Consider the following 51,147-nt stretch of genomic DNA (forward strand, 5'->3'; position numbering starts at 1 on the left):
CCGATGTGGAAATCCATGCCGAGGTGGCGCAGGCCGGCGAAGAAATGGTGCAGGTAGGCCCAGACCAGGCCGAGGATGACGAGCTTGACGAACCAGCCGGAGGTGAAGCCCTTGAGGTACTCGAAGGAGATCTCGGAGGTGAGGCTTCTGTCGAGCAGGTACAGGATGAACGGCAGGAGCAGGAACAGGGCTGCGCCGCTGATGCGGTGCAGGATGGATAGATAGGCTGCCAGTGGCAACCGGTAGTGCGCAATGTCCGCAAAGGTCATGACGCCATACTTTTGCCGATTTTTCTTTACGGCTTCCGACATGTAAAAACCTCCAAAGCTGATGGGCTGGCTCTTGGCTTGCTGCTCCCGCGAGGAGGCAGTGCTTGGGCAAATAAACGTTATTGTGAGGCTTTGCCGTTATACTGTCCAATATCTTGCACGTCTGCCTGAAAGACTTTCTGCATATACCACCATGGAATTACGCCACATCCGTTACTTCCTTGCCGTCGCCCAGGAGGGCAATGTCACCCGGGCGGCGGAGAAGCTCGGCATCGGCCAGCCGCCACTGAGCCAGCAGATTCTCGCGCTCGAACGCGAAATGGGCGTCCAGCTTTTCCGGCGCACCGGACATGGCGTTGCGCTGACCGAAGCCGGCGAATCGCTGCTTGCCGATGCAAAGCGCCTGCTCGACGACGCCGAGCTCGCCGTGCTCAACGCCCAGCGGGCAGGGCGCGGCGAGACCGGCCGCCTGAACCTGGGATTCACCGCATCGGCGGCCTACAACCCCGCGGTGCCGGCGCTGATCCGGGCATTCCGCAACGCCTATCCCGGTGTCGGTCTCAGCCTGACCGAGGGAAATACGTCCCAGTTGCTGACCCATCTCGAAGAGGGCCGCCTCGACCTCGCATTCCTGCGTTCGGGCGGGCATACCTTTGCCGGCGTATCGCTCTACCAGATCGAAAACGAGCGGATGAAGATCGTCCTGCCGGTCAAGCATCCGCTGGCGGCGAGGAAAAAGCTGTCGCTCTCGGCGCTGGCCGGAGAATCGTTTGTGCTGATCCCGCGCGAGGCCAGTCCGACCCTGCATGATGAAATCGTATCCGCATGCCGCCAGGCAGGCTTCGAGCCCACGCTCGGCCAGCAGGCGCCGCAGCTATCGTCTGTTGTCAGCCTGGTATCGGCGGAGTTCGGCGTTTCCATCGTGCCGGCATCAGTCAGCCAGATCCAGGCGGAAGGCGTGGTCTATGTCGACATCGGCGGCATGGGCGTGAAAACGCGGCTGGCGCTGGCATCGCGTGAAAGCGATACCTCGGCGAAGACCGCGAATTTCCTCGCGGTGGTGAAGCAGGCGCGGGGAGGGCATGCTTCGGCGGTGGCGAAGGATCACTGAGCGGGTATCCGGAATTGATGGCAACGCGTCAATGCGATCAACTCAGGCCCAGCCAAAGGGATTCATGCACGGCTGCCCGGCTACAATGTCCTCGTATAAATAGAAGTCCCCCTTGTCCAAATAAAAATTCCTGCGGCGTTAACGCCCGGGCTTGTTCAATGTCGAGAACACCAACACCTCTGGGATGGAAGCCGATCGTCGGCTACGGCCTTGGCGACATGGCCAACAGCCTCGTCTTTTCCATGGGGATGTTGTTCCTGCTGAATTACTACACGGACGTTGCTGGCATCGGTGCGGCCGCGGCCGGAACACTGCTGATGGGCGTAAGAATCTACGACGCCGTGATGGATATCGTTGTGGGACGATTGATCGACCGTGGCGGCAGGCCGCATCGATCCGGAAGATTTCGTCCCTATCTGTTGTGGGGTGCCATTCCACTGCTGGCATTGAATGTCGCCGTCTTCGCGGTGCCCGCAAGCTGGTCCGAAACCGGCAAGCTGGGCTATGCCCTGGTAACGTATATGCTTCTGGGCACCGCTTATTCCTTCGTCAATATTCCCTACGGTTCGCTGGCAAGCGCCATGACGCAATCGCCGCGCGAGCGCTCCATGCTGGGTGCGGCCCGCGCATTGATGGGAACTTCTGCGATCATCCTGCTGGCCTTCGTGCTGGGACCGGGCTTGCGCGGTTTGCAGGGCGAGGCGCTGCAAACCCGGCTGATGCATTTCACGCTCGGCCTGGCAGTGGTCGGCGTGTTTTGCTACGCCATTTGTTTTGCGACGACAAGCGAGGTGGTGGAAAGGGACGCCCGGCATCCGACATTAAGGGAAAGCTTGTCGACGCTTCTGTCGAACATGCCCTTGCAGCTGCTCTGCATTGCCGGATTCCTCACTCTTGCCGGCGTGAGCTGCATGGGAGCGTCGGCCATTTATTTCGCCCGCTATGTATTGGGCGACACGAAACACTTCCTGAGCATCATCCTCTTCACCACCGCCTGCGGCATGGCGGTTTCCATACCCCTGGCCCCGCTCCTGGCCGCCCGTTATGGAAAGACAAGGACCTTTCAGTCCGGCCTGGCGCTTGCCGCCGCGGCGCACCTGTACCTCTTCTGGATACCGGCAAGCAGCCGGGTCGCGATATATGCGTTGCTCGCGATCGCTTCGACAGGAACGATGCTGGCGATGGCCATCTTCTGGGCGCTGGAAAGCGATTCTGTGGAATATGGCGAATGGCGGACGGGAAGGCGCCTTGAGGGGCTGAACTATTCCCTCTTTTCTCTTGCCCGCAAATGCGGACAGGCGCTCGGCGGATCCATTCCGGCCTTCCTGCTGGCGGGAAGCGCCTATGTGCCGAACATGGCGACCCAGCATCCTGCGGCCCTGCAAACGATCCGCCTTGGCGTGACACTGGCGCCGGCCGTTGCCTTCCTGGCGGCCTTTGTCGTGATGCTGTTTTATCCCTTGTCGGATCGGCGCTATCTGGAATTGATCAGGGAAATCAGAATGCGCAGGCAGCAATAATCTTGGCTATGCATGAACGACATAAAGGACCATATTGACGCAATGGTGGTATCCGGTCGACCGATGGCCGAGCCATCGATCAAATTCTGAAGGCATTCTGGAGCTTATTGAATTGGAAACAAGGACTCTCAGCAATTTCATAGTCGTGGCGGAGGAAAAGAGCCTGCGTCGCGCGGCAGTGCGCCTGCATATGACCCAGCCGGCCCTGTCGAGGCAGATTCAGGCGCTGGAGGAGGAAATCGGCGTTCCTCTATTCATGCGCAATACCAGCGGCATGGAGATCACGCCTGCGGGGGAGTCCTTGCTGCACCACGCCCGCAACATCAAGACCGAAATCGAACTGGCGAAGAGAAACGCCTTCCTTACCAGCAAGGAGAAGCGGCAGAAGCTTGAGATTGGAGTGGGCAGTTCCACCGTGTTCAATATCGTCCCCGAGGTGCTGGAGCAATTTTCCCGGCTTCATCCGAATGTCGACCTGGTCCTGCATACGGCCAACGAGGAGGAGCATATCGAAGCCCTGCGACAAGGGAAAATCCTGATTGCCTTTTCGCGCGGCGTCCACGGCACGCCGAGGCAGAATGCAGCGGATATCGCGGTCGAGGAGGTGCTGTCGGAGCCCATGCTGATCGCCCTGCACAAGGATCATCCCCTGAGCAGTCGGGACCGCATCGGCATCAGTGATCTGCGCGATCAATTGCTGATCGGCGGACCCGACCCGTCCTATGACGAGCAGTGTCTTCAGCAATGGGGATTCATGCCGAGGGTGGAAAAGAGGGCTACCGATCTGATGAACGCACTGACGCTGGTGGGATGCGGCTACGGGATATGCGCGGCGCCGGCTTCCATGGAGTCGCTGCAAATCCGGAACGTGGTGTACAGGCCCTTCCTGGAGGGAAGGCAGTCTCCGTTCCGCGTGCGCTGTCTCTATGGCAAGCATGAAAAATCTCCCTGGCTTCCGATCCTGCTTGAAGTGATAAGCGCCTACCGTGCCGCGCATTCTCAATAGGGAACGATGCCTGCGGTGCTCTGCGTACTGTCCGTGCGCTTGCGCTCCGCTCCTCAATGCGACAACCGATCGCGACGCTTATCAAACGCAGTCTGGAGCGGACAGGGAAAGACCGGGAAGCAGCGAGGCTGCAAAGATATGCTGCGACGGGCGCAATGACTTGCAAACATGCATGGGCGCGAGAATGCCTCGCGCCCATGTGCCGGTTCTTAAACTGCAGACTAGCTTACTTTTTTTCGTGAGTATGATCCTGAGTATCTACGAGCTGGCCGCGAATGGCGCCATTCGGAAACTCGGAGTTGTGAACGTTGACGTAGAAGTTCATCGGGTTTTTCAGGATACGCTGGACGATGCCGACTTCACCGGTCGGAAACTTGCCGGCTTCGCCTTCCGTGAGACAGTCGGCCGCCTGTCCATTCTGCGGCCAGGCAAGGTTGGCCACCACAGGCCCGTTGGTGCCGCGCGTGCCTTCATGGATGTGGGCAGCCCGGCCGTTCCCGGGAGCCTGGTCCAGTTCGGCCACGTTTCTTACGTCCAGCAATGCATAGCAGAGCGTCTTCGGATCATCGTCAATGCCGAACACGTAAGCCTTGCCGCGCCCATTCGGGTCCCCGACGATTGCCTTGTTGGAGCCGTCCGCGGGTACCTCTTCAAGCCCATTGAGTTCGGCCTGCAGTACGACATTCACATGGCCGGCCGCAGCGTGCGGCGCCCAGGCGGCCAGTGACAACAAGCCAATTGACGCAATTGATGAAAATCCACGAAGCGCTTTCATAGTCTCTTCCTTTTGAAGTTGTTGAATGCCCGCACGTCAGCCCGGTGTGCCTTCTTCACCGATGTGGTGGTATTTGCTATTGGATATCTCAAAAGCCTATTGCACAGAAGAATGCGGGAGTGACAGCGTATGAAGACGAACACGAACACTGTCTAGGACATTTTGATGAAAATCTCGTGGAACGTTCAGGGAGAGAGGGTGCTTTGTTGATTGAGCTCAAAACGCCCTTCCAGAAGGAAAAGATGAGTGAGACCCTAAGTTGCTTCACGATTCAGGAATTTTCGACCACTATTGACACCATCGGCATGCAGATGAAATCTGCCAGGCAAAAGCCAAAGTTGAGAGTGCGTTAAGGCTTTTAAATATGCTAAAGCGAAGCCATTCATTATTGACATAGACAAATTATGTATGCGCAGCACTAAGCCTCAAGTTGCGGCATGCAAAATGGATAGGAATATTTTGGCAAGGCGGGGCAAAAATCCGTTGCCGCACTCCGGACAAGAATTACGCATATACCGCGTCAACACGGTTTCGCCAGATCGTCGGCAATAAATTTCCGTATCGCCCACCAGGCAGTGTTTGCCAAGCTGCGGCACGCTCCGGAGATTAATGATTGCTTGCGCCTTCAAAGACGCACGCGCTAAGCCTGGGCATTCATGGATACAGAAGCTTTGGGTCCGGATTGCTGCGGCGACTTATCCATCGGAAGCCATCCGAATCAGACAAGCTATTCCGCCTCGCGCAATGAGGCATTGGAACAGCCCGAGGCCAAGACCCGCGCCGCGAGCCAGGGCGTCGAGCTGAGCTATATGCCGCCGGAAGCGCTGGACAGCCTGGTGAAGAAGGAACTGAATTACTGGGGCGGCGTAATCAAGAAGGCGAACATTACCCTCGACTGAAGCGGGACCGGCAAGGATCGGACGGAAAGTCCGATCCGCCGCCGCCCGTTTTTCGGGTTGAACAAGCCGCCCAGGATCTGCAGCCAGGCCGTCGATGCCAACCGTTATGCGAGACCCGAGGGACCGACAGTCACGCTGCCAGCGCGGAGCGGATTTCGGAGGCATCCTTTGGATAGTCCCTAGAATCCGCCGACCTGAATCAAGCTGATGGCGCGGCCATCCTTGCTGCCGGTTCCGGTGGAGACGGCATAGGTACGTAGAGCGGCTTCTACCTGGGCGGGTGTGGCCGCCGTGTTGCGCGACAAGAACAAGGCAGCCGCTCCGGCGACATGCGGTGCCGCCATCGAGGTGCCCGACATCGTCGCGGTGCCCCCGCCGGCGCGGGTCGACACGATATTAACGCCCGGCGCCCAGACATTGACGCACTGGCCGTAATTGCTCCACGACGGTTCGCGGTTGTACTGGTCGATCGCGGCTGTCGTCACAATACCGTTATCCAGCCCGCCATCATTGAAACCGGCCCGTGCCGGCGAGACGTTGCAAGCGTTGACGCCGCTGTTGCCGGCAGCCACCGAGTAAAACACCCGGCTGGCCACCGAACGCCGCACGGCGTCATCCAGTGCCTGGCTTGCGCCGCCGCCCAGGCTCATGTTGGCCACCGCGGGCTTGACCGCATTGGCCGTGACCCAGTCCACCGCCTTGATAATGGCCGACGTGCTGCCGCTGCCTGCGCAGTCAAGCACCTTCAAGCCATACAGGCGCGCCCCCGGTGCCACGCCCACCACCGCGGATGTATTGTCGCGTGCGGCGATGCTGCCCGCGACATGCGTTCCATGACCGTTGCAATCGGTGTTGTTGGTATCGATGAAATTGAGATGGGCCACCAGATTCAAGTCCGAATGGGCCGCAATGCCGGTGTCGATCACATATACATTGACGTTTGATACCGCGCCGCTGCCGTTGCCGGCCAGCGTCGAGCTGCGGTCGGCCTCGATCCGGTCAATCCCCCAGGGCATGCTCTGGGCATCGATCTTGACCGGTTGATCAGGCTCGATATACGCAACGGTCGGCTCCGCACGCAGCGCCTCGACCTGGTCCGGCGTCAAGTCGACCGCAAAACCCTTGGCCGCATGACTGAAAACATGCTTCGACTTGAAGCGGTGCAGGTTTTCAAGGCGCTGGACCGAGCCCAGCACGCCGCGATCGAGATAAGCCCAGGAGTCCGGATTCGCGGCCGAACGCTCGTCAGCGCGCGCGTTGCCCCTGAACTGATGGAATGGCGTTGCTTCGTGCAATACCACGATCATTGGCGCAGTGGATGCGCGTGGTGCTCCGATCGCCATTGTGGCGGGAATGGCCAAGGACAAGCCAAGGACGACGGAAACGGGATGGAAAAAGATGTGCATGACAGGGAGTCTTCCTTTGGCTGCAAGGCTGCGCCGGCAGACCCGATTGATCATGCCCGCGACAGCACCTGATGTTGCTTTTGGGAAATATACTACCTGTCTTTGACGGAATCTTTCAATGGTGTAAATGTAACAAAGCGTTTTGGCGGCTTAATGGTGAAGACGGAGATCTAGACGAAGCAAGGCACATGAAATTATCTGCTTGAAAACTGGCATCTTTAAACGTTGCACCTGTTCGCACGACACCCCGCTACGGGCGGAACCCTTACCTTTCACCAAGGTGCTTTTAATTCGATGTGGATTTGAAAACTATTTCCAACAAGAACCGTCGGTGCACTGTCTTTATTCGTTTTTTGTATATGAATAGGAGTTTTTATTACTTCTTCTTTCGCCGCCAATCCCTTACCTTCGCTTTTCTTACTCAAAAGCAGTTTGTAAAGGAAGCAGATGAAACTTTATCGGAAAGCCGTTCTGGCAACAGGCGCGGTGTCGGAAGCCCGACGGCCCCCGCCGACGGCTGTTGCCGTTGCTTCTTCTCCCTTCGCCATACGGCTTGCCGTCGGTTTCACTTACCTGGTCCTGCTCACTTTGTCGGTGTTTGTCGTCAGCCGATTCCTGCTGATGAATGATGCAGCCACGGCGACTTCCCTGATTCAGCAAACCCTGTCGGACAAGATGTTCTGGAGCGCGGTAGCGGTCGGCCTGCTGGCGCAGGTCATTGATGGCGCGCTGGGCATGGCCTATGGCGTGACATCGACAACATTCCTGTTGAGCGCGGGAGCATCTCCTGCAGCGGCAAGCGCAAGCGTGCATATTGCCGAAGTCTTCACCACCGGCGTCTCCGGCATAGCTCATGCGAAGATGGGCAACATCAATAAATCGCTTTTCCTGCGTTTGCTGATTCCGGGGATGATCGGCGCCGTACTTGGCGCAGTCGTTGTCACCCAATTGGATGGCAAGGCATTGAAGCCCTTCATTTCAGCGTATCTGCTCATCATGGGCGTGTATCTTCTCTCCAAGGCCTGGCGCAAGATCGCCATACGCACGGAAGAACCCAGGCATGTCGGCAAGCTTGCCCTCTTTGGCGGTTTTGTTGATGCCGTCGGCGGCGGCGGATGGGGACCTGTCGTCACGACCTCGCTGGTCGGCTCCGGCAATGATCCGCGCACGACAATCGGCTCGGTCAACTTTGCCGAGTTCTTCCTTGCCCTCGCCGGCGCAGCTTCGTTCACACTGATGGTGGGAACCGGCGTATGGGTACTGGTGCTTGGCCTGGTTATCGGCGGACTGTTCGCCGCTCCGTTTGCAGCACTCGTGACCAAACGTCTGCAGACCCGGACCCTGTTGATACTGGTCGGTACATTGATCAGTATTGTCAGCCTGTTCAACTTATACAAAGCGCTTGCCGGGTAACGCCGATCGGGATGCAATGCGAAAGCAGCTTCGTCATGACCTCCATGCCGGCAGGTTTGGTCAGGTCATGACGGTCTGGCCGCCCGCAAGGGAACGCGGGCTGTCAATGTGCTGGCCGGTCCGGTACCTGAATGCATGAATACATGAATACTGCCGCCATGCATCACAAGCAGTTGCCGGACCGGCGCTGGAGACACGGCCTTGCAGCACGCAAAACCACGATTGCATGGCCGACGGCGACATGCAGCAACGATTCACACGACCGGAGCCGTCGAACGCAGCCTGATCAGTGCCCTCATGCAGAGATGGCAGACACTCGCACCAAGGACAGCCGGAATAAACAGTCCGGCCAGCGGTATGAGCAGCAGTCCCGCCACCACCACGCCCAGTAACAGCATGGGTGCACGCATCGTCTTCACAATGGTGCGCCGCTCTTCCGCCGTGGCGAGATCTTCCAATGCATCATTCATCAGGCTGCGCACGTTGAGATAACTTGCCAATAGGAAGAACAGGATTCCACCAATCACGGGAATGATCAGCAGCAAGAGGCCTGCGCACAGAACGGATAACAGCTTCAACGCGGAAAACACATCGACACCAAAACCTGCTTTTCCGCCGGGAGACAACGAGGGATAGTGCTTGAGACATTGCCCTTGCACCCGGCTCATGAGGAAAAGCTCCAGATACAGTCGCATGCTGAGCATGACAAGCAGGAGAAAACTTCCGGCGATCACCAACAGCTTCACGACGCTTCCCAATGGCGTCGAGATCCACCCAGCCGCCTTCCCGGAGAGGGGCGCAGCATTGCTTGCTGCCGCTGCCGCTGCCGCTGCCGCTTTCTGCCCGCTTCCCGCAAGATCAGGCCAGACCAGCGTAAGCAGCCCATTCATTACCCACTTCACTGCGATGTCCGTCAGTGCCCATATTTCGCTACGCCATACGATCAAGACGATCAGCCAGACACCAAACGCGACAACGCCAGCCAATATCGACATCAATGCCAGCCGGGGCCGCATGCCATCGCGCAGGCCCAGAGCCAGGCTCGCTCCGACTTCAGGAATCGCCTCTACCGGTCGACGCATTGAGAGGTGAGGATGTTTGTTCAATCCGGATGTTTCCATGGCGACTTTCCAAGAGGCTTGCGTGGACAGCAACTGTCCGGTTTTCAGAGGTAATCGCAGTGAGTGTACGGAAGAATCGGTTTGTCTTGGGATGCAGGGCCGGAAGAACGACCGGGAAGGCGGCGGAAGCTTGAAGGCTTGCGTTACATGAGATCGTTCCACGACGGGGGCCTGCTACCGAGTGCGGTCGATAGGCCATGACATCGACATGTCGAGTGCGCCTGAGATGCCGAAGATATCGGCGGCAATCCCCTTTCCTCGGCATGAAGACGAACTACTCTGTCTTCCGTACTGTCCTAACGATAAGATCGCTTATCGGGTGGAAGGAAGCCGCCATGGCAACGAAGAATTGGATGTCATTGCTCCTGCTGTTTCCATTGTTTGGCTGCGGAGGAGGGGAAGTGGGAATCGGCATCGGTGTGGGCGCGGACTCGGCGCCGGCGTCCCATCCGTTTATCGCCTGGACCGGAAACAGTAGCGGCGATCGAGTAGTCGATGCCACCAACGATGCATTTGCGTTTTATGCCGACACCGGCTGCCTGTATAACTTCCGCACTGGCCTTGAGAACCGGCAGTTCTGTTTGAGCACGCCGCAAGGCGGCGTGCGCTATGGTGGCCTTGCCATGCGAATCGTGAATGCCCTCTCCACCAACGGGGCATGCATATCGGTCCTGGTCGAAGAATCTACCGCCAGCTTCGTCGATATCGAAGTCGATGCCTATGGCCGCGAAGTGGTGGCGGTGACCAGCGTGAGGCCGGCGCCCTGTGCCTGAACGCGCTGCTTGAAATACGTCTTGCAGGCGCCGCCCGCAGGGACGGTGAACCTCACGCGGCACACAAAGATGATGTGTTGCAATAACGTGATCTACCTTCAAGCCAGTTGCCGGCCTGCGCCTCAAATCTCTCCAATCGCGCTTTCGATGTCGTTCAGTATTCGACCTTCGCTTTTGAGCGAAGCCCATCGATCATTGTCTTCAGCGCCTGCTCCTCGGCCTGCCTTTTAAGCAGGGGCTTCATCTCGTCGAAGGAGGGCACCTTGAGCGGCCGCGTCTCTTCAAGCTTGATCACGTGATAGCCGAATTCGGTCTTGACCGGCGTGCCGGTGTATTTGCCCGGCTTCAATGAGGTGACGGCTTGCGCGAATGGCTTGGCGAATTTTCCAGGAACGGACCAGCCAAGATCGCCTCCATTGTCCCTGGTGCCGGGGTCAATCGAATCCCTGGCCAGTTCCTCGAAAGCCGCGCCCTTGTCGAGGCGGGCGATGATTGCCCTGGCTTCCTTGTCGCTGCGCAGCAGCACATGCCGGATCTTGTAATCGGTATTGCCGCCCTTGGCGCGCTGGGCCTGGTATTCGGCCTTCAGGTCGGCATCGCTGACGGGATGCTTTCTGAGGTAGTCCTCGATATAGGCGCGGATGATGACGGTTTGCCCGGCCGCCTCGGCCTGGGCCATGATGCGCTGCCTTTCCGTCTCCGCGCGCGCCGCGACGTCCGGTTTCTTGTCGATGCCGGCCTTGCGCGCTTCCTGCGATAACAGCTCGCGCCTGATGAGTTCTTCCCGCACCTGGTCCTTCAGCTCCGCACCCGCGGGCATGCCGTGTGCCTTGGCCTGCGCGATGAAGACATCAGCCGTGGCCTGGGAGACGCGACTGCCGTTGACCGTCAGGAATTCCGATTCCGCCGCTTGCGCGGAATACATCAGGACGCCGCTCAGAAGCGCCGCGCATCCTGTTTTCACCGAGTTCACCAATGTCACCGAGGTTTGCATAGTTCCTTTTCCATACACTGCACGCAGCATCGCCGTCCCTGCATGTGCGTCATGCAGGGACGGCTCCTGCCTTCTTCTTCCGATCGATTGCCTGCGCGGCTCGATCACGACATGACATGAAGAAGCTTGTCGTGATCGGGAAGCCGCGGATGGCCGGACTGGATCAGGTACCAGTCCGCATTGCCGCCAGCCGCCGCCTTACCGGGTGAAGGTCCCCGCAGCCTGCAGATTGGACGACGAGTTGCCGACATGGACCGTATAGGTTCCCGAGGGAATGACGAAACGCTTCGCGGTCTTGTCGTAGATGCTCAACGGATGATTGGTCGCATTCGGGTCAATCGTGATCGTCACCTCCTTCGAAGCCCCGGGTGCCACCGCCACTTTCTGGAAACCGACCAGGCGCTTCCTGGGCTGTCCCGCCGCAGGCACCGTCAGATACACCTGGACCACCTCGGCGCCGTTCACGGTTCCGGTATTGCGCACCGTCGTCTTCACCGAATACGCGGAGCTGGTCGTGGTCACGCTCGGCGATGCGATTTCAAAGGTGGTGTAGGACAAGCCATGGCCGAAGGCGAACGCCGGCGTGACATTATTCGCGTCATACCACCGGTAGCCCATATTGAGGCCCTCGGCGTAGTTGACGGTCGGCTGTCCTGCCGCGTTGTTGACGCCCGGGAATTGATTGACGCTGATGTTGTTCAGGAATCCGCGCCCGGCGAACGGGAAGGTCACGGGCAGCTTGCCCGAGGGATTCTTCACGCCGAACAGCAGATCGGCCACGATATGGCCATCCTCCTGGCCCGGGAACCATGTCTCTAGGATGGCGGGACCGGCACTTCCCACCAGCGCGGGATCCATCGCCACGCCGGCATTGTCCTTCAGGACCAGGGCGGTCTTGCCTGTCATCGGCCTGGAGGTGGTGGACGTCGCGGACATGATGTCCTTGATCATGGCCACCGTATTGCTGTTGCCGGCCTTGTTGCTGTTTTCCACCGAGATGGCGCTCGGCCGCGCAACATACCAGTCGAGGCCGTCGCCGACGGCGGTCATGGAGCCGGTCACCGTGACGCCCTGTCCGGTGGTGAAGGATGCGCGGTCCGCGCCCTCTTCGGCAATGGTGCCTGCCATGATGACGACGGCATCGGCGCCGGCTGCGGCATTGAGCGCCGCCGCATAGCTCGTCGCGGTGCCATCGATCGAAGCGCCCTGGTTGGCGTCGTCGATCAGCACCAGCCTGACCGTCGCCGATGCATTGCCGAGGCCGCGCAGCACGTTGCGAATGCCCTCGACCGGAGCGACGGTATAGGTCGGCACGACATCCGAACTGCCGCCGCCAGCGCCCATCGGCTGGCCGACCATGACGCCGCCGGCCACTGCCTGGCGTGCATACACCTGGGATGCCTTGCCGATCACCACCACGTCGCGCACCGTCGGCGCGAACGGCAATACCTTGTTGTCATTCTGCAGAAGCACCGCCGACTCGACGCCGATCGCGCGCGCCTTGGCGCCGCCGGCCGCATAGTCGATCGGTGTCTGGACGATCTTGCGGTCGAAGATGCCGAGCTTGAACATCTGCGTGTAGCGGCGCTTGAGCGCAGTGTCGATATCCGACACCTTGATTTCTCCCGCAGTCAGCGCGGCATTCAGGAGGTTCGGCGCCCATTGCAAGGGCATCGGCATCAGGTGATCGAGGCCGGCGAGCAGGGTCGGCGATGTCGTCTTGGTGGCGAAGAAGTCCGACTGCACATAGCCCTTGAATCCCCACTGGTTGCGCAGCACATCCGTCAGCAGGTACTTGTTCTCGCAGGATTGCTGGCCATTGACGTAATTGTAGGCACACATGATCGATGCCACCTGGCCATCCTTGACGGTCATCTCGAAAGGCAGCAGGTACAGCTCGTGCAGTACCTGTTCATCGACGATGGTGTCGAGCGTATTGCGGTTGGTTTCCTGCTCATTCGCCGCATAATGCTTGGCCATGGCGATGACGCCCTTGTTCTGCACGGCCCGGGTTTCGGCGACGGCCATCACGCCGGTCAGGTAGGGATCTTCGCCGAAGTATTCGAAATTGCGTCCGAGGACGGGGATGCGCGCGAGGTTCACGCCAGGCGCTTCGAACACGTGCAGCGCGAGGTTGTTCGCTTCGGTGCCGATGACTTCTCCGAATTGGGTGGCGACGGCGGGGTCGAACGAGGCGGCCACGCCCATCGCCGACGGCAGCGCGGTGGCCTTGGCGGAAGAGGGATGCGTATAGGCGGCGGTAGGATTGGGCGCCTTTGCCAGCTCCAGGCTGACGCAGTCGTTCTGTCCGATGCCGACCGGACCGTTCGTGATGCGCAGTGTCGGAATTTCCAGCTCGGCGATTCCGGTGACATGTCGCGCGCCGAAACATTCCGGCAATTCCGGAACGACGCCAGGCACGCTGCCCACCAGCTGCTGCTGCTTCTGCTGCAGGCTCATCGCGGCAACCAGCAGGTCGGCGCGCTGCTCGGGAGGCAGTTCCTTGCTCATCCACGGCTTCACCGTCGGTGCGTTGGGCGGCGCCTGCGATACCGTGGAGTCGCCGCCGCTCCCGCCGCATGCGGCAAGCATTACGGAGGCGATTGCCGACGCCATCACCGCAAATTTGAATTCATTGACCTGCTTTGCTCTTCTCATTTCAGTCTCCTTGTGGAATGCCTTCTCATGTCGGCATGGATTTGTTGATGCCTGAATGGACCATCATTAACTTTTGCTTAACCAGTCGTGCCTCACGACGCCTCATTTCGCCGATTAAAACAACGCTTCCGCGAGCGGCGGACGTGAGTCTTCAGCACGCCGGCACTCAGGCACTCAGGCACTCAGGCCTAAGGCGGCGCGGATTTTCCGCTCCTTTAATGAGGAGCCGGGCCTTAATCTCTGCATTAATCAATCAGGCAGGCCGCAACGCCGCTAAAGCAGGGGAAAACCCCCGCTTTAAGACGTAGTGTTGCCGGATATCGAGTTAAACGCTTTCCTTCCTGGGCGCGGCTGCAGGTCTCCTGCGATGCGCTCTGCGCATCAGTATTGTGATGAATTGGTTTTGCAGTTCAGATTCTTAAGCAGAAAGGAAGGCGTGTCTATTGATTAAATTTTATAGGGCGATGCCGGCGCGGCATCGCCATTGCGCCGGCGCGCATTCGTACGATATTGTTCCGGAATTGCGCCCGCATGACTGCGTGGCTGCGGTTTATCGATACCAAGCGCATTTTGGATGCATGACGATCCGCGCACTTCCATTGAGTTATGAAAAGACAAGCGCCCACGGTTTACGATGTCGCCAAAGAGGCTGGCGTTTCGATTGCGACCGTCTCCAAGTTCCTCAACGGCGTGCAGCGCTTTTCGCCTGCGGTCGAACTCACAATCAGCAAGGTGGTCGCTAGACTGGGCTACCGCTCCAACGAACTGGCCCGCTCGATGGTGACTGGCGAAACGAGAACCATTGGTGTCGCCATACTCGATATCGACAATCCGCATTTCACTGCGGTGGTCAAGGGCGCGAACCGCGTCGCACTGGAGAAGGGCTACACCCTGCTGCTTGTGGACACCGAGGAAAACCAGGGCCGCGAACTCCAGCTCCTGGATGCCTTGAGCCGCCGCGTCGATGGCCTGATCATCAGTTCGCGCATGCCGGAATCCGACATCAGGAAAGTCATTGATTGCGGCAAGCCCATCGTATTGCTCGGCAAGCCTGATTCCGTCCCTATTCCATGCGTATTGAGCGACGGCCGGCGCGGCGGATTCATGCTTGCGGAACACCTTGTCAATCAAGGGCACAAGAGCATTGCGTATCTGGGTTTTCCGCAGTCCCGCTGGAATCTGGATCGGATGAACGGCATACAGGAATGTCTTCAAGGGCATGGCCTGTCGCTGCAGTGCCATGGCGTCCGCGCGCCGTTTGCTTCGGAGGGCGAGCGCATCTGCTCCGCCATCATGCTTGGCGCGTCGCATCCCGACGCCTTGATCTGCTATAACGATCTGCTGGCGATGGGCTTCATGAAGGAGGCCCAGTCGCTGGGTTTCGGCATACCTGCGGACATATCGGTGGCGGGCTTCGACAATATTCCTTATGCCGGGTATGTATCCCCGTCGCTGACGTCGGTTGATCTGCACAGCGAAGGAATGGGGGAAATGGCGATGAACAAACTGCTGGCGCTGTTGACAGGCAAAGCCATGGACAACGATCAGGTCCTTGCGCCGCATCTCGTGGTGCGTGCTTCCACCCGCACCAGGCGATAGCGCGCGATCGCCGTCACCCGACTGACGATGCCGGAAGATTTGCCGGCTGCACTGCAGTGCACTGCGCAGGGACGCCTGGTTCCTTGCATGTCTCCTCGCCACGCCTTTGATCGCCGCTGACATTCCCCGCGGCCCCGCATCTTTTCCCGAAAACTCTTGCGTGCGCCAATCCTCTGTAAAATACGCGCACGCAAAGGTGTCCTCCGGCTGATCGGCCGGAAGCTGAAACGGGAAGCCGGTGAAGGGCGGGACGACTCTCTCTCCATTCCGGCGCAGCCCCCGCTGCTGTAAGCCTGACGACGCCGTTCACCCGCCACTGTGCATGCTGTCCGCACGGGAAGGCAAGAACGGCCGAGGATGAAGGCGAGCCAGAAGACCGGCCTTGCGCTGTTGTGGCATCCGGCCCGGGGAGGGGCCGGGTCCATGTATCCGCCCTTTATGTTCCAGGCACCGGTTACCCATGCCGCCGCTCAGCGGCATGCGTGCTGCCGCCATCAGGAGATGACCATGTTCGACCTCGGCACCGAGTTCGCGGTGCGTTCCATTGAAACGCTGCTGTATTCCATTTCGACCCTGCTGTACCTGCCTGTCCTGCTGGCCGTGGTGGTGCTGGTGCTGTACCTGCTCAGCTATGCCGGGGCTTTCATGCGTGAATGGCGGGAACGGCGGCGCGGCATCCGCGGCCTGGTGGTGCATGCCGAGGCGGCCATGGCGGCAGCTTCGGCGGCCAGCATGCAGGCGGATGCGCAGCCGGCGCTGGATGCCCGGCTCGAACGCATCGTCCAGCAGGCCGAAGCCACGGGCCTGCGCCGCCTGGAAGCGGTGCGCTTCGCGGTGCGCGTCGGCCCGGCGCTCGGCCTGATGGGCACGCTCATCCCGATGGGCATTTCCCTGGCCGGCCTGGCCCAGGGCAACCTGCCGAAAATGGCGGAGAGCATGGTGACCGCCTTCACTGCAACCGTGGTGGGCCTGGCCTGCAGCGTGGTGGCTTATCTGCTTGCCATTGCGCGCGAACACTGGCTGCGCGCCGACATGACGGACATCGCCTACACCGCGGAAACCGTACTGGCGCGGCATGGGCAGGGCGCCGCGAGCCAGACCGAAAACCGCGCCGAAAACCGCACCGCAAATCCGACTGAAGTCGCAGGAGGCTGAGATGCGCTACATGCAACGACACCGCCGCATTGCCGACGGCTCGACCGATGATCCGCTGTCCGGCGTGGCCAACCTGTTCGATGCCAGCATCGTCTTCATCGTCGCCATGATGCTGGCCCTGTTCTCCGCCTGGAACATGCTCGACCTGCTCGATCCGGATTCCGAGGTCACCATCTCCAAGAAAAGCGCGGACGGCAAGGTCGAGATCCTGACCAAGAAGGGCGCGGAGATCAAGGTCAGCCGCGTGAGCGACCAGCCGCTTTCCGGCGCCGGCAAGCGCCTTGGCACCGCCTATCAGCTACCCGACGGAAAGGTTGTCTATGTTCCGGAATAAGAATTGGCTGAACTGGTTTTCCGCGCTGCTGGCGGGCATGCTGTGGTGCCTCACGGCGCATGCGGCACCGACCGCTCCGACCTTGCCGACCTTGCCAACAGCGCCTCCGGGCCGCGCCATCGCGCTGGTGCTCGGCGACGTCGAATCGCGGCCGGCCGTGCTGGCGGTGCGGGCCTTGCAGGCGGAGCTGCAGGCGGCCGGCGCGACAGTGCGCATCCTGTCGGCCAGCCATGTGGGCAATGATGAACACCGGATGCTCGCCGATGCCGATGCCGTCGTGCTCAACGTGCTCGGCCAGCAGCTGGTGCAAGCCATCATGCCCGAGCTGCAGGCGCTGCAGCGCAGGGGGCGGCCGGTGTACGCGGTGGGAAATCCGCCGGACCAGGCCTTGCGTTCGCTGGGCGTGCGGGAAGATGCGGCGGTGCTTGCCTATCACCGCGCCGGCGGCGCCGACAACATGAACAGCCTGCTGCGCTATCTGCTGCGCGCGCATTTCGACGCCCGGCTTGCCGTGCCGCCGGTGCTGGCGATGCCCGAAACCGGGCTGTACGACGTGCAGGCCAACCGCATCGCCGGCAGCTTTGACGATTACCTGAGCAGCTACGCGCGCTATCGGAAAGATGCCCCCTGGATCGGCGTGATGTTCTACCGGGCCAGCCTGGTGGCGGGACAGACGCTGCCGCTGGCCGCCATCGTCGCCAGCCTGGAAGCGCAGGGGTACAACGTGCTGCCGGCGTTCGGCTATCCCTATGACGTGCCGCTGCGCTTTTTCCTGGACGGGCAGGGCAGTTCGCGCATCGATGCGCTGGTGGCCCTGGGCATGAAGGTCGGCGGCACCGGCGCGACCGGCGCCATGCTGGAACGCATCGGCGTGCCGGCCATCAATGCCATCACCCTGAGCCAGCAGACGGCGGCGCAGTGGCAGGCATCGAAAGTGGGACTCGACATCATCGAACGTACCTGGCAGCTGGCCGGCGCCGAGCTCGCGGGGCTGGTGCAGCCCACCGTGGTGGCCAGCCGCGAACGCGTCACCGATGCGCAGACCGGCCTGGCCTATGTCGAGGAAAGGCCGATCGCCGAGCGCGTCGACCGCCTGCGCGAACGCGTCGATGCCTGGCTGGCGCTGCGCAAGACGGCCAATGCCGACAAGCGCGTGGCGCTGCTTTACTTCAATTATCCGCACGGTTCCGAAACCATCGGCGCCGCGTACCTGAACGTGCTCCCGGAAAGCCTGTGGCAGATTGCCCGCCGCATGCAGGACGACGGCTATGCCACCGCCGATGACCATGGCGCGCTGCCCTCCGACAAGGCGGCCCTGCAGTCCGACATCCAGACCTGGGGCAGCTATCCCGGCAAGGATGCGGCCCAGTACCGGCAGGGCCTGGCGAAGCTGGCTGCGAGCGGGCAGGCGCTGCTGGTGCCGCTGGCCGACTACAGGCGCTGGTACGGTCAGTTGCCGGCCACGCTGCGCGGCGCGGTGGAAAAGGCCTGGGGCAGGCCGGAACAGGCGCCGACGCTATGGAAGGATGCCCAGGGCAAGCCGCATTTCGTGTTTCCCGCAAGGCGCTACGGCAAGCTGCTGCTGGCGCCGCAGCCGACCCGCGCCTGGGAACAGAACCTGGAAAAGCTGCACAACGACGTGACCTTGCCGCCGGGCCATGACTACATCGCCTTCTACCTGTGGCTGCAGCACGGCTACCGGGCGCATGCGGTCATCCATCTCGGCACCCACGGCACCCAGGAGTGGCTGACCGGCAAGGAGGCCGGCCTGGCCGCCGACGACGCCACCGAGGCGCTGATCGGCGCACTGCCCAATCTCTATCCCTACGTGATGGACGATGTCGGCGAAGGCCTGCAGGCCAAGCGGCGCGGCATGGCCACCATCCTCGACCACATGACGCCGCCGTTCGACATCGCCGGCCTCAATCCCGACCTGCGCGAACTCGGCGCGCTGCTCAACGACTACCGCGTCGCCGAGCAGAAGAGCCCGCTGCTGGCGCGCAGCCACCTGGCGGCGCTCAACCGGCTGGCCGGCAAGAGCGGCGTGCTCAAGGACATGGGACGCAAAAGCCTCGCTAGCGAAGCCGACATGGAAGCGCTGGAAGAATATTTGGATACCGTCACCGCCAAGCTCACGCCTTTCGGCCTGCATACCTTCGGCGTCGCGCCGGCTCCCGAGCTGCGCAGCGCCACCGCGCGCGCGGTGGCCAGCATGGATGCCAAGCTGCCGGCGGCCGAGCGGGATGCGCGCGTGGCCAGGCTGGAGCAGGACATCGTGGCCAGCGCCGCCCTGGAACTCGAGCGGCTGATGCAGGCGCTGGACGGCCGCTACATTCCGGCCGGGCCGGGCGCCGACCTGGTGCGCAATCCGGCGGCGCTCCCCACCGGGCGCAATTTCTACGGCCTCGATCCGAGCCGCATACCCAGCCGCACCACCTATGAGCAGGGCGCGAAGCTGGCGCAGCAGCTGGTCGATGACTACCGCGGTCGGCACGGGGTTTATCCCGACAAGCTGACCATCAACCTGTGGGGCGTCGAGACTTCCCGGCATGAGGGCATCATGGAAGCGCAGGTATTGTCGCTGCTCGGCGTGCGCCCGACCTGGGACGAACGCGGCCGCGTCAATGGCGTCGAGCCGATTTCCCGGCGCGAACTCGGCCGCCCGCGGGTGGATGTGACGATGGTCTCCTCCGGCCTGTTCCGCGACCTGTTCGCCAATGTGCTGACGCTGCTCGACCAGGCGACGCGGCTGGCCCAGCAGCAGGACGACAGCGACAATCCGCTGCGCATCCATACCCGCCGCACGGCCGCCATGCTGGAAAAGCGCGGAATGCCGGCGGACGAGGCGCAGCGCCTTGCCGCCACCCGCATCTTCGGACTGCCGTCCGGCGCCTACGGCACCAATATCGAGAAACTGATTCCGCTGACCAATGCCTGGCAGAACGAGCAGCAGGTGGCGGACGTGTTCATCAACCGCATGAGCCATCCCTTCGGCGGCGGGCGCTGGGGCGGGGACGGCGCGCAGGATGCACAGGCCGGGCAGTCCGGACCATCCGCCCTGGACGCCGATCTGCGGCGCGAGGTCTTCCGCCAGGCGCTGTCGGGCACGAAGATCGCCCTGCACAGCCGTTCCAGCAACCTGTTCGCCACCCTCGACAACGACGACTTCTTCCAGTACCTGGGCGGCACCGCGCTGGCCATCCGCAGCGTCGACGGCAAGACGCCGGAAGTCATGGTGAGCGACCTGTCGAATCCGCGCCGCCCGCGCCATGCGACCCTTGACAGCTACATGGGGCAGGAGCTGCAGAGCCGCTACCTCAATCCGCGCTGGGCCGACGGCATGCTGCGCGAAGGCTATGCCGGCGCGCGCTTCATCAACCGGGTGGTCGATTACCTGTGGGCATGGCAGGTGACGGTGCCGGACGTGGTCGATGCCACCAAGTGGCAGCGCATGTACGACACCTATGTGGCCGACCGCCACGGCCTGAAGGTGCGCGAGCGCTTCGCCCAGAGCGGCAACCTGCGGGCCTTTCAGGCGATTACCGACCGCATGCTGACCGCGATCGAGCGCGGCTACTGGAAGCCGGACGCGGCGGTGAAGGCGCGTCTGGAGCAGGAGAATGCGCGCGCGATCGCCGATGCGGGCGTATCCTGCAGCGCCAGTTCCTGCAGCCAGGCAAGCCTGAAGCAGGCGCCGCGTGCGGCCGTCCCGGCTGCGGGCCAGGCTCCGGGTCCGGCTGCCGCGCCCGAAGGAGCGGCGGACGCTGTTGCGCCGTTGCCGGCATCCGTCGCCGCCACTGCTGCGGCAACATCGCCGGTGGCGCCGCAGTCCCCGACACCGACACCTCCGACAGCGGCGGAACCCGCGCCGCCCGCGCCCGCACCCGCACCCGCACCGGCAAAGCCAGCGGAAGGCCAGCAGGTTTCGGGCTTCGAGATGCAGTCGATCGCCAACCTGACGCCGGAGCAGAAGACCATCGGCACCCTGGCGCTGCTGCTGGCGGCGGCGGCCCTGTTCGGCATCGGCTACCTGCGCCGGCGCTGATTTGCCGGCCCGGTCCGCAAGCGCCTGCGGACCGGGCTTTGAAACCATCGCCAAACGGCGCGATAATCTGCGCTTTAATGGCAATGGAAGCGACATGAGACTCTTGCTGGTGGAAGACGACCCGATGATTGGCGACAGCGTGCGCAAGGGCTTGCGCCAGGATGGCTTCACCGTCGACTGGGTGCGCAACGGCCGCGGCGCCGAAGCCGCGCTCGGCGACCGCGTGCACGACCTGGTGCTGCTCGACCTCGGCCTGCCGGGAAAGGATGGCCTCGCGGTGCTGCGCGCGCTGCGCGACAAGGGCAATCCGGTGCCGGTGCTGATCCTCACCGCGCGCGACGCGGTCGCCGACCGCGTGGCCGGGCTCAATGCCGGCGCCGACGACTATCTCGTCAAGCCCTTCGATCTGGATGAACTGGTGGCCCGCATCCATGCGCTGCTGCGGCGCCAGGCCGGCCGCGCCGACGCGGTGGTTCGCCACGGCGAACTGGTGCTCAATCCGGTATCGCACGAGGCCAGCTTCAACGGCCAGCCGCTCAGCCTGTCGGCCCGTGAATTTGCCTTGCTGCAAGCCCTGCTCGACCGGCCGGGGGCGGTGTACTCGGTCAGCCAGCTGGAAGACAAGATCTATGGCTGGGACGACGAGGTCGGCAGCAACACCATCGAAGTCTACGTGCATTCCCTGCGCAAGAAACTCGGCACCGGTTTCATCAAGAATGTGCGCGGCGTCGGCTACATGATTCCCAAGCTGCCATGAAATCGATCCGCAAAGCGCTGCTGCTCTGGCTCTGCGTCGGCCTGTCGATCGGCATCGCCGCCGTCGGCGCGCTGCTGTACCTGCAGGCCAAGGAGGAAGCCAACCAGATTTTCGACTACCAGATGAAGCAGCTGGCCGCGTCCCTGCCGACGCAGCCGTTCGCGCCGGTGGCGCCGGGACGCAACGCGGCGCCCGACGTGGCGCGCGATATCGTGATCCAGATCTGGGACGGGCGCGGCCTGCGCATCTACCATTCGCATGAACGGCTGGCGCTGCCGCAGCGGGCGGAACTGGGCTTCGCCACCATCGACACCAGCGACGGGCCCTGGCGGGTCTACAGCACCCAGCACGGCAATACCGTGGTGCAGGTGGCGCAGCCGCTCAGCGCGCGGCGGGAAGTGGCGGCCGACACGGCGCTGCGCACCATCAAGCCGCTGCTGCTGCTGTTTCCCTTTCTCGGCGCGCTGGTCTGGCTGACGGTGAGCGCCGGCCTGCTGCCCATCGGCCGGGTGGCGCGGGAAGTGCAGGCGCGCGACGCCGACAGCCTCGCGCCCATCGGCGCCGGCAAGCTGCCCGAGGAAATCCGGCCGCTGACCGATGCGCTCAACGACTTGCTGGCGCGGCTGGACCAGGCGCTCCATGCGCAGCGCGCCTTCGTCGCCGATGCGGCGCATGAATTGCGCAGCCCCCTGACGGCCCTCAAGCTGCAGATCCAGCTGGCCGAGCGCGCCCATGACGACGCCGAACGCAGCGCCGCCTTCGCCGAGCTGCGCCAGGGATTCGAGCGCGCGACCCGGCTGGTGCAGCAGCTGCTGACGCTGGCCAGGCAGGAGCCGGGCGCCACCGCCGGTGTGCGGGAAAGCGTGGATCTGAACGCGCTGGCGCGCCGCGTGGCCTCGGACCTGATGCCGTCCGCGGAGGACAAGGGCATCGATCTCGGCGTAGCCGATGCCGGCGCCGAGGCGAAGGTGGAAGGCGATCCGGAGGCGCTGCGCATCCTGCTCAACAACCTCGCCGAGAATGCGATCCGCTACACGCCGCAAGGCGGCCGGGTGACGGTCGGCGTGCGGCGTGGCGCCCGGGGTCCCGCGCTGACGGTGGAAGACAGCGGACCCGGCATTCCGCCCGCCGAACTGGACCGGGTGTTCGACCGTTTCCACCGCGTGCCGGGCACCGGCGTACCCGGCAGCGGGCTGGGCCTCGCGATTGTCCGGCAGGTGGCGGAGCGGCACGGCGCGAAGGTGAGCCTGCAGAACCTGCAGGGCGGGCTGCTGGCAACCGTGGAGTTTTCCGCGTAGCGCCGTTTCTGCCCTGGCATGCCGGCTGCGCGGGTCATACGGACTGCAGCTTACTGTCAAGGTCATTCTTGAAATGATGTAGGTCATGCATCCCGGGAAGCGACCAATCCACTGGTTTCTCAGTAGTCGAAAAAAGATCGGCAAGCTTTTTACTGAGCGCCTGTTTGCCCTCGGCCGGCAACTGTGGTCCGTATTCCCTCACTATCGCAAGGGCCTGGTCGTGCACCCGAAGCCTTGTATCGGGCGCATCCGGTTTACCTAGCGTGTGAAAAACCTCTATTAGTGTGGCCAAGCTCTGCGTGTATGCCGCCAGCAACTCTTGTTTTTTTTCGGCCCAGTCGTTAGCTCTATCTTCCGGAAGGCTGTCGAATACCTTGAAGTTCTTTTCGAAGCGGTTGAGCAGCACCGACTGTTGGGTTAGATTCAATGCGCGAACATTGGAAAACAACGCTGTCCATACGGGTGCGACACTGATGCGGCGGTCCATGTGTCTGCCATCGAATTTCAATTCCCGCTTGGGTGGAGTCCACAGGTAGTTGAACGGTTTTTTCTCGTCCACTTGTTTGCTTGGCGTGTCCAGATGGTGCATCAGGAAGTCAAACGTTTCCGTCCTGACCGAGGGCTGAGATGCTGAGCGCAGGTGGCTACTCATTTTCGGGAGAAGCTCAGCGAGACTAGTCATGTCGCTCACCATATCAGTAACCGAGCCCTCGGATTTGGAAATGTTTTTCATCAAGCGCGTGCGAGGTGTGTTCGGCGTTTCTGCAGTCATACCCTGGGTCGCCTCGCCCGGAACCGCGTCAAGTTGGTACGGGGCAGTTGTGTTGGTAAGAACGCGCGTGAAGTTGGCCAATGCGGTTGACAATGCCGGTCTTTGAACAGCGGTCTGGGTCGATGCAGTTCGGAGTTCGGCCAGCAATTGCTCGCGTGCCGGCACCGAAAGGCGTACGGCAAAATTCCTCAAGATGTCCAATGCCTTGGTCTCCTGCTTGCTCAATGTGTCCGAGTGGCTATCTGGGTTGGGCCGAGCGAGCATTTGCGTCAGGCTGATGAAACTCGCGGCGTAAGCATCCATCATCTCGGTCATTTTCTCGATCGCGTGGGACGAACCGCGAACCGGGAGATCGCTGAAGTTGGCTTCGAAATCGTCTAGTATTTTTTCTTGCCGGCTTTCCTTGAATATGGACGCTTGAAGAATCAGATCCCTCCACACTGCTGCGTTCAGGCGGCGGCGGTCAACCTCGGGTTCGTTGAATGACGCCAATTTTGGGTGATGAGTCGGTTTCTTAAAACCGAGAAAATTTCTGTCGGCCGGGCGATTCAACCTGCGAATATCGGCGAGATGATGCGCTACTGCGTATAACACCTCGGCTTGGGGTGTCCTGAAGTTCTCTTTTACTTCCCTTCGCGAAGGACCTCTTCCAGTGACGAAACGCATGGCCCCCGTGCCAGTTTGAGTGACGGCTTCCTTTGTCTTCTTGAGTGCCGACTTTTCACCAGGAAGACCCGGAAGGTATGCCACGAGTGACTTCATCGTTTCCGCACGTTGCGAATCCGTCAGAAGTCCAGTCTTCAAGTCGCCGAGCAGCTTATTGCAATAGTCGATTCGGTCGGACACCGGCGCATCGAACTTCGGCGCGGCATGGGCGGGCTTCCCACTTGCCGGGGAATACTGTCCGGCAGAATTTGCCGCGGCTTGATAAGCAGGAATGGAAGAAGATTGGCGGGGTGAAATTAACATGTTTTCCTTTGAAATTTGCAAGCAGTGGGCGGGTTGTCGTCTTGAGGGCCATGCATAGGTGGAGCGAAGTTGCCGAGGGTTCCATGTCTTTTCAACGGCACGGCGGAAACATCCCGGCGAGGTTTTTACAGCGGTTTCACCCTGACCCGCCTGCCGATCCCGGACCGATTGCCGCCGGTACCGCGTTGTGTCTGCTTGCCATGGCTTGGACATGTCGCGTCGTCATGCCTTGTTCCAGCAGCAATCCGCCTCGGCCTCGATCAGGCTGGTCAGGATGAACAGGCCCTGTCGCTTTCAAAGGTTTTAAGTCCAGTTTAAGTTTTCCTCCTTAGGATGCCCCCATGCAGTAACCCTATCCAAGGAGTGAACATGATTCGCAAGACCGTCGAACGCGGCATCGTTGCCGCATCCCTGGTGGCCGCCGGCGCCACCGGCTTCGCTTATTTCGACAAATCCGGCTGGGGCCGCGTGGATGCCGCGGCGTTGCCGAACGCCGCTGCACAGGGGGCTTCCCAGGGTGCTTCGCAAGCCGTCGTGACCTCGGTGCCCGGCGTGGCGACCGCAACCGATTTTTCCGGCATCGTGCAAACCTATGGCCCCGCCGTCGTCAACATCAGCGTGATCGGCAAGGCCCAGCAGACGCCGGCCGCCAACGGGCAGATGCAGATCGACCCGCGCGATCCCTTCTCCGGCATGCTGCCGTTCTTCGGCCAGCGCGCGCCGCGCGAAACGCCGATGGTGCGCGGGCAGGGTTCCGGCTTCATCGTCTCGCCCGATGGCCTGATCCTGACCAATGCCCATGTGGTGGACGGGGCATCGGAAGTCACCGTCAAGCTGGCCGACCGCAGGGAATACAAGGCCAAGGTGCTCGGCTCCGACAAGCAGACCGATGTCGCCGTGATCCGCATCGAGGCGAAGAACCTGCCGGTGGTGCGACTTGGCGACCCGGCCGGCGCCAAGGTGGGCGAGCCGGTGCTGGCCATCGGCGCGCCCTTCGGACTGGAAAACACGGCGACTGCGGGCATCATCAGCGCCAAGTCGCGCGCCCTGCCGGAAGATACCTATGTGCCCTTCATCCAGACCGACGTCGCGGTCAATCCCGGCAATTCCGGCGGCCCGCTGTTCAATCTGAAGGGCGAAGTCATCGGCATCAACTCGCAAATCTACAGCCGCACCGGCGGCTATCAGGGCCTGTCGTTCGCCATTCCCATCGACGTGGCGACCCGGGTGCAGGAGCAGCTGGTCAAGCATGGCAAGGTGACCCGCGGGCGGCTCGGCGTGAGCATCCAGGAAGTCAACCAGGCGCTGGCCGATTCCTTCGGCTTGCAGAAGCTGCAGGGCGCGCTCGTGAGCGCCGTCGAGAAGGGCAGCGCAGCCGAACGCGCCGGCCTGGAAGCGGGCGATGTCATCGTGCGCTTCAATGACCGCGACATCACGCAGTCGGCCGATCTTCCCGCGCTGGTCGCCGCGACGGCGCCCGGCACCGCGGTGAAGCTGGAAGTGATCCGCAAGGGTGCGCCGAAGGTGCTCACCGCGACGATCAGCGAGTTGAAGGATGCGGCGCTGGCGCAGCGCGAGCCATCGGAGCAGGAGCAGGGCCGGCTCGGACTCGCGGTTCGCCCGCTGGAAAAGCAGGAACAGCGCGAGGCCGGTGTAGCGGGCGGCCTGCTGGTGGAAGATGTCACCGGTCCGGCCGCGCGTTCCGGCATCCAGCCGGGCGATATCGTGCTGTCGATTAACGGCACGCCGGTGACGAGCGCCGAGCAGTTGAGGGCGCTGGCGTCGAAGGCGGGACGCAATGTCGCCCTGCTGGTGCAGCGCGACGAAGCGAAGATCTTTGTGCCGCTGCAGCTCGGCTGAGCAAGTTGATCAGGCCGAGCGAGCTGATCAAGTTGAGCGGGCTCGCAGGACGGGAGACGTCAGCGCTGCATGGCGCCGCCGCGTAGTTCCGACCGGAGCCCGCCTTCGATGCGCGCCGTCACCTCATCGAAGCGCGCAAGGACATGTTCAAGCCATTGCCGGTCCGCGGGCGCAAAGGCCGCCCGCATTTTTCTTTTCGCCGCGTCGCGCAGCGCAGCCGGCAGTGTCGCCGCATTGTTGTGGCACCACTGGTCGAAGCGCAGCGCATAGAGCGCCTTGAGCGCGGGAACGGTGCCGAATTCCAGTCCCACCGCATAGCTTTGTGCCGGTATCATGCGGTCGAATGCGGCGGTAAGCGTTCCGTTGACGGCCGCGCTTACCGATTCTCCGCCGGCCATCGATCTCAAATCCCCGTTGAACCATGCCGACATGCGCTTGAAGTCGGGCACGTCCGGAGGCAGATAGCTGATCAGTTCCCCTTCGCCGTAGCCGCCGAGGCCGGTATGCAGGTCGAGCAGGAATGCGCATCGGCGATGCATTGCGTTGTCGCGCACGATCTCTTCCCATACACGGCGGCTTGAGGTGGGAGCGAAGCCGCCGAAGAACAGGCCGTCCTCGCGTTCATACTGTCCCGCCGTAATCGCCGCCTGCAGCGCACGGCGTCGTTCTGCCGTCAGGCCATGCGCAAGCAGTCTCGCCTCGTTCAGGCTGCCTTTGGGCAGGGGCTGAAAATCCGAGACGAGGAGATCGTGATAGCGGGCATAGGGCGACGCACCCGGTGCCGGTGCGATGGGAAAATCGACAAAGTTCCGATTCAGGTCCACCCCCTCCTGGGTAACGCGCCGGTCGTGCAAATATCCCCATGGGTTGACCGCATGCACGAGCAGCCATGCGAGATCGCTGTCGCGCGGGCTGGTCTGGAAACCTTCCATCCAGTGCAGCTGGCATGCGGCGCCGGCATAGGCTTCGATGCCATGCGTGCCGCTGGCAATGATGAACAGGCTGCTTGCGTTCGCCGTTCCGAATAAGGCGCAGTCGGTGCTGAGCGCGGGGTCGCGATACCCGCCAGACACCGGACGGTGCGGATAGCTGGTGACGCTGGCCCCCAGCTTTGTTGCCATGGCGAGAAAGGATGCGCGCGATTCGGCATAGGAGACGGGCAGGCGTGGGGAATGAACTGGCTGCATATGGCTGGCTTGCGGAGGATGGGCGAAGTCGCTGAAACCGGATGAATCGGACTGCATGCGGGTGCGGAAGTTGCAGCCTGGCAGGAAATGCTTTGCTGCACAGAAATGGACCGGTGCGGTAAAGCCGGAAAGTTTCGGCTGTCCCCATGCTCCCGGTATTGCATATAAGGCAATCCATCGATAGAGTGTTCGTCAGGGTCTGGCAACACGACAAGGCCATGCCGCCCTTATGCGGATTGCCGACAGGAACGTACATCAGTGGAGAGCATGGATGGCGAAACACGATCCGAATAATTATTCCAATTATTGGACCGACAAGGATGTGCAGGGCATCAGCTTTCTGAAAGCGCACTTCCGCAATCTGCAGTACGCACCGCATGTGCATGAGGAGTTCGTCATCGCAATGACGTTCAACGGCGCCGGCAAGTCGGTCACGAAGCATGGCTCCGACATATCCACTCCCGGCCAGATACTCGTCTATAACCCGCATGAGCCGCATGAAGGCGGCGCCGTCGAGGATGTGGGCTGGCACTATCGGGCATTCTATATCGACGGCAGCGCGCTCGAACGGCTCTCGCTGGCGCTGTCGCATGACAGGACCGGGCCCTGTTACTTTTTCAGGAACTGCATCGACGACTCGGCGCTGGCGGAAACCATGCTGCGGGCTCATGCGGTGTTTGAAACCAGCCGCGATCCGGTCGAGCGCCAGGCTTGCCTGCTCGATGCCGTCAGCGCCCTGTATGGCCGCTACGGAGAGCCGCGTTTCAAGCCCGCCCGGCTCGGGCGCGAGAGCGGTCCGCTGAAGGCGGTGGTCGATTACATGCGTGCCCATTATGCACAGGCCATTACCATGGCTGAACTCGCCGCGATCGCCAGGTTGAGCGAGTTTCACTTCATGCGGGTGTTCCGCAAGCAGTTCGGCCTGTCGCCCTATACCTATCTGACACAGATCCGGCTGGAACATGCGCGCCGCACGCTGGCCAGCGGCAATAACGGCGCCCGTGCCGCCGCCGAAGCGGGCTTCTTCGACCAGAGCCATCTGGTGAGGCATTTCAAGCGCGTCTACGGCATTACGCCAAACCAGTTCGTTACCGCCGTCAAGCGCACATCGGCCGGTCTGCACGACAGCATGCGCGCCGACGGCAAGGCGACATGAACCTGTTCCATGCCGGGGGCCGGCGCGCGTCATGCCGAGCCCGATCCACGGCTCCGGAGGGAATTGGCATCAGATGGCATCATCGACCAGCCCTATCCTGATGCGGCGGTTGCGCTGACCCTTGTTCTCTATCTTGAGGATGCGTACCGGCATCGACTGCGAGGTACGCGCGAGATGCGTACCGCCGCAAGCCTGCCGGTCCAATCCCTCGATTTCGATAATGCGCACCATGTCATTCTCCTGCCGGGGCGGCGCAACCGAACGGCTGCGCACCAGTCCCGCTTCGCGCTCCGCCTCGGCGGCCGGCACATACAGTGCCCGCACCGGCAGGTCGGCCAGGATGACGCCGTTGAGTTCCGGTTCGATGTCACGCAGTTGCTGATTGTCGGCGCGCGGCAGGTCGAAATCGATGCGCGCCGTGCCATCGGCCGACATCTGCACGCCGGTGACCAGCGCGCCGTCGAAGTGCTGGTAGACGATGGCGTTCAGCACATGCAGGCTGGTATGCAATTGGCACATCAGGCTGCGGAACTGCTCGTCAATGACCCCGATCACATCGTCGCTCGGAATGTCCGTTTCCACGCAATGCCAGAGCCGGCCCTCGGCTTGCTCGATATGCGTGACGGCCGTTTCGCCGTCGACCCAGCGCAGCACCCCGCGGTCGGGAAGCTGGCCGCCGCCGCCCGGATAGAAATAGGACTTGTCCAGGCAGACCGCGCCGGGGCGGCGGGCCACGATGCGGGCATAGAAGACGAAGCACTCCGGGTCCGAATGACAGTGGTAGAAGCTCATGCTGATCTTTCGTAGAGGTGATGTGAAATAGATGTGATGTAAAAGTGTGGTCCTTCTGAAAAGAGTGGCTGCGGACATGACGAGGTTGGTTGCGAAGCCGCTGCTCCAGCCGCCTCGCCGCCGGCGGGCGGCTCCGGCTGCGCAGGCGCAACGCATGCTTCGCGAAACCCCTGCTGAGCTATGAATAACGCCTGGCCACTCCGATACCCGCCAGCACGATGAGCCCGCCGACAATCTCGGCGGCATCAAGCCGCTCCTGCAGCAAATACCATCCAAGGGCGGCGGCAATCACCGGTTGTATCAGCAAGGTTACCGAAGACAGTCCCGCCGGCAGCTTGGCCAGCGCATACGCAATCAGGCCCTGGCCCGCGACATGCGAGATCAGTGCAAGCGCCAGCAGTACAAGCCATCCATGCAACGTATGCGGCAGCAGGGGCTCGCCCATCAGCAGGGTGACCGGCAACAGCACCAGGAAACTCCCGAGGCTGCTCCAGGCCATGACTGCGGTCGTGCTGAACTCGGCGCGCATGCGGCTTACCGCCAGCAGATAGGCGCCGTAGAACATGCCGCTCGCCACGCCCAGCATATTGCCGTGGAAGAAACCGGAGCGCAGGTCGAAGCGCGCGCTGATCAGCACGAATGCGCCGATCAGCGCCATCGACATGCCCCCCAGGAAGCCCCTGCTGAAGCGTTGGTTGAAGAAGATGCGTCCGCCGATGACGACGAAGATGGGCGCAAGATTGGCCAGCAGGTTCGAGTTGGCCAGCGTGGTCAGGCTCATCGCCCAGTGGTACAGGGCAAGGTTGCCGGAGAAGATGAACCCCACCGCGAGCAGGCGGCGGTGGCCTTGCAGGATGCCGGTCCCGGGCGCGCCGGGGCTCTGGCCTGGCTTCCCGGCTGCGAACATGTTCAGCAGGAACAGCAAGGGTGCCGCCAGGCCGACACGGTACACCGCGCTTGCGGTCGGCGGCAGCTCGCTCTGGCGGATGAACACGCCGCCGCAGGCAAGCGCCGCGGCGCCGAGGATCAGCGCAGCGAACGCGAGTAGTGGAATGGATGGCGCCTTGCGGCCCGTGATCGGCAATCGATGCACCGATGCCGGCCTGAAGCCGCGTGCCGCCTGGCTGGCTTCCTTTTTCACTCGAAGCCTCCGACGATCATCAGATCCATGATGGCCGCACCTTCCCGCAGTTTGATCGCCTGCTGATAATCCCGCGAGCGATAGAAAGCTTCGGCCGCCTGCGGACTGTCGAATTCAACGATGACGATGCGGCGTGTTTCCTCCCTGCCTTCGAGCGTGATCTTGCTCCCGCCGCGTGTCAGGAAGCGGCCGCCATGGCGCTTGATGATGTCCGGCGTTACCGCCTTGTAGCGCGCATAGGCTTCATGATCGCGGATTTCCATTTTTCCGATGAGATAGGCGGACATGACTGACCTCCTTGTTTGCATTGGCCTGCATTGGTTTCTGATGCCGGCGCCGGAATCTCTTGCGCCGGCGCGGTGCCGAACCGGACGGTCGATAATCTGCTGCCCGCTCAGGCGGCGAGCCGGTCGCCGGTATAGCCCGACTTCAGCAGGGATGCGTCGAGAACGTCCCACAGGCCGGCCAGCGAATCGAGGAAATCGTCGGCCCCCTGCGTGATCAGCTCTGCCGATTCCTCCGTCAGCAGATCCCGGACCGCGTCGATCGCATTCTGTTCATGCGTCTGCTCGGCGCCGATCTCGCCCCAGTGTTCCAGCAGATAATGCATTTCAGGCTCGTCGAGCGCGGCGCGATACAGGCCGCTGTCGACCAGGCAGAGCTTCTCTCCCGGAATGAGATGACGGTTGGAGATCATCTCCAGCGCCAGGGCCGTGCCGAGGTTTCTGAAGGTGCTGTCGCGATCGGTGCGCTGCCGACGTTCGAAAACGGAAATGGCTGCTCTCGCCTGGACCGTCAGTCCCGATGCCGGGTCGTAGCCGGGCAGGCTGCCTAGCAGCTGGTCGGAACAGCTTTTCAGTTTTTTTTCGATCGCTGCCTGGTCCTGCAGGTCCGCATGGATCTGCGTCCTTGCCGCCCGGTTGATGATGTGGCCGGCCATCATGGCCAGTTCCGGGCCGTGATCCTCTTCGCTCTCGACAATCTCCTGCATGAGTCCGCTCTGCTCGCTCATGCCGAGCCGATCGAGAGCGCCGGGGAAATTGCCGCCGGGCCGCGTCGCCGCGCAAAAATGCTGAATCTGGTGAAACAGCGCACCGATCACCTCCGGTTCCGGATTGACCTGAGCCCAGTGCCGGAAGATCGGATGCGAATAGCAGCGGTGATTCTGGATGCGCGCAAGCAGGTCCTGAATATCGGTTGTCATGGGATGTCCTCCTTGTGTGTCGTGTTGTGTTGAGTCGTGTTGAGTCATGTTGTATGGGCCTTGATGCGAAGGCGGCGAAGCGGTTTGCTGCAGTTCGATGTGTTATTGGCTGCGCGCCAGAAACAGGCGGCCGCCCGGAATGCCCAGCTTGCCGATTTCGACCGCGCCGAAGCCGGCGCGCGCAAGGCGCTCCGACCAGGCTATCTCACTCTGCAGTTCGCGGCCCATGAAACCGTGATGCAGATAGGAGAAGGCGGCCGAGAACATGCGTTCCCGCTCGTCTTTCGCAAAGGGCACGGCATCCACCACAACCAGCGTGGCCCGCGGTGCGGTAGTGCGGCAGGCAGCCAGCAGTCGGTCCAGGATGGGCTCGTCCTCCGGCATGAGGTCATGCAGCACAAATCCCGCATGGATGACATCGGCGCCGATCAGCGGGGAAGGGTCGTCGGCGAGGGCCTGTATCGGGCTTTCGATGATGCGCAGGCGTTCGCCGAGGCTGGCATCTCCGGCCGCATGGCGCGCGTCGGCGCAGGCCTTGGCGCTGATGTCGATGCCAGTGCCGTAGGCTTCGGGAAGCTGCTGCAGCACCTTGACCAGCAAGCGCGCCGAACCGCAGCCGAGATCGACGAAGTGGCGGGGCCGCAGGGACAGGATGGCTTCTTCGGCGTGGGGATAGAAGGATTGTTCACCCATCCATTGCGAGGTTCGCGCCACGAGGCCGCCGTCCCGCTGGTAATTGTCCCGGGCTTCGCGCTGGTCGAGCGCAAATCGCCTTGCATTGGCAATCAGCGGCTGACAGGCGCGCAGCCCCCAGGACAGGTAACCGACGTCGTGGATGGTTCTGGCCATTGCCTTGGTGCTTCTGTACGCACGGGACGGGGTGTCCGGAGTCGCATGTTCCAGCAGACCCGCGCTGACCAGTGCTTCGCAATAGTGCGTGACAGCCGCAGCGGCAAGTCCGCTATGCAACACGGCTTCGCTGACCGAGACCGCTCTTGGCTGGCGCAGCAGGTCGATCAACCCGTATTCCGACCCGATTTCAAGGAGTATCGCGGCACCCGTCAACGACGGCGCCGAAAGAGGTGTCGATTCTGTAGTTGTCAGATTGTTCATGAGCGCTGGTTTTTCAGGAGGTGAGAGTGACTGCATACTTTTGGCGCTTGCGAATGCCGGCTTGGTTGTCCTGCAAGCGGTTTGAATATAGAAGCGCGCCGTGGGCGCGTATTGGACGATGCTGCGCATGCGGACGCGGATACCGCGGCAAAGGCACTCGGTTGATCAAACGCAAAAGAGGGGAACCGGAAAGGAGAGCGAAGCGTCCGACCGTGAAATTTGGTTCTCTTCACAACCCACTAGGCGTTTCTGAAAAGATCGAGTAGAATGGCGCCCGCAACACAAACACAGGTTTCTGTCTCCATCGTCTAGAGGCCTAGGACATCACCCTTTCACGGTGAGTACCGGGGTTCGAATCCCCGTGGAGACGCCACTACAAACCGGTCGCCCGGCGCAACGCGATAGTGAATCGCGCAGGCCAGCGAGTCGGGATCAAGCGTTATACGTTCGACAAGGCCGCCCATCGCGGCCTTTATTTTTTCCATCCCATTGTTTCAGGCTGTCCAGCAGCCGGTGACCGAGAGGCCCGACCAGGTTACGCACATCGTCTGCGGTGAAGCGTTGTGCTGTCTCTGGCCTGGCTTGATAAGCGTCGCGAGCGAGTTGGAGTTGCGTTGTGTCGCGTTAAGGAGCGGGGCGCAAACGTACGGCACTGCGCCGAGCTCCGAGGGCGTGCATCCGGATCCGGACCGCACGACAGCTTGTCAAATATCGCCTAAGGCGGATTGCAGGCGAGTGCCTGGAAGAATCAGAAGCGGTCTGCCTTGCCCAAGACAAACCGATTCTTCCCTACCCGCATCCGCAATCCGCTCTAAGCCTGCTGATCAACAGGATAGCCGGGCGCGGCGACCGCGGCTCCTGCAATGCCGTGCCGTTGCAGTGCATCCGCAACAAAGCCGCTGGCTTTCATCTCTTCGATAAAATCAACCAGGCAGGCAAGCGCTTCGTCGCTGCGATTGGCGGGGATTCCCATTGCCTGATTGATGGCCATGAATCTTCCGGGTAAAAGACGCAAGCCGGGAATACGGGCGGCATCTTTCTGCAGCTGTTGTTTCACACCCGCCGCGACTTCGGCATCGAGTTCAACGAATGTATCGACGACAGCGGGCGACGTCGGCGCCCTGACGATGCCGGCCTGTTTAATGACTCGGCCAAGGTAGAGGTCATAGGCACTTCCCTTGCCGACGACAATGCGGTTGCCGGGCTGGTCGACTTGTTCGTTGCCGGTGATGCGCGATTCTTCGCGAACCAGGTAGGCTCCCTCGATGACGACGTAAGGCGGTGTAAAGCGGATCGATTCGGCGCGCAGCGGATCAATGGCCAGGAATCCGATATCGACTTCGCAGGCTTTCAATGCGTCCGCAGCTTTGCCGGCCGCATCAAACACGACCAGCTCAAGCGGTACGCCAAGCCGTTGAGCAAACGCTTTTGCGAGATCGACGGATACACCCGTCGGTTCTCCGGTGTGTCCGTTTTTCCCCGCCAAAATGGGATTGCCCAGGTTGATCGAAGCGCGCAGTTTGCCAGCGGGTATGAATTGTTTGACGACATGGGGAAGGGCGGCAGTTGTCATGAGGGGAGCAAGTGAATTGGATCAGGATGGAATAGGCCGGCATGATCAAAGGCAATCCGGATGATGCTGCCGGTGTGCGGTGCCTCACGGTTTACTTCGGGTTGTCCAGTATGGCTTTGAGCTTTTCAATGTTCTTGACGGTGCTGCGCAGATGTTCCGCCATGAATGCCGAGGCTTCCTCGTTCTTTTCCCGTTCCAGCAGCGCGATGATGTGCAAGTGCTGGCTGCAGTGCTGCTTGTAGCGGCTGCGGTCCTGCATGGAGCGATAGGAGAGAAGGCGCCTGACCCGGTTGACACGGCGGATGGTATCGATGAAAAACACGTTGCCGGAAGCTTCGACGAGCGTTTCATGAAAGCGGACACCGCGGTCGTGCAGTTGATCCGCCGTGTCGGTTTCGATCCCGCCATCAAGCAGATGCTGTTCGGCGGCGCGGCATCTTGCGACCGCCCCGGGATCGAGCCGGTAGTTCGGTTCGAGCAATGCCGCCGGTTCAAGCGCAAGACGCAGGCGGTAGGACTGCAACAGGCTGTCCGGCGTGGAAAGCATCGATGAAAACATCCATCCGTAGCCGGGCTTGCGCTCCGCCCATCCTTCCTGGCTGATGCGGCCGAGAACGCCGCTCAGCTGGGCTGCGGTAAGCTTGTACCGGCTTTTGATCAGCTGCTCGGAAAATTCGAGAGGCAGTTCGCCTTTCAACAAGTCTTCGGCAATGCGAAAGTACACGCTGGTGACGGCGTCTGTCTCACCGACCCCGAGGGCGTTCACGATGTCAGCCATTGGTTCGATGAATGGCCTGGCGATGAAGTACCCCCGGTTGCGCTCGCGGGTCAGGAATCCCTTTTCATGGAGCAGCGCGAGCGCACCGTTGATCGGCTGACGCGATACACGGAGGCGGTCCGCAAGCATCTGGGCGGGCAGGTGGGTCCCGACCTCCCAGTTCTGGCTCTTGATCAGTTCAACAATTTGCTTTGACGCCAATGCTTCAGCGCTCATGGCACTTCCTTCGTTCAACGGTTTTGATTTCCGCCCTCGTCAAGACTCCGCCCGCGCGGATGACTTTGCCAAGGTTTTGCGCAGGATGGTCGGAATGACGCCTCCTTCACGCAGCAGATCAACCTCGAGCTGGGTTTCCACCGCAGCCATTGTCATGAAATGTTCCATGCGGCCGTCCGCGCGCAGGACCCGCACCGGAATCGCCGATCTTGGCTTGAGCAGTTCCGGCGGCGCCTCCACGACGATTTTATCGCCGGGCCGCATGGCCAGCTTCGACGGATGCATTTCCGCGGGAATCACCAGCGGAAGAATTCCCATGCCGATCAGATTGGAGCGATGGATGCGCTCGAAGCTCGATGCGAGTACCGTCCGAATGCCGAGCAGGCGCTGGCCCTTGGCCGCCCAGTCGCGGGATGATCCCATTCCGTAACGTTCGCCGGCGAGCAGCACCACCGACTCGCCTTGCTCGCGGTACCGTCCGGCGGCTTCCCAGATGGGCAGCGTTTCACCGCTGGGTATGTGCAGGGTATGCGCCACCGGAGCGCTTGGCGCCAGCAGATTGCGTAGCGTCTTGTTATGGAATGCGGCGCGCATCATGACTTCCCAGTTGCCCCGTCTGGATGCGAACACATTGAGGTCGTTGCGCTGCTCGCCCTTTTCGACAAGGAAGTCCGCCACCAGGCTGTCCGGCGGTATGGCGCTGGCCGGCGAGATGTGGTCCGTCGTCACATCGTCGTCCAGCACCAGCAAGGGCCATGCGGTGTAGGAACCGAGGAGGCTCCCTGCCGACCGGGATGCGAAAGGGGGACGGCGCAGCTGGGTGGAGGTTTCGCTCCACGGGAAGCGCGGCGCGGAAGGCGAGACCAGACCATGCCACAGCGGATTGCCGCTGGCGATGTCGAAATCACGCCGGAAATCGTCAGCTGACAGCGCGCGTTGCAAATAGGACTGCACTTCCGCGGTATCGGGCCAGAGATCGCGGAGGAATACCTGTTTTCCGTCCGCCAGGGTTTGCACCGGTTCGCGGCTCAGGTCCCGTTCCGCATCGCCGGTCAGGCCGAACGCAATCACCAGTGCCGGCGACATGATGAAGCTGAGCTCGATATCCGGATGCACGCGGCCCGGGAAGTTGCGGTTGCCGGAAAGAATGGCTACCGCCTTGCTGACATGCTTTTCCTGCGCGGCCTTGATCGGTTCGGTCAGCGGGCCGGGATTGCCGATACAGGTGGCGCAGCCAAAGCCGACAATGTCGAAGCCGACAGCCGCCAGGTCTTCCAGCAGGCCTGCCCTCTGCAAGTAGGATGCCGCGGCAGGGGATCCCGGCGACAGCGATGTCTTGACCCAGTGGGGGGCTTTCAGTCCCAGAAGTCGGGCCTTGCGGGCAAGCAAGCCTGCGGTGACCAGCAGACCGGGGGCGGAAGTATTGGTGCAGCTGGTAATCGCGGCAATGGCGACCGGATGCCTGGGAATGTCCCCGGTCTGCAGCGGTACGAAGCCGACTTTGGACAAGGCGGCCGCGGTTTCGCTGTAATCGAGCAAATCCTGGGGGCGGCGCGGACCCGCCACGTGCATGCCGACTTGCGCCAGATCGATTTCTATCGTGCGGGTATAGCGCGGCTCGGCGGCAGGATCGAACCAGAGGCAATTGCGCCGGCAATAAGTTTCAACCAGCGTCGCATTGGCTTCCGAGCGACCGGTAACCCGCAGGTACTCGACCGTCGCGGCATCGACAGGGAAAAAACCGGTCGTTGCACCGTACTCCGGCGCCATGTTGGCGACCACGCTTCGTTCGCTTGCCGTCAGCGCGGCCACGCCGGGGCCGTAGAATTCGACGAATGCACCCGTCACGTCGAGCGCCCGCAGGCGTTGCGTGACTGTCAGGGCGAGGTCGGTCGCGAGGACGCCGGCACGCAGCGCGCCGGTCAGCTTCACGCCGACGACCTCGGGAATGCGCAGCATGGTCGGCATGCCGAACATGACGGTTTGCGCCTCCAGGCCGCCGACACCCCAGCCCAGTACGCCAATGCCGTTAATCATCGGCGTGTGGCTGTCCGTGCCGATCAGGGTATCGGGAATGACCCATTGCGCGCCGGCGCGTTCCTCGGTCGTGACGACAGTGGCCAGCTGTTCCAGGTTGATGGTATGCATGATTCCCGTGCCGGGAGGATGGATGCGGACACGGTCGAGGGAGGTGGAGGCCCAGCGCAGGAAACGGTAGCGCTCCGCGTTGCGGCGGATTTCATGCGCCATGTTCAGCTTCGCGGCATCGGCGCGGGCAAAGGCTTCCACCGCCAGCGAATGGTCGACCGACACATCGACAGGAAGCACCGGGTTCAGGATCGATGGATTGCCGCCTGCCTCTGCGATCTCGTCGCGCATCGCAGCCACGTCGACCAGTGCGGGCGTGCTGGTCGTATCGTGCATCAATACACGGGACGGCTGGAAGGCGATTTCCGCCTCGCTGCTTCCCTGTTCAAGCCAGTCGAAAATCGCTTGCACGGCCGACATCCGCTCCTCGCCAGAAGTGTTCCGGATGATATTTTCGAGCAATAGCCGAAGTGCAACGGGCAACTCCCTTACACGACTGCCGAACAGTCCTGGAAGGTCAACGTATTCATAGGAGGTGGAGCCTACCTGAAGGAGTCCCGGCTGAAAATTTGGTGTAGTCATGCTTGCGGATTTGCTTTTTTGAGCTGTAAAATGCAAAGCAGTTTGCACTAAGTATCAAGAAAATGCAATCACACTTCTTATAGACTGGAACCCATATGCACCGCAGAACCCTTATCCGCTCCTCGGCCTTCATGCTCGCGATATCCGCGGTCGGCCCCCTGGCCCTTGCCCAGGAGGCTTATCCCGCGAAGCCGGTGACGATGGTCGTATCCTTCAGCGCCGGCGGCAACAATGACGTCCGGGCGCGTCAGATCGGCGGTGAAGTGAGCAAGATGCTGGGCAAGGCGATCATTGTCGAAAACAAGCCCGGGGCAAGCGGCAACATCGGTCATGCCTACCTTGCGCGCGCCGGCGCCGACGGGTACACGCTCGGCATCGGCGCCATGGGGCCGCTGGCAGTCAACTCATGGATATTTCCCAAGCTGGGGTTTGATCCGATCAAGGATTTCACGCCGATCGTATTGATCGAGAAAGCGCCTCTCGTGCTCGTGACCCGTGTCGACAAGCCTTACAAATCCGTTGCCGACGTCATTGCCGCCGCCAAGGCAAAGCCGGGCGCCATCACGATCGGCAATGCCGGCACCGGGGGTGCGCATCACCTGAGCGGCGAACTGTTCAAGCAGCAATCCGGCATCGATCTGCTAGCCGTGCCTTACAAGGGCGGCGGACCCGCGGCGGGTGCGTTGCTGGCCGGGGAAATCGACATGATGTTCGAGCAGACCTATGCCGCGCTGCCATCCATCCAGGGAGGAAAGATACGACCGCTTGCGGTTACCAGCGAAAAGCGGCTGCCCAGTCTGCCGGATGTGCCCACCATGACGGAACTGGGCTTTCCGAAAGTCACAGTCTCCAACTGGCTTGGACTGATCGGACCGAAGGACATGCCTCCGGCCATCGTGAAGAAACTCAACGAAAGCTTCAACACGGCACTCGCAATTCCCGACTTGCGAACAAAGATCACCGGCCTCGGGAATGAAATCGGGGGCGGCACGCCCGAGCAGTTTGCGGCATTGATTGCCAGTGAAAACAAACGCTGGGGCCAAGTGGTCAAGTCGGCCAATATCAAGCTGGACTGATACATCACTACTCACTACTGGAAATTTCCGGTGTTTCCAATGCCGGGGCAAGATTCACGAACGCTCAGCCGGGGCGAAGCGAAGGCTTATATTGCGACGTTCCCGGTTTTAGGTCGTGTCTGCCAAGCCGATGCGAGGTTCGAATCCGCGCCTGCGGTCCTCGACACGACTCCAATCCGCTCGTGACGCTTAACAAGGATGGCTTTGCTTGTGCTCGAGGGCGACGGGATTGGTGACGCCGGTTTCGGTAAGGGTGCGGGTGGCTTCCGGAGTGGCATAGATCCAGAGGATCTTCATCGGCTGCGTGTTGGAGGCATTGCGGAAGCGATGCGGCACATTGGGCGGGATGAAGGTGGTGTCATGGACCCTGATGGGGCGCTCTTCGCCGTCGATGTCGAGGATGGCTTCGCCTTCGAGGAGCATGACGCTTTCCTGGCAGTTGTGGCTATGGAAGGGAATGGCGACGCCGGGATCGAAGGAGGTGATGCCGGTGATGAAGCTGTCGGAGCCGATGGACTTGGTGACGAGCGGGGTGGTGCGAGCGCCGCCGCCGCGTTCATAGGTGTTGAGTTCGGCGGGCACGAGCAGTACGGCCCGGGATTTTTCGAATACTTGCATGGTGGTTTTCCGGTAGCGGGTTGGTGGTGGCGTCAGCGCCTGGGGCCGACCCAGACGGTCTTGATATTGGTGAATTCACGGATGCCTTTGTCCCTTCCCACAATATCCCGCGTGGCGGGACGGGAACTCGCGCGGGCATCCGTGCAAGGAATTTTCTATTGCTCGATCAGTCCCGGGTCCGCGAAGAGGACGCCATCCTCATCCGCAACCACCAGGTCGCCGGGCTTGCACGGCATGCCGTTGATCACGACAGGAATGCCGACCTGTCCTTCCCCTTTCTTGGTCGACTTGCGCGGGGTTGCTCCGATGGCCTTGATACCGAGATCGATCGTCTTCAGCATGGCCTTGTCACGAACGCAGCCGTAAACGATAACGCCCGCCCAGCCGTTCTCCACGGCTTCCTTGGCAATCACATCGCCAAACAGTGCGCAGCGCAGGCTTGCGCCGCCGTCGATCACCAGCACTTGTCCGTTTCCCGGCGTATTGACCAGTTCCTTGATACGGGAATTGTCTTCGAAACATTTGACTGTCACCGCCTTGCCGTAAAACGAAGTCCTGGCGCCGAAGTCGTTGAGAAGGGGCGGAACCACGCGGAGCTGGTCCCCATACTGGTCATAAAGATCGCAAGTTGTTTTCATGGCATTCCATTTACGGGTCAAAAGCTGCTTCCGGGTTTCGCGGAAGAGACGGTTAAAAACTCATAATGTACTAAATATATATCATCATACAAAATAGTTTTGCTGAACGGTGTTACATAAGGCCATGTTTTCGTTTCTGCAAGAACTGGCGTCAAGATGGCTCCAGGCCGGGCCAATAGCGAATGTAAGGCGGATTGATTTTTCCCAAGCCTCATGAGGAAGGTTCTACATGAGCAAGATTACGGCTTCTAATATTCGTATTGTATTTGACTTGACTTCGCCTCGGACTAAGGCGTATTGTTCTGACTAACCGCTTCGTACAATTTAAAAAGAAGAAAAGCGATGCCGGACATGCCGAGATGGCGTGAGTTGATGATGTGCCGAGTTGGCTCGGCGCTTTGCAAAAAAATTATTTTGGATAGGAGATGAAGGATGAAGAGCCTGCTGGTTAAAGGTGGTCAAGTCATGGCTGTGCTGGCGCTGTCGAGCGCGGCCTATGCGCTGGACGATGTCAAGATGATGATTCCCGGCACTCCCGGGGGCGGCTTCGACGCGGCGGCCCGCACCATGGGCAAAGCCATGCAGGACGCCGGCGTTGCCAAGGCCGTCTCCTATGAACACCGCGGCGGCGCCGGCGGCGCCATCGGCCTGGCCCAGTTCGCCAATGCCAGCAAGGGCGATCCGAACGCCATGATCGTCACCAGCGTCAACACCGTCACCGGCATCCTGCAGAGCAAGGCGGCCGTCACCATGACCACCGCCACCCCGATTGCGCGGGTATTCACCGAGTACAACGTCATCGCGGTCGGCAAGGCGTCTCCCTACAAGTCGATGAAGGACTTGATGGAGGCGTTCAAGAAGGATCCGACCAGCATCAAGTGGGGCGGCGGCTCCAAGGGTAGCGTCGACCATCTCGGCATCATCGAACTGGCGCAGGCTGTCGGCGTGCCCAGCGCCAAGGTCAACTACATCCCGCTGGGCGGCGGCGGAGAAACCAACGCCGCCGTGCTCGGCGGCCATGTCACCGCCATCTCCGGCGGCTATCCCGAGATCGCCAAGTTCCTCGAATCCGGCCAGATGCGCCTGCTGGCCGTGGCCTCTCCCGGCAAGCTGGCCAATGTCGAAGCGCCGACATTGAAAGAGCTCGGCTACAACGTCGTCACCGGCAACTGGCGCCTGTTCTCCGGCGCGCCCGGCATCACGCCGGCGCAGAAGCAGTCGCTGGTCGATGCGGTCACCAAAGCCACCGCATCGCCGACCTGGCAGAACGCGGTCAAGACCAATTACTGGACACCGACCATGCTCACCGGTCCGGAACTGGAGAACTTCCTGAACTTCGAGAGCCGCCGCTTCGAGACGGCCCTCAAGGAATCGGGTCTGCTGTAACCATGGATGCCTCGATGTCTCAATCATTAAGTGATTCGCTCGATCGCACCGCGGTGGCGGTGCGTCCGAACAAGGTGCATGTGGCCATCGGGGCCTTCGTGCTGGCGGTGTCGGTGATGCTGGTCATCGGTGCGCTGCTGCTGCCGCGCGACATGGGCTACTCCATCATTGGTGCCCAGGCGTTCCCGCTGGCAGTCGCGTTGCTGCTAGCTGTGGTCGGCGCGGGGCTGGTCTGGCAAGGCATGACCGGCGGCTTTCGCTTCCTGCCGTCGGGCGCTGACGCGCAGGCCTCGCCGAACCGGCAGCAATGGCAGGGCGCCGGCTGGGTCTCGGCCGGTCTGCTGGCCAATGCGCTGCTGATCAGCCAGATCGGCTTCGTGCTGTCGTCGACGGTACTGTTCATGGCGGCCGCGCGCGCCTTCGGCAGCAGGAGCGTCCTGCGCGACCTGCTGCTCGGCCTGCTCATCATCGTGCCGGTCTACCTCGGCTTTACCAAGGGCCTGGGCGTGCCGCTGCCCGCCCTGATCAAGGGCTGGATCTGACTTACCCTGACTGACTGAAATCATGACTGAAATCTGGATGCCCTTGCTGCAAGGGCTGGGGACCGCCTTGTCTCCAATGAACCTGGCATGGGGGTTCGTCGGCTGCCTGCTCGGCACGATGATCGGCGTGCTGCCGGGTATCGGCTCGGCGCTGACGGTGGCCATGCTGTTGCCGATGACGGCCAAGGTCGAGCCGACCGGCGCCTTGATCATGTTCGCCGGCATTTACTACGGCGCCATGTTCGGCGGTTCCACCACTTCCATCCTGCTCAACACGCCGGGGGAGTCGTCGGCGATGGTCACCGCCATGGAAGGCAACCTGATGGCCAAGCACGGCCGTGCGGGGCCGGCACTGGCCACGGCCGCGATCGGCTCGTTCGTCGCGGGCACCATTGCGACCGTACTGGTGACGTTGTTTGCGCCAACCATTGCGGAGTTCGCCCTGCGCTTCGGCCCGGCGGAATACTTCGCCATCCTGGTGCTGGCCTTCGTGACGGTGTCGACGCTCCTCGGAGCATCGCTTCTGCGCGGACTCGCCAGCCTCGGGCTGGGGCTGATGATCGGCCTGGTCGGCATGGACTCGGTATCGGGTTTCGCCCGCTATACGCTGGGCGTGCCGGAACTCATCGATGGTATTGAAGTGGTGCTGGTGGCGGTGGCGCTGTTTGCGGTATCGGAGTCGCTGTACAACGTGCTGTACGAAGGCGAAAGCGACGGCTCGGTGCACAAGATGACGTCGGTGAAGATGACGCGCGAGGATTGGAAGCGATCGGTCCCGGCATGGATCCGCGGTGCGCTGATCGGCTTTCCGTTCGGGTCGATCCCGGCCGGCGGCGCCGAGATCCCGACGTTCCTGTCGTACGCGGCCGAGCGCAAGCTGAGCAAGCATCCGGAAGAATTCGCGCCGAACCGCGGCCAGGGCGCGATCGAAGGCGTGGCGGGACCGGAAGCGGCCAATAATGCATCGGCCACGGGCGCGCTGGTGCCGCTGCTGACACTGGGCATTCCGACCTCGTCGACGGCGGCGGTGATGCTGGCGGCGTTCCAGAACTACAACCTGCAGCCGGGACCGCTGCTGTTCCAGACTTCGGCGGACCTGGTGTGGGCGCTGATCGGCTCGCTGTTCGTGGGCAATGTGATTCTCCTGGTGCTGAACCTGCCGCTGATCCGGATCTGGGTCAAGCTGCTGCGGGTGCCCAAGCCGTACCTGTATGCGGGGATCCTGGTATTTGCAACAATCGGCGTGTACGGGATGCGGCAGTCATCGTTCGATCTGGTGCTGATGTTTGCGATCGGCGCATTCGGCGTGCTGATGCGGCGATACGACTTCCCGGTGGCACCGGTGATCGTGGGGATGATCATGGGCCCGATGGCGGAGAAGCAGCTGCGCCTGGCGCTGTCCATCAGCCAGGGCGACTGGCTGGTGTTCCTGAAGCAGCCGATCTCGGCATCGCTGATGGTGGCGACCTTCCTGGTGCTGTTCGTGCCGTACATCCTGCGCCGCCGCGGCATCCGGCTTTCGGAAGACGATTAAGGGCAAGGTTCCAATAAATTCAATTACTTACATGGAAAGGCGGCCGGTAAACGCTCATGTCGCATGGTGGCAATCCAGTACAATAGCCGACATACCGCAAATTATCAGGAGCTATTTTATGAGCGCAAATATCAGCAAGCTGGTACCAGCGCTAGCAAGTCGTATCGTGCGGATGATCGAGCAGCAGGAATTTCCTGTTGGTCACCGGCTGACCGAGTTGGCACTATCGAGCGAACTGGGCGTGTCGCGTTCGCCGGTACGGCGGGCATTGCAGTTTCTTGAGCAGGCAGGCGCCGTGGCTTCGGAGCCCAACCGGGGTTTCTATGTTGCAAAGACGGGCGCTGACCTGGCCGGCATCCTGTTGCCGGTCGATACCGAATCCGACGAAGCGACTTACCTGAGGATCGCGGATGACCGTCTGGCAGGCCATCTCGGAGACGAAGTGTCCGAGTCGGAGCTGATGCAGCGTTATGACATGTCCCGGGCGAAGGTGCAGCGCGTGCTGGCGCGCATGGCACGCGAAGGCATGGTTGACCGCAAGCCGGGACGCGGCTGGATCTTCCGCGAGCTCCTGAACACCGTCGAGTCTTATCGGGAGAGCTACCGGTTCCGGATGGTGGTTGAACCCGCAGGCATTCTCGAACCGACGTTTCGTATCGATCAGGTTGCCTTGGAACGCGTTCGCAAGGAGCAGCAGCAAATGCTCGATGGCGGCATGGAGAAATGGTCGCGCAGTGAAGTATTCCAGGCCGGCGTCAATCTGCACGAAGCTGTTGCGCAATGGTCGGGCAATCGTTTTCTGATTGATGCGGTCAAGAACATCAACCGGCTTCGGCGCGTGCTTGAATACAAGCAGAATTTCGACAGGTCACGCCTGAGGCGGCAGTGCGAAGAGCATTTGATGCTGCTGGATTTGCTTGAACGCGGCGAGCGGATGGAAGCGTCCTATTTCCTCCGCGAGCATTTGAATGTCGCCCGCAGCATCAAGGCGGAGCCGCATCCTGCGACCGAAGTGCCTGCGGCGGAAGCCAAGGCGCGCTTGTAACCGAATGCCGCAGCCAGGGCCTGGCGTTTAACCGGCAGGCCCTGGTCTCCTGGAAGCCCGATGTGTTCATGCGTCGGCGTTGATGATCCGTCTCGGCTATTTCTGCCGGCGGTGACAAGCACCGGCCATTAATGCCGCTCGACACATGGCGCCGCATCTCCGTCCGGGAGAGGCCCGGACAGCCGCTGCCCGGCAAGTGACTCCAGGCATCCAATACACGAACTATCCTCTCGATATATTGTACTTAGAAATATTAAAGTACAATAACGACGAGCGGAGCATGATGCTCCGCCATCTTCCCGCCGAGAGGACATCAATGAATCCACGCATTGCGCTCATCCACGCCACCAAGGTGGCGATGCAGCCTATCGAAGAAGCCTTCATCCGCCTCTGGCCCGAAGCGGGCAGGATGAATCTTCTCGAAGACAGCCTCTCCGCCGATCTCGCAAGCAGCAAGGCGATTACGCCTGACCTGACTCGCCGGTTCGTGGCCTTGGCCGAGTATGCGAAAGCCGCAGGTGCGAATGGCATCCTTTATACCTGCTCCGCCTTCGGGCCATCCATTGAAGCGGCACGTGATGCGGTTGGCATTCCGACGCTCAAGCCGAACGAGGCCATGTACGCCGAAGCGCTCAAGCTAGGCAAGAGGATCGGCTTGATCACCACCTTTGCGCCGGCGGCAGCACCGATGCAGGACGAATTGTTCGCCATGGCCGCGGAACAACACAAGGACATTGAACTGCGCGCCGTCTGTGCGCCGGAGGCCTTGAGCGCGCTCCAGGCGGGCGATGCGGAAAAGCACGACCAGCTCGTGGCGGAGGCTGCGCTGTCGCTGCAGGGGTGCGAAGTGATCATGCTTGGCCAGTTCTCGATGGCGCGGGCCTTGCCGGCCATGGAGGCGCTGACTTCCGTTCCCGTGCTCGCTAGCCCCGAGTGCGCGGTTCGCATGCTGCAGGGGCTTGTTAAAGGCTAAGAAATTAAATTGGCGATTTTTCGTTGGTTTATATGTTCACTTGGTACAATCATCGCATATAATGAATTCGGCTTAGGTTCCTATGCCTAGACGAGATAAACCTTGGAGATGCACATGAAAATTTTGGTATTGCCCGGCGATGGCATTGGTCCTGAAATCGTAGACGCAGCAATGCACGTCACCCGCACCGCGAACGAGAAGTTCAACCTGGGCCTGTCTTTTGACTATGACGACGTCGGCTTCGCGAGCCTGGAAAAACATGGCACGACGCTGCGCCAGGAAACGCTCGACAAGGCGAAAACCTATGACGGCATCGTTCTTGGCACCCAGTCCCATGCCGATTATCCTGCGCCTGAAAAAGGCGGCCGCAATGTGTCGGCGGGCTTCCGTATCGGCCTCGACCTCTATGCCAACGTGCGTCCCGCCCGCACTCGTCCCTTCATCGAATCGAATCTGCGTCCCGGCAAATCGATGGACCTGGTGATCATGCGCGAAGCCACCGAAGGCTTTTATCCCGACCGCAACATGACCCGCGGCTGGGGTGAAGTGATGCCCAGCCCGGACATGGCTCTGTCGACGCGCAAGATCACTCGCCATTGCAGCGAGCGTATCGCGCGCCGCGCATTCGAGCTGGCGATGACGCGCCGCAAGAAGGTTACCGCCATTCACAAGGCCAACAGCTTCCACATGACCGACGGCCTGTTCCTCGAGTGCGTACGTAACGTTGCCAAGGAATTCCCGGAAGTCGAACTGAACGATCTGCTCGTCGATGCCTCGACCGCGCATCTGGTGCGCTCGCCCGAAAAGTTCGACGTGCTCGTGGCAACCAACTTCTACGGCGACATCATTTCCGATCTCGCCAGCGAACTGTCCGGCGGTCTCGGGCTGGCAGGATCCATGATGGCAAGCGACACGCATTGCTGCGCGCAGGCACAGCACGGCTCGGCGCCTGACATCCAGGGCCAGGACAAGGCCAACCCGACGTCGATGATCCTGTCGGTCGCCATGCTGCTGCAGTGGATGGGCCAATATCACAAGCAGCCGGCGGTGACGAAGGCAGGCGATGCGATGATCGCGGCGGTTGACAAGGCCTTGGAAAATCCCGCCTCGCGCACTGTCGATCTCGGCGGCACGATGGGCTGCAAGGCCTTCGGCCAGGCGGTCGCCCAGGCTCTCTAAGCAGCTCGCCGCAAGGCTGGCGGTCACGGCACGCAACGCAGCGCGGTGAGCGCCGCAACCGCTGCAACCTTCGCGCTCCTGCCAAGGCGGATATCCGCCCATGGATATCCGCCTTCGTGCTGCAAGCGCACGCAGCACATGCCGGTTCACGCAGGCCGGCACCTTCATCCAATCCTGTCTTCCTGGAGACGTCCTCATGTATCTAGGCTGTATCGCCGACGACTTTACCGGCGCAACCGACCTCGCCAACAATCTGGTGCGGTCCGGCATGAAGGTGGTGCAAAGCATCGGTATCCCGGACGGACCCATCGACACCGACGCCGACGCAGTCGTCGTGGCCCTCAAATCACGCACCATCGAGCCCGGGCTCGCAGTCGAACAATCGCTTGCCGCCGCCAGATGGCTTCGGGAGCAGGGTGCGCAGCAGTACTACTTCAAATACTGCTCGACATTCGATTCCACCGACGAAGGCAATATCGGACCGGTCACCGAGGCGCTGATGGATTTCCTGGACACCGATTTCACCATCGCGTGTCCCGCCTTTCCCGACAATCACCGGACCCTGTTCAAGGGCTATCTGTTCGTCGGCGACAGCTTGCTGAGCGAGTCAGGCATGCGCAATCATCCGCTGACGCCGATGACCGATGCCAATCTCGTGCGCGTGCTGCAGCGGCAGACGGAACACGCGGTCGGCCTGATCGACTATGCGACCGTGGCCAGGGGCGAAGGCGCGATACGCGACCGTATCGAGGAGCTCAGAAGCGGCAAGGTGCGCATGGCGATCGTCGATGCGATTTCCAACAACGATCTGCTGATCATGGGGCGCGCATTTTCCGGCCTCAAGCTGGTCACGGCGGGATCGGGCGTGGCGCTCGGCCTGCCGCAGAATTTCGGAATTTCCGCCAACGCCGACGCCGCCAGGCTGCCTGCCGCATCCGGAAAGACAGCCATCGTATCGGGCAGCTGTTCGGTCGCCTCGAATGCGCAGGTAGCGGACTTCATCCGGCACGGTTATCCCGCCTTGCCGATCGACCCACTTGAGGCGGCTGGCGGCGCCAATGTCATCGACCAGGCGCTGCAATGGGCAGCACCGCATCTGGAGGACGGCCCCGTGCTTGTTTATGCCACCGCCGAGCCCGACAAGGTCAAGGCAGTGCAGGCCAGGCTCGGCGTGAAGGAGGCGGGTGAATTGATAGAACATACCCTGTCGCAGATCGCCGCCGGCCTGGTCAAGCTCGGGGTGCGGCAACTGGTGGTCGCAGGAGGAGAGACTTCCGGCGCCTGCGTGCAGGCGCTCGGCATCACGCAGATGCAGATCGGCCCGCAAATCGATCCGGGCGTTCCCTGGTGTTTCGCGCGGTCTCCCTTCGCGGGCAACGAAGGCCTGCATATCACGCTCAAGTCCGGCAACTTCGGCACCACGGACTTCTTCACGAAGGCGTTCAGGAACTTGTCATGAGTGAACTGGAACTGCGCCAGGAAATCTGCCGCGTCGGCAAGAGCCTGTTCGACCGCGGTTATGCGCACGCTACCGCCGGCAATATCAGCGTACGGCTGGACCAGGAACTCGGCGGCGGGTTTCTGATTACGCCGACCGATGTCTGCCTCGGTTTCCTGCAGCCGGAGCGTATTGCCCGAGTGGACCGGGAAGGACGGCAGACATCGGGTGACAGGGCGAGCAAGACGCTGGCCCTGCATCGCCGTATCTATGACGCGGATGCCGCCGCCGGCTGCGTGATTCACACCCACTCTGCCAACCTGGTCGCGCTCACCTTATCGGGAGTCTGGAGCGAGGCGGACATCGTTCCTCCGATCACGCCGTACTACGTGATGAAGGTGGGCCACGTGCCCCTGATTCCCTATCGGCGCCCCGGCGATCCTGCGGTGGGTGACCTGGTTGCCGTGAGGATCGAGAAGGCGCAAGCCTCGGGCAGGCCGATCCGCGCCGTCATGCTCGACCGGCTCGGACCGAATGTCTGGCATGCGGATCTCGCCTCGGCAATGGCAACCCTGGAAGAGCTTGAGGAAACGGCCAGGCTCTGGTTGACGGCCAACCCGAAACCGGCGCCGCTCGCCGAGGCGATGCTGGAGGAACTCCGGATGCAGTTTGGCGCGCACTGGTAGCAACGACATTGTCTTGAAGGATTCCGATGAAACTGCGTTTCGGTCTGGCGGCGAACCGCCGTCATCACGAACGGCGGGATAGTGCGGTATTTGAATGGCTGCTGTCCAGCGGCAGCGGTATTGCACAGCTGGGCATGGAGTTTGTCGCTGTCGGACGAACCTGCGACGCCATTCAGAGTTCATGCCTGTTCCCCGACAAGGCGAGTCTGGTGCGCTATCCCTACGGTCGCGACGGGGGATTGATGCGGCTTGTTTCGCTCGTCGCGGGCGGTACCGAGCATAGCGAAGCTGTCGACGGCGCCATCTATTTCATCGATCCGGTTGACGCATCCTCCAGCTTTCCCGAGGCGCTTGCGCTAAAGCGTCAGTGCGTCACCCACAAGAAGCCTTTCATCTCCACACTGGCGGGCGCGAAAGAATGGATCGAGATTGAAAGAATGCATGCCGGGATGCCGCCGGATGCCGGAACCGATTCGTATTTTGCCTATGAAGACCAGACCATTGCCCTGATCGCGCATGATGCCTTTAAGGCCGACATGGTGAAGTATGCGCACGATCATTTCGAACTGCTGTCCCGGTTCAGGCGGCGGATCGCCACCGGCACCACCGGCGAGCGATTGAACGAACTGGCCTGGACCAAAGGCTGGCCCATCGATCAGGAATGGGTGGACCCCTACCTGAGCGGACCGCTCGGCGGCGATGCGCAGATTGCCGAGCTTGTACTCGACCGCCGATGCAAGCGCGTGATCTTTTTCGAAGATCCTCACGTGGCCCGGCAGCATGAAGCAGATATTCAACTGCTGGACCGGGCTGTCTGCACCGTCGGCGATTCCGCGGTGTGCGCGAATTCGCTGGCCATGGCCACGCGATGGGCCCGGGCGCTGGAACGGCGTCATGCTCTCGTTGCCGGAGCACTGTAGATCAGGGTGGTGATGAGTTGCGATCAAGGTCCTCAAGGTCCTCAAGGTCCTCAAGGTCCTCAAGGTCCGATAGCGGCCCGGTCTGGAGCAAGAAATCCGGCAGCGCCGCACGGCGTTCCGACGCCAATCTGATAAAGCCGCGGCGCTAATAAAGGCGCCGTGTCCTGTGTAGGTATTTCACCTAAACCATGTAATCGAGAAGTTTTTTATTGATGGAATTTGTGCTTCAAGAAATGGGCTTCTTCGCTCAAAAATGTAGTAAATTTTCAGCTTTTCGAACTTTTCTTTGACGGAGCATGGCACGTCGATAGCGGCTGATCTACGCCAGATGTACCCGACATGTACCCCCTGACGCGTGCCTACGCATGCCTGATGCAGGCCCCAATGTTCCAATCACTTTCAATTCCTGACAGGAGAGAGACCATGACTATTCGTGTCGCAATCAACGGCTATGGCCGTATCGGCCGCAACATCCTTCGCGCTCACTACGAAGGCGGCAAAAAGAATGATATCCAGATCGTTGCCATCAACGACCTCGGCAATGCGCA

General features: G+C 61.5%; 44 protein-coding genes, 1 tRNA gene and 1 riboswitch. Of the genes, 26 read left to right on the plus strand and 19 right to left on the minus strand.

What is annotated here, in order from left to right; genetic code table 11:
* Positions 1-311 (minus strand): succinate dehydrogenase, cytochrome b556 subunit (sdhC, locus tag FH061_RS27830; RefSeq protein ID WP_151639094.1); only part of this gene is annotated, 311 nt, incomplete at its 3' end.
* Positions 312-462: 151 nt separating this feature from the next.
* On the opposite strand from sdhC, the gene FH061_RS27835 reads away from it, so the two are divergent.
* The 3 genes from FH061_RS27835 (at position 463) to FH061_RS27845 (ending at position 3,906) form a co-directional block, all read left to right on the plus strand.
* Positions 463-1,380 carry a LysR family transcriptional regulator gene (locus FH061_RS27835; protein WP_151639095.1) on the plus strand — a complete coding sequence of 306 codons (918 nt, stop codon included), beginning with the start codon at positions 463-465 and terminating at the stop codon, positions 1,378-1,380.
* 158 nt (positions 1,381-1,538) lie between these two features.
* Positions 1,539-2,900, plus strand: coding sequence for a glucuronide transporter (gene uidB / locus FH061_RS27840; protein ID WP_151639096.1), 1,362 nt, complete (start codon positions 1,539-1,541; stop codon positions 2,898-2,900).
* Between the two features lie 112 nt (positions 2,901-3,012).
* Entirely contained in the window at positions 3,013-3,906 is an 894-nt protein-coding gene (locus FH061_RS27845) for a LysR substrate-binding domain-containing protein (RefSeq protein WP_151639097.1), read from the plus strand.
* 226 nt (positions 3,907-4,132) lie between these two features.
* On the opposite strand, the gene FH061_RS27850 is transcribed toward FH061_RS27845, so the two are convergent.
* Complete coding sequence (locus tag FH061_RS27850; RefSeq protein WP_151639098.1) at positions 4,133-4,681, minus strand: CHRD domain-containing protein; 549 nt, start codon at positions 4,679-4,681, stop codon at positions 4,133-4,135.
* 656 nt (positions 4,682-5,337) lie between these two features.
* On the opposite strand from FH061_RS27850, the gene FH061_RS27855 reads away from it, so the two are divergent.
* A complete protein-coding gene (locus FH061_RS27855; protein ID WP_151639099.1) occupies positions 5,338-5,580 on the plus strand; it encodes a hypothetical protein in 243 nt (80 codons plus the stop codon).
* A gap of 179 nt (positions 5,581-5,759) precedes the next feature.
* Here FH061_RS27855 and FH061_RS27860 read toward each other — a convergent pair whose 3' ends face one another.
* Together FH061_RS27860 and FH061_RS30755 are read right to left on the minus strand one after the other, a co-directional pair.
* The gene (locus FH061_RS27860) at positions 5,760-6,986 is read right to left on the minus strand and encodes a S8 family peptidase (protein WP_192805292.1); all 1,227 of its coding nucleotides are present in this window, start codon (positions 6,984-6,986) and stop codon (positions 5,760-5,762) included.
* A 272-nt stretch (positions 6,987-7,258) separates the two neighbouring features.
* The gene (locus FH061_RS30755; protein ID WP_192805293.1) at positions 7,259-7,411 is read right to left on the minus strand and encodes a hypothetical protein; all 153 of its coding nucleotides are present in this window, start codon (positions 7,409-7,411) and stop codon (positions 7,259-7,261) included.
* A gap of 22 nt (positions 7,412-7,433) precedes the next feature.
* Between FH061_RS30755 and FH061_RS27865 the strand changes: the two genes are divergently transcribed.
* Positions 7,434-8,399: a sulfite exporter TauE/SafE family protein gene (locus tag FH061_RS27865; RefSeq protein WP_151639101.1), complete on the plus strand. Its 966-nt coding sequence runs from the start codon at positions 7,434-7,436 to the stop codon at positions 8,397-8,399.
* A gap of 254 nt (positions 8,400-8,653) precedes the next feature.
* Here the strand turns inward: FH061_RS27865 and FH061_RS27870 are convergent, their stop codons facing one another.
* Positions 8,654-9,520, minus strand: coding sequence for an EI24 domain-containing protein (locus FH061_RS27870; RefSeq protein ID WP_151639102.1), 867 nt, complete (start codon positions 9,518-9,520; stop codon positions 8,654-8,656).
* A 353-nt stretch (positions 9,521-9,873) separates the two neighbouring features.
* On the opposite strand from FH061_RS27870, the gene FH061_RS27875 reads away from it, so the two are divergent.
* On the plus strand, positions 9,874-10,293 hold the full coding sequence (locus FH061_RS27875) for a hypothetical protein (RefSeq protein WP_151639103.1): 420 nt from the start codon (positions 9,874-9,876) through the stop codon (positions 10,291-10,293).
* Positions 10,294-10,447: 154 nt separating this feature from the next.
* Here the strand turns inward: FH061_RS27875 and FH061_RS27880 are convergent, their stop codons facing one another.
* Positions 10,448-11,287, minus strand: a complete 840-nt coding sequence (locus FH061_RS27880) for a peptidylprolyl isomerase (RefSeq protein ID WP_151639104.1) — start codon at positions 11,285-11,287, stop codon at positions 10,448-10,450.
* 198 nt (positions 11,288-11,485) lie between these two features.
* The gene (locus tag FH061_RS27885) at positions 11,486-13,945 is read right to left on the minus strand and encodes a beta-glucosidase family protein (RefSeq protein WP_225984935.1); all 2,460 of its coding nucleotides are present in this window, start codon (positions 13,943-13,945) and stop codon (positions 11,486-11,488) included.
* Positions 13,946-14,551: 606 nt separating this feature from the next.
* Here FH061_RS27885 and FH061_RS27890 point away from each other — a divergent pair.
* The 6 genes from FH061_RS27890 (at position 14,552) to FH061_RS27915 (ending at position 23,133) form a co-directional block, all read left to right on the plus strand.
* Positions 14,552-15,544, plus strand: coding sequence for a LacI family DNA-binding transcriptional regulator (locus tag FH061_RS27890; protein WP_151639105.1), 993 nt, complete (start codon positions 14,552-14,554; stop codon positions 15,542-15,544).
* 177 nt (positions 15,545-15,721) lie between these two features.
* Positions 15,722-15,943, plus strand: a riboswitch (cobalamin riboswitch).
* Positions 15,944-16,051: 108 nt separating this feature from the next.
* Positions 16,052-16,699 carry a MotA/TolQ/ExbB proton channel family protein gene (locus FH061_RS27895; RefSeq protein ID WP_151639106.1) on the plus strand — a complete coding sequence of 216 codons (648 nt, stop codon included), beginning with the start codon at positions 16,052-16,054 and terminating at the stop codon, positions 16,697-16,699.
* Positions 16,700-16,709: 10 nt separating this feature from the next.
* Positions 16,710-17,033, plus strand: a complete 324-nt coding sequence (locus tag FH061_RS27900) for a DUF2149 domain-containing protein (protein ID WP_225984936.1) — start codon at positions 16,710-16,712, stop codon at positions 17,031-17,033.
* A complete protein-coding gene (locus tag FH061_RS27905) occupies positions 17,020-21,078 on the plus strand; it encodes a cobaltochelatase subunit CobN (RefSeq protein WP_151639108.1) in 4,059 nt (1,352 codons plus the stop codon). Before FH061_RS27900 ends, FH061_RS27905 begins: the two co-directional genes overlap by 14 nt.
* A 94-nt stretch (positions 21,079-21,172) precedes the next feature.
* Entirely contained in the window at positions 21,173-21,835 is a 663-nt protein-coding gene (locus FH061_RS27910; RefSeq protein ID WP_151639109.1) for a response regulator transcription factor, read from the plus strand.
* Positions 21,832-23,133 carry an ATP-binding protein gene (locus FH061_RS27915; RefSeq protein ID WP_151639110.1) on the plus strand — a complete coding sequence of 434 codons (1,302 nt, stop codon included), beginning with the start codon at positions 21,832-21,834 and terminating at the stop codon, positions 23,131-23,133. Before FH061_RS27910 ends, FH061_RS27915 begins: the two co-directional genes overlap by 4 nt.
* A gap of 34 nt (positions 23,134-23,167) precedes the next feature.
* On the opposite strand, the gene FH061_RS27920 is transcribed toward FH061_RS27915, so the two are convergent.
* Positions 23,168-24,874, minus strand: a complete 1,707-nt coding sequence (locus FH061_RS27920; protein WP_151639111.1) for a hypothetical protein — start codon at positions 24,872-24,874, stop codon at positions 23,168-23,170.
* Positions 24,875-25,243: 369 nt separating this feature from the next.
* Between FH061_RS27920 and FH061_RS27925 the strand changes: the two genes are divergently transcribed.
* Complete coding sequence (locus FH061_RS27925; RefSeq protein ID WP_151639112.1) at positions 25,244-26,734, plus strand: DegQ family serine endoprotease; 1,491 nt, start codon at positions 25,244-25,246, stop codon at positions 26,732-26,734.
* Positions 26,735-26,793: 59 nt separating this feature from the next.
* Here FH061_RS27925 and FH061_RS27930 read toward each other — a convergent pair whose 3' ends face one another.
* Positions 26,794-27,978: a DUF2817 domain-containing protein gene (locus FH061_RS27930; RefSeq protein ID WP_151639113.1), complete on the minus strand. Its 1,185-nt coding sequence runs from the start codon at positions 27,976-27,978 to the stop codon at positions 26,794-26,796.
* Between the two features lie 214 nt (positions 27,979-28,192).
* Here FH061_RS27930 and FH061_RS27935 point away from each other — a divergent pair, with 214 nt between their 5' ends.
* A complete protein-coding gene (locus FH061_RS27935) occupies positions 28,193-29,077 on the plus strand; it encodes an AraC family transcriptional regulator (protein WP_192805294.1) in 885 nt (294 codons plus the stop codon).
* 69 nt (positions 29,078-29,146) lie between these two features.
* Here the strand turns inward: FH061_RS27935 and FH061_RS27940 are convergent, their stop codons facing one another.
* The 5 genes from FH061_RS27940 to FH061_RS27960 form a co-directional block, all read right to left on the minus strand.
* Positions 29,147-29,869, minus strand: coding sequence for an alanyl-tRNA editing protein (locus FH061_RS27940; protein ID WP_151639115.1), 723 nt, complete (start codon positions 29,867-29,869; stop codon positions 29,147-29,149).
* Positions 29,870-30,047: 178 nt separating this feature from the next.
* Complete coding sequence (locus FH061_RS27945) at positions 30,048-31,010, minus strand: DMT family transporter (protein ID WP_151639116.1); 963 nt, start codon at positions 31,008-31,010, stop codon at positions 30,048-30,050.
* Positions 31,007-31,297 carry a DUF1330 domain-containing protein gene (locus FH061_RS27950; protein ID WP_151639117.1) on the minus strand — a complete coding sequence of 97 codons (291 nt, stop codon included), beginning with the start codon at positions 31,295-31,297 and terminating at the stop codon, positions 31,007-31,009. The genes FH061_RS27945 and FH061_RS27950 overlap by 4 nt, the downstream gene beginning before the upstream one ends.
* Positions 31,298-31,404: 107 nt before the next feature.
* Entirely contained in the window at positions 31,405-32,214 is an 810-nt protein-coding gene (locus FH061_RS27955; RefSeq protein WP_151639118.1) for a heme oxygenase-like domain-containing protein, read from the minus strand.
* 102 nt (positions 32,215-32,316) lie between these two features.
* Complete coding sequence (locus FH061_RS27960) at positions 32,317-33,327, minus strand: class I SAM-dependent methyltransferase (RefSeq protein WP_151639119.1); 1,011 nt, start codon at positions 33,325-33,327, stop codon at positions 32,317-32,319.
* Positions 33,328-33,624: 297 nt separating this feature from the next.
* Between FH061_RS27960 and FH061_RS27965 the strand changes: the two genes are divergently transcribed.
* Positions 33,625-33,700, plus strand: a tRNA-Glu gene (locus FH061_RS27965).
* A 438-nt stretch (positions 33,701-34,138) separates the two neighbouring features.
* Here the strand turns inward: FH061_RS27965 and FH061_RS27970 are convergent.
* The 3 genes from FH061_RS27970 to acnA all read right to left on the minus strand — a co-directional run bounded on the left by FH061_RS27970 (position 34,139) and on the right by acnA (position 38,564).
* Positions 34,139-34,900 (minus strand): ABC transporter substrate-binding protein, encoded by a 762-nt coding sequence (locus FH061_RS27970; protein ID WP_151639120.1) that lies wholly within the window; start codon positions 34,898-34,900, stop codon positions 34,139-34,141.
* A gap of 91 nt (positions 34,901-34,991) precedes the next feature.
* The gene (locus FH061_RS27975) at positions 34,992-35,894 is read right to left on the minus strand and encodes a GntR family transcriptional regulator (RefSeq protein ID WP_151639121.1); all 903 of its coding nucleotides are present in this window, start codon (positions 35,892-35,894) and stop codon (positions 34,992-34,994) included.
* Between the two features lie 39 nt (positions 35,895-35,933).
* On the minus strand, positions 35,934-38,564 hold the full coding sequence (acnA, locus tag FH061_RS27980; RefSeq protein ID WP_151639122.1) for an aconitate hydratase AcnA: 2,631 nt from the start codon (positions 38,562-38,564) through the stop codon (positions 35,934-35,936).
* A 95-nt stretch (positions 38,565-38,659) separates the two neighbouring features.
* Here acnA and FH061_RS27985 point away from each other — a divergent pair, with 95 nt between their 5' ends.
* Entirely contained in the window at positions 38,660-39,640 is a 981-nt protein-coding gene (locus tag FH061_RS27985; RefSeq protein WP_151639123.1) for a Bug family tripartite tricarboxylate transporter substrate binding protein, read from the plus strand.
* Between the two features lie 189 nt (positions 39,641-39,829).
* Here the strand turns inward: FH061_RS27985 and FH061_RS27990 are convergent, their stop codons facing one another.
* Together FH061_RS27990 and rraA are read right to left on the minus strand one after the other, a co-directional pair.
* Entirely contained in the window at positions 39,830-40,258 is a 429-nt protein-coding gene (locus tag FH061_RS27990) for a cupin domain-containing protein (protein WP_151639124.1), read from the minus strand.
* A 155-nt stretch (positions 40,259-40,413) separates the two neighbouring features.
* On the minus strand, positions 40,414-40,896 hold the full coding sequence (rraA, locus tag FH061_RS27995) for a ribonuclease E activity regulator RraA (protein WP_151639125.1): 483 nt from the start codon (positions 40,894-40,896) through the stop codon (positions 40,414-40,416).
* Positions 40,897-41,328: 432 nt separating this feature from the next.
* On the opposite strand from rraA, the gene FH061_RS28000 reads away from it, so the two are divergent.
* The 10 genes from FH061_RS28000 to FH061_RS28050 all read left to right on the plus strand — a co-directional run.
* Positions 41,329-42,282 (plus strand): Bug family tripartite tricarboxylate transporter substrate binding protein, encoded by a 954-nt coding sequence (locus FH061_RS28000; protein ID WP_151639126.1) that lies wholly within the window; start codon positions 41,329-41,331, stop codon positions 42,280-42,282.
* 14 nt (positions 42,283-42,296) lie between these two features.
* Positions 42,297-42,824 (plus strand): tripartite tricarboxylate transporter TctB family protein, encoded by a 528-nt coding sequence (locus FH061_RS28005; protein ID WP_151639127.1) that lies wholly within the window; start codon positions 42,297-42,299, stop codon positions 42,822-42,824.
* Positions 42,825-42,846: 22 nt separating this feature from the next.
* The gene (locus tag FH061_RS28010; RefSeq protein WP_225984937.1) at positions 42,847-44,358 is read left to right on the plus strand and encodes a tripartite tricarboxylate transporter permease; all 1,512 of its coding nucleotides are present in this window, start codon (positions 42,847-42,849) and stop codon (positions 44,356-44,358) included.
* Positions 44,359-44,476: 118 nt separating this feature from the next.
* Positions 44,477-45,403, plus strand: a complete 927-nt coding sequence (locus FH061_RS28015; RefSeq protein ID WP_151639128.1) for a GntR family transcriptional regulator — start codon at positions 44,477-44,479, stop codon at positions 45,401-45,403.
* Between the two features lie 316 nt (positions 45,404-45,719).
* The gene (locus FH061_RS28020; protein ID WP_151639129.1) at positions 45,720-46,376 is read left to right on the plus strand and encodes an aspartate/glutamate racemase family protein; all 657 of its coding nucleotides are present in this window, start codon (positions 45,720-45,722) and stop codon (positions 46,374-46,376) included.
* Positions 46,377-46,490: 114 nt separating this feature from the next.
* A complete protein-coding gene (locus FH061_RS28025) occupies positions 46,491-47,555 on the plus strand; it encodes an isocitrate/isopropylmalate dehydrogenase family protein (RefSeq protein ID WP_151639130.1) in 1,065 nt (354 codons plus the stop codon).
* A gap of 196 nt (positions 47,556-47,751) precedes the next feature.
* On the plus strand, positions 47,752-49,014 hold the full coding sequence (gene otnK, locus FH061_RS28030) for a 3-oxo-tetronate kinase (protein ID WP_192805295.1): 1,263 nt from the start codon (positions 47,752-47,754) through the stop codon (positions 49,012-49,014).
* Entirely contained in the window at positions 49,011-49,679 is a 669-nt protein-coding gene (locus FH061_RS28035; RefSeq protein ID WP_151639132.1) for a class II aldolase/adducin family protein, read from the plus strand. The genes otnK and FH061_RS28035 overlap by 4 nt, the downstream gene beginning before the upstream one ends.
* Before the next feature lie 26 nt (positions 49,680-49,705).
* Positions 49,706-50,599 (plus strand): methylglyoxal synthase, encoded by an 894-nt coding sequence (locus tag FH061_RS28040; protein WP_225984938.1) that lies wholly within the window; start codon positions 49,706-49,708, stop codon positions 50,597-50,599.
* Positions 50,600-51,022: 423 nt separating this feature from the next.
* A partial coding sequence (locus FH061_RS28050; protein ID WP_318841066.1) for a glyceraldehyde 3-phosphate dehydrogenase NAD-binding domain-containing protein occupies positions 51,023-51,147 on the plus strand: 125 nt, incomplete at its 3' end.

Origin of the sequence: Noviherbaspirillum aerium (assembly GCF_008929045.1) — a bacterium.
GTDB lineage: Bacteria > Pseudomonadota > Gammaproteobacteria > Burkholderiales > Burkholderiaceae_D > Noviherbaspirillum > Noviherbaspirillum aerium.

Excerpts from the sequence above, each read along its gene's own strand:
- FH061_RS27990 (WP_151639124.1), bottom strand. The coding sequence starts at position 40,258 with ATGCAAGTATTCGAAAAATCCCGGGCCGTACTGCTCGTGCCCGCCGAA.
- FH061_RS27855 (WP_151639099.1), top strand. The coding sequence starts at position 5,338 with ATGGATACAGAAGCTTTGGGTCCGGATTGCTGCGGCGACTTATCCATC.
- FH061_RS27835 (WP_151639095.1), top strand. The coding sequence starts at position 463 with ATGGAATTACGCCACATCCGTTACTTCCTTGCCGTCGCCCAGGAGGGC.
- FH061_RS28000 (WP_151639126.1), top strand. The coding sequence starts at position 41,329 with ATGAAGAGCCTGCTGGTTAAAGGTGGTCAAGTCATGGCTGTGCTGGCG.
- FH061_RS28005 (WP_151639127.1), top strand. The coding sequence starts at position 42,297 with ATGTCTCAATCATTAAGTGATTCGCTCGATCGCACCGCGGTGGCGGTG.
- FH061_RS27860 (WP_192805292.1), bottom strand. The coding sequence starts at position 6,986 with ATGCACATCTTTTTCCATCCCGTTTCCGTCGTCCTTGGCTTGTCCTTG.
- FH061_RS27890 (WP_151639105.1), top strand. The coding sequence starts at position 14,552 with ATGAAAAGACAAGCGCCCACGGTTTACGATGTCGCCAAAGAGGCTGGC.
- rraA (WP_151639125.1), bottom strand. The coding sequence starts at position 40,896 with ATGAAAACAACTTGCGATCTTTATGACCAGTATGGGGACCAGCTCCGC.
- FH061_RS27925 (WP_151639112.1), top strand. The coding sequence starts at position 25,244 with ATGATTCGCAAGACCGTCGAACGCGGCATCGTTGCCGCATCCCTGGTG.
- FH061_RS27975 (WP_151639121.1), bottom strand. The coding sequence starts at position 35,894 with ATGAGCGCTGAAGCATTGGCGTCAAAGCAAATTGTTGAACTGATCAAG.
- FH061_RS27850 (WP_151639098.1), bottom strand. The coding sequence starts at position 4,681 with ATGAAAGCGCTTCGTGGATTTTCATCAATTGCGTCAATTGGCTTGTTG.
- FH061_RS27985 (WP_151639123.1), top strand. The coding sequence starts at position 38,660 with ATGCACCGCAGAACCCTTATCCGCTCCTCGGCCTTCATGCTCGCGATA.
- uidB (WP_151639096.1), top strand. The coding sequence starts at position 1,539 with ATGTCGAGAACACCAACACCTCTGGGATGGAAGCCGATCGTCGGCTAC.
- FH061_RS27895 (WP_151639106.1), top strand. The coding sequence starts at position 16,052 with ATGTTCGACCTCGGCACCGAGTTCGCGGTGCGTTCCATTGAAACGCTG.
- FH061_RS27900 (WP_225984936.1), top strand. The coding sequence starts at position 16,710 with ATGCAACGACACCGCCGCATTGCCGACGGCTCGACCGATGATCCGCTG.
- FH061_RS27870 (WP_151639102.1), bottom strand. The coding sequence starts at position 9,520 with ATGGAAACATCCGGATTGAACAAACATCCTCACCTCTCAATGCGTCGA.
- acnA (WP_151639122.1), bottom strand. The coding sequence starts at position 38,564 with ATGACTACACCAAATTTTCAGCCGGGACTCCTTCAGGTAGGCTCCACC.
- otnK (WP_192805295.1), top strand. The coding sequence starts at position 47,752 with ATGTATCTAGGCTGTATCGCCGACGACTTTACCGGCGCAACCGACCTC.
- FH061_RS27920 (WP_151639111.1), bottom strand. The coding sequence starts at position 24,874 with ATGTTAATTTCACCCCGCCAATCTTCTTCCATTCCTGCTTATCAAGCC.
- FH061_RS28040 (WP_225984938.1), top strand. The coding sequence starts at position 49,706 with ATGAAACTGCGTTTCGGTCTGGCGGCGAACCGCCGTCATCACGAACGG.
- FH061_RS27910 (WP_151639109.1), top strand. The coding sequence starts at position 21,173 with ATGAGACTCTTGCTGGTGGAAGACGACCCGATGATTGGCGACAGCGTG.
- FH061_RS27960 (WP_151639119.1), bottom strand. The coding sequence starts at position 33,327 with ATGAACAATCTGACAACTACAGAATCGACACCTCTTTCGGCGCCGTCG.
- FH061_RS27885 (WP_225984935.1), bottom strand. The coding sequence starts at position 13,945 with ATGAGAAGAGCAAAGCAGGTCAATGAATTCAAATTTGCGGTGATGGCG.
- FH061_RS28015 (WP_151639128.1), top strand. The coding sequence starts at position 44,477 with ATGAGCGCAAATATCAGCAAGCTGGTACCAGCGCTAGCAAGTCGTATC.
- FH061_RS28020 (WP_151639129.1), top strand. The coding sequence starts at position 45,720 with ATGAATCCACGCATTGCGCTCATCCACGCCACCAAGGTGGCGATGCAG.
- FH061_RS28025 (WP_151639130.1), top strand. The coding sequence starts at position 46,491 with ATGAAAATTTTGGTATTGCCCGGCGATGGCATTGGTCCTGAAATCGTA.
- FH061_RS27940 (WP_151639115.1), bottom strand. The coding sequence starts at position 29,869 with ATGAGCTTCTACCACTGTCATTCGGACCCGGAGTGCTTCGTCTTCTAT.
- FH061_RS27880 (WP_151639104.1), bottom strand. The coding sequence starts at position 11,287 with ATGCAAACCTCGGTGACATTGGTGAACTCGGTGAAAACAGGATGCGCG.
- FH061_RS27970 (WP_151639120.1), bottom strand. The coding sequence starts at position 34,900 with ATGACAACTGCCGCCCTTCCCCATGTCGTCAAACAATTCATACCCGCT.
- FH061_RS28010 (WP_225984937.1), top strand. The coding sequence starts at position 42,847 with ATGACTGAAATCTGGATGCCCTTGCTGCAAGGGCTGGGGACCGCCTTG.
- FH061_RS27905 (WP_151639108.1), top strand. The coding sequence starts at position 17,020 with ATGTTCCGGAATAAGAATTGGCTGAACTGGTTTTCCGCGCTGCTGGCG.
- FH061_RS27875 (WP_151639103.1), top strand. The coding sequence starts at position 9,874 with ATGTCATTGCTCCTGCTGTTTCCATTGTTTGGCTGCGGAGGAGGGGAA.
- FH061_RS27865 (WP_151639101.1), top strand. The coding sequence starts at position 7,434 with ATGAAACTTTATCGGAAAGCCGTTCTGGCAACAGGCGCGGTGTCGGAA.
- FH061_RS27930 (WP_151639113.1), bottom strand. The coding sequence starts at position 27,978 with ATGCAGTCCGATTCATCCGGTTTCAGCGACTTCGCCCATCCTCCGCAA.
- FH061_RS27955 (WP_151639118.1), bottom strand. The coding sequence starts at position 32,214 with ATGACAACCGATATTCAGGACCTGCTTGCGCGCATCCAGAATCACCGC.
- FH061_RS27950 (WP_151639117.1), bottom strand. The coding sequence starts at position 31,297 with ATGTCCGCCTATCTCATCGGAAAAATGGAAATCCGCGATCATGAAGCC.
- FH061_RS28035 (WP_151639132.1), top strand. The coding sequence starts at position 49,011 with ATGAGTGAACTGGAACTGCGCCAGGAAATCTGCCGCGTCGGCAAGAGC.
- FH061_RS27935 (WP_192805294.1), top strand. The coding sequence starts at position 28,193 with ATGGCGAAACACGATCCGAATAATTATTCCAATTATTGGACCGACAAG.
- FH061_RS27915 (WP_151639110.1), top strand. The coding sequence starts at position 21,832 with ATGAAATCGATCCGCAAAGCGCTGCTGCTCTGGCTCTGCGTCGGCCTG.